A 57,671-nucleotide genomic window follows, 5' to 3' on the forward strand; every position below is an offset into this window, starting at 1 on the left:
GCCGTATTTACGAGGGCAAGGCCAAGATTCTTTATGAAGGCCCTGAACCCGGTACTCTTGTCCAGTTCTTCAAAGATGACGCAACCGCGTTCAACGCGAAGAAGCATGAAGTTGTTGACGGAAAAGGCGTGTTGAACAACCGCATCTCCGAGCACATTTTCACCCAGCTGAACCGCATTGGTATTCCAACCCACTTCATCCGCCGCCTCAACATGCGTGAGCAGCTGATCAAGGAAGTTGAGATCATCCCGCTTGAAGTCGTTGTTCGCAACGTCGCCGCAGGCTCGATGTCCAAGCGTCTGGGCCTCGAAGAAGGCACGGTTCTGCCCCGCTCGATCATCGAGTTCTATTACAAGGCAGACGCCCTCGATGACCCAATGGTCACCGAAGAACACATCACCGCTTTCGGCTGGGCCAGCCCGCAGGAAATCGACGACATCATGGCTCTCGCCATCCGCGTCAACGACTTCCTCACCGGTCTGTTCCTGGGCATCGGCATCCAGCTTGTTGATTTCAAGATGGAATGCGGACGTCTGTTTGAAGGCGACATGATGCGCATCGTCGTTGCCGACGAAATTTCGCCAGACTCGGCGCGCCTTTGGGATGTCAACACAAATGACAAGCTCGATAAGGACCGTTTCCGCCGCGATATGGGCGGGCTGGTTGAGGCCTATCAGGAAGTAGCGCGCCGTCTCGGCATCATGAACGAGAACGACACGCCCCGTCCTTCCGGCCCTACGCTTGTGAAGTAAAGATCCGCACAGCCCGGTAACTCGCGTTCCGGGCTGTTTTCATTGTTGTTAAATTAAATCAGCAGGAACTACAGAGTGATCAAGGCACGCGTCACCGTTACACTGAAAAACGGCGTTCTCGACCCGCAGGGCAAAGCTATTGTCGGCGCGCTCGGCAGCCTGGGCTTCGAAGGCATCAATTCCGCCCGTCAGGGCAAGGTCTTCGATCTCGAACTCGAAGGCTCGGACAAGGCGAAAGCTGAAGCCGAAATCAAGGCCATGTGCGAGAAGCTGCTCGCCAACACGGTTATTGAAGATTACGCAATCGTCATCGCCTGACGCGCTGCGGCTTAAGTATAGTTTTTTGCGCGCCTTCACACCGCTTCACAGCGGGTTTGAAGGGCACTCAAATTCAAAGAGACGTAAAACGCCATGAAAGCAGCAGTCGTTCTTCTTCCGGGCCTCAACCGTGACCGCGACATGATTGCGGCCATCACCAAGATTTCCGGTCAGGCACCAATCACCGTATGGCAGACAGACACGAGCATCCCCGATGATGTCGATCTGATCCTGATTCCCGGCGGTTTCTCTTATGGCGATTACCTGCGTTGCGGTGCAATTGCAGCGCGTATGCCGGTAATGCAGGCCATTCGCGAGAAGGCCGACAAGGGTGTCATGGTTATTGGCGTCTGCAACGGCTTCCAGATTCTCGTCGAAGCAGGAATGCTGCCAGGTGCGCTGATGCGCAACACGTCGCTGAAGTTCGTCTGCCGCGAAGTGAAGCTTGAAGTCAGCAATGCGAATACCTCGTTCACGCGCGGTTATCAGCCAGGCCAGATCATCCGTTGCCCGGTTGCCCATCATGACGGCAACTATTTTGCTGATGCTGAAACCCTGAAGCGCGTCGAAGGCGAAGGGCAAGTTGTGTTCCGTTATGCAGACGGCACCAATCCGAACGGTTCGGTCAATGACATTGCGGGCATCGTCAATGCGCGCGGCAATGTTCTCGGCATGATGCCACATCCTGAAAACTTGATTGAAGGTGCACATGGCGGCGATGACGGCCGTGCACTTTTTGCAGGCGCATTGGGTATTGCAGCTTAAAACTTTAAAGCTCGACCAAGCAGATTAAATGGCCTTCGTTGCATAACGGAGGCCATTTTTTGTTGCCCAACCCAGATGCACAATTGAGGCCGCAAAAGAGAACAGTCCTTTCAGGACCTAGAGCATAGTTCCTTAAAATCGACTCGATCTAGGATAAAATTATCCCGTAAAAACAGAGATTTAGAGCGATCTTTCTGATCCAATAAGGCACACGACACTCTGGAGTGGTCTCAGTTGATATCGAAGCTATGAAACCACTCTATATTTTTGTTTCTACGCGCATCTGGTTTCGAAAACCGATCCCACTTTTCGGAATGCGCTCTAGCGTCACGCACGAAATCGTGGCAGCTTGATCGATAGATACTTCCTGAGTAAACCGAATCGGGGAACGATATCGATGCAGTTATATTCACGCCCACTCTCCCCCTATTCCGCTTTTGTGCGCGGTGTTCTTTATCTCAAGGAACTGCCGTTCAAACCTATTAACCTCCCCTATCCATTTCCCGAAGACTTCATTCATGTGACACCTTTAAAGCGTGTCCCGGTGCTGATTACCGGCTCTGGCGAGACATTGTTTGAAGCAGCCGTCATTGCGGAATATCTGGAAGACCATTTTCCGGATACTCCCGTTCTGCCCGGCAGCCCGCGCGAGCGCGCTCTGATCCGCCTTCTGGCGCGTGTGACGGAGCTGGAAGTTCTCGGCCCTGCGATGAAACTCTTCATTCTTCAGAGCAAGCCTGAAAGGGACGAGGCCACTATCGAGCGGCTGTTTACCAAGCTCCACAAAGGCTTGAGCGTGGTTGAATCACGTCTCACCGATCACGATTTTGCACTCAACGATGCTCCGACACTTGCTGATGCATGGCTGCTGCCAGTACGCTTCCTCATGGAGCCGCTCAAGAAGCTTTCGGGGAAAGACGATTTGCTGGCTGCTTACCCAAAATTCGACACATATGCGGTGAAAGCAAAGCAGGACCCTGCGTTCGAACTCATATGGAATGAGATGAGTGACGGGTTAAAGGCTTTCATGCCGCAGCTTGCCTGAATTATCCCGTCCAATAGAAAGCGCATTTCTGAAAATGCGCTTTAACACATTGTTTCTATGCGTTTATCGGCAAGCCACTCTTTTGTTGGTCTTGCCGAAAACGTTCTTATGGAGCCTTCCTTGAAGAACAAGACCATTGCGCTCGTTGCACTGCCTGCTCTGGCACTCTTTGCAGCCTGCACGCCGAAACCGACGCCTCCTACTCCCACAAGTGTTAGCAAAGCAGCCTTGGCAACCATGGAGCGGATCGCTGTGGGAGCGAATAGCTGTTGGTTCAAATCCAATGATAAGGATTTTCGCGGCTATGCATTTGCGCCGGAACTTAATTCTTTTTCAGGGCGTCCACGTATGTTGGTGGTTCCTGCTCGAAATCTGGCAGGACGCCCGCTCCTGGTTGTGCAGGCAGAAGGCAATCCAGCACGCATTGAAGCCTTTGGCCCGATGATGCAGCAGGGTCATAACAGTCGTATCAGTGCTGACATTAATCGTTGGGCATCGGGCCAAAAAGGCTGCTGACGTTCAAATTTAACGGATGTGGAAACGGACCTTGCGCGATTCCACATCTGCCTCGTTCCGCGTAATACCTATATCGCGAAGCTGCTCGTCCGTCAGATCAATCAATTCAATGCGGCTGCGGCGCAGCATGAGACGCAGAGAGCACCATTCAATGAAACGCTGCCAGACAGAACGAGAAGCGTAACAAAAATCGCTTTCCCTTGTCTGGATTGTATCAATTGTATCTATTTCATCGTGCTTAACTGACGTATATGTCATAGCAAAGAGCCTTTTAAACTGGGCTTAGCCGATATTATGCATCAATCTGATGCGTGAAACGTAAATACAATTGACTCAAATATCGGTACAATGCTTATATTGTGACCATGACAAATTGGCTTCCCGACCTCACCGGAAAATCCGGCCCACTCTATCTTCAACTTGCTGACGCAATTGAAGAAGCGATCGCCCTTGGAACTTTGCCTGCGGGACAGAAGCTACCGCCGCAACGCAATCTGGCTTATGATCTGAAGGTGACAATCGGTACAATCGGGCGCGCCTATGCTCTCGCGCATGAGCGCGGACTTGTAACCGGCGAAGTTGGTCGCGGAACTTATGTGCTTGGCAGGGCCGACGGCAAGAATGCGCCGCCTGCCTATTCGAGCGATGGCATTGCTGGCACACGTATTCAGGACGCACCACTCGACAAGGGGCGCTTCGATACGACGGCAGCTCCTGACGTCGGACAAAATACGATACTTGAGCCGCTGATTGCGTCTGTCATTCGCAATTTCCCGCATGAGGTTGTCAACTACACGCGACATTTCCCGCAACACTGGCTTGAAGCCGGACGCCAATGGCTCAATCAGGAAAACGCTCCTGCCGATGCGAGCAATATTGTTATCACCAACGGCGCACATGCTGGTGCAATTGCGGCGATTACGGCTTTCACCTCGCCCGGCGACAGGATTGTTTTTGAAGATCTCACTTACACACAAGTGAGCCGGTCCGTGAAAATTGCCGGACGCCGCGTCGCGATTGCCGCGAGCGATGAATATGGCATGATCCCGGAAGAATTCGAGCGGGTCTGCAACCAGCAGCACCCGACAATGGCGTTTCTCATGCCAAGCATCCACAATCCAACGCTTGCGACCATGCCCTACGAGCGCCGAGTGGCGATTGCCAATATCGCGGCACGGCACAATGTCTGGCTCATTGAAGATGACACATACGGGGTTATGACCCGGTCAAATATCCCGAAGATTGCCGATATTGCACCGGAACGCACATTTCTTCTCGGCAGTCTTTCAAAGGCCGTAACGGCTGGCTTGCGCTGCGGCTGGGTGGCCTGCCCGCCGCATTGCGCGCAACGTTTACGCGTGACCCACAAGCTGATGACGGGCGGCGTTTCGTTTCTGCTCGCTGAAACTACCGCACAGATGGTGCTTTCAGGTCAGGCGAATACCCTGCTGGACAAGTGCTCGGCTGAAATCGAATGGCGCGAGCAATTGGCCCGCAAGGTCTTCGCCGGTTACGACTTTGTTTCTTCACCGCATGTTCCAATCCTCTGGCTGAAACTGCCGGAACCATGGCTTGCCAGTACATTCAAAGCAGCCGCCTATGAAAACGGACTACTGATCGACGATGAAGACGAGTTCAAAGCCGGGCGCATCGATCGAACTTACCACCGGGTTCGCATTGCTTTTTCCTCACCGACGGATCGTAATCTGATCGAAAATGGCTTCGGAACTTTGCGGCAATTGCTGGAAAATGAACAAGTAGGCTATGAAGGCAGCATTTGAGCCGGGAAATCGGCATTTTCCTGTCGCGCTTCCAACAGAGTTAGGTTAAAGAGGCCCCTTGAAACCTTAGGTGTCCGCCCTTCGGCAGAAGTTTCCGGGTACCGCAGCCTGCGACGGGGTCCCTCATCTCCATGACTATTTCCAATAAGCGCGACATCACGCCGGAACTTATCTCTGCTCACGGCCTCAAGCCGGATGAATATCAGCGTATTCTCGACCTGATCGGACGCGAACCAAGCTTCACGGAGCTCGGCATTTTCTCGGCCATGTGGAATGAACATTGTTCCTACAAGTCGTCGAAGAAGTGGCTGCGTACTCTCCCGACAACCGGCCCACGCGTTATCCAGGGTCCGGGTGAAAACGCTGGCGTTGTTGACATTGGCGATGGCGACTGCGTCGTCTTCAAGATGGAAAGCCATAACCACCCGTCGTATATCGAGCCTTATCAGGGCGCGGCGACAGGCGTTGGCGGTATTCTACGCGACGTTTTCACGATGGGTGCTCGTCCAATTGCAGCCATGAATGCCCTGCGTTTCGGTGAGCCCGACCATCCAAAGACCCGCCACCTTGTTTCCGGTGTTGTTTCCGGCGTTGGCGGTTATGGCAATGCTTTCGGCGTTCCGACCGTTGGTGGCGAAGTGAACTTCGACAAGCGCTATAACGGCAATATCCTCGTCAATGCATTCGCAGCTGGCCTTGCCAAGCATGACGGCATCTTCCTGTCGGAAGCCAAGGGCGTTGGCCTCCCGGTTGTCTATCTCGGTGCCAAGACGGGCCGCGATGGCGTTGGCGGTGCAACGATGGCATCGGCTGAATTTGACGAATCGATCGAAGAAAAGCGTCCAACCGTTCAGGTTGGCGATCCATTCACCGAAAAGTGCCTTCTGGAAGCCTGCCTTGAGCTGATGGCTTCGGGTGCGGTTATCGCCATTCAGGATATGGGTGCTGCAGGTCTCACCTGTTCTGCCGTTGAAATGGGTGCGAAGGGCGATCTCGGTATCGAGCTCATTCTCGACCATGTTCCGGTTCGCGAAGTAAACATGACAGCTTACGAAATGATGCTGTCGGAAAGCCAGGAGCGTATGCTCATGGTTCTCAAGCCAGAAATGGAAGAAGAAGCACAGGCGATCTTCCGTAAGTGGGGTCTTGATTTCGCAATCGTCGGCAAGACCACTGATGATCTGCGCTTCCGCGTCATCCATCAAGGCGAAGAAGTTGCCAATCTGCCGATCAAGGAACTCGGTGACGAAGCTCCTGAATATGATCGTCCATGGATGGAACCGGGTAAGCACGCACCGCTGCCTGCCAGCAATGTGCCGCAGGTTGAAGACTATTCGGATGCGCTGCTCAAGCTTATCGGCTCGCCGGATGGTTCATCGCGCCGCTGGGTTTACGAACAGTATGACACACTCATTCAGGGCAACTCGCTGCAGCTCCCGGGTGGCGATGCTGGTGTGATCCGCGTTGAAGGTCATGCCACCAAGGCACTCGCTTTCTCGTCAGACGTAACACCACGCTATTGCGAGGCTGATCCGTTTGAAGGCGGCAAGCAGGCTGTTGCCGAATGCTGGCGCAACATTACCGCAACCGGTGCTGAGCCGCTTGCATCGACCGACAACCTCAACTTCGGCAATCCTGAAAAGCCGGAAATCATGGGCCAGCTGGTCAAGGCAATTGAAGGTATCGGCGAAGCTTGCCGTGCGCTCGATTTCCCAATCGTTTCGGGCAACGTATCGCTCTACAACGAAACCAACGGTCAGGCGATCCTGCCAACTCCGACCATTGCCGGCGTCGGCCTCATTCCTGACTGGTCGCAGATGGCCAAGATCGGCGGAATGCAGGATGGCGACACGCTGGTTCTGCTGGGCGGCGACGGCACCCATTTGGGTCAGTCAGTCTATCTGCGCGATCTTTTTGATCGTGCTGATGGCCCTGCTCCAACGGTTGATCTTGCGCTTGAAAAGCGTAACGGCGAGTTCGTCCGTTCGGCGATCCGCAATGGCCAGGTGACAGCCTGTCACGACCTCTCCGATGGTGGTCTTGCCGTTGCTGTTGCTGAAATGGCAATCAAGTCCGACAAGGGTGCGGTTCTTGATGCGGGCGACGGCCTGCCACATGCAGCGCTGTTTGGCGAAGATCAGTCGCGTTATGTTGTTGCAGCAACACCTGAAATGGCGAAACTCATTGCGCTCAATGCAGAAGGTGCTGGCGTTCCGTTCCGTGTACTCGGCACGGTCGGCGGCGACCGCCTGAAGTTCGGTGCAACGGTTGATGTCGCAATTGCAGAGCTTAACAATGCTTTTGAAGGCTGGTTCCCGGGCTTCATGAGTGGAGAAGCTGCAGTCGACAACTAATCGTTATTGGTTAGAACTGTTACCAATTGACGCCCGGCCGGGAACACCGCGCCGGGCGTTTGCTTGTCGGCAATTTAAACGTTAGACAGTTGAATATTGACGTATCACGATGATGCGTTACGATTCGAAACGAACAAGAAGAAGCCCTAAAAGGCAGGAGATTTTGCATGGCTATGGACGCTCATGAGATCGAAAAACTGATACGCGAAGGTATTCCCGGCGCAAAGGTTACGATCCGCGACCTTGCCGGAGACGGAGATCATTATGCGGCGGAAGTTGTTGCGGAAAGTTTCCGTGGCAAGTCACGCGTGCAGCAGCACCAGATGGTCTATGACGCCCTCAAGGGCAACATGGGCGGCGTGCTTCACGCCCTTGCCCTCCAGACCAGCGTACCAGAATAAACTAATCCAACACCGCCCTCGGTTGAGCTTTCCAGCCTTTAGCCAAGGGTTGAAATACACGCAATGGCACTTGGAAACGATAATCCGGGCGGTGATTTTCTTCCTGCGGCAAGATGTTGCCCCCAAAACAGCCTGATTTCGCGCTAATTTGACTTGCTTTCACCTTTAGAGGGTGATTACCAAAGCTCAGCTTACTATATTGGGGTAGAACCTCTCCCTACGCGGGCCGGGATTTGAACCGGCATCCTGAAAGGAACTAAAATGACCGGAATCAACGATTTCATCGACAATGAAGTGAAGACCAACGACGTCGTGCTGTTCATGAAGGGCACACCAGGTTTCCCACAGTGCGGTTTCTCCGGTCAGGTCGTTCAGATTCTCGACTATATCGGCGTCGATTATAAGGGCGTGAACGTTCTTGCTTCCGACGAAATCCGTCAGGGCATCAAGGATTACTCCAACTGGCCAACCATTCCTCAGCTCTACGTAAAGGGCGAATTTGTTGGCGGTTGCGACATCATCCGCGAAATGTTCCAGTCCAGCGAACTACAGGCACTTTTTACCGATAAGGGTATTGCAACCAAGGCCGCTTGAGGATTAATTACCCCTCATACGGCTTTTAAAGCTCACCTTTTCTAAAAGGCGCCGTTTCATGGCGCCTTTTCTATTGCCCGATGCATAGCCATCATAGGCAGCATCTGCTGCCGGGCCGCTGTTTTCTAAATTCTGACTACTACACCGGCACTCCCCTGACCGGTGTGCCGTTTATCGAGGACTACCCAAATGCCAATCGACATTCAAAATGGTTCTCCGGACCAGAAGACTTCCATGCGCGGGCGCGGCGAGTTCATCGCTCTCATTGCAGCGATCATGGCAATCAATGCGTTGGCAGTGGATATTATGCTGCCTGGTCTGCCGCAAATTGGTGCCAGCCTTGGCGTTCTTTCAGAAAATCACGCACAGTTTGTCATTACTGCCTATTTGCTCGGCTTTGGCGTATCGCAGCTGTTCTATGGTCCGCTGAGCGACCGTTTCGGCAGAAGATTGCCTCTCTTTGGCGGCTTGCTGATCTATATACTCGCAGCACTTGGTGCAGCCGTTGCAACGGATTTCACAACACTTATTGTTCTGCGCGTATTGCAGGGACTGGGTGCCGCAGCAACGCGTGTAATTGCCGTTTCAGTTGTTCGCGATAAGTTTGCCGGGCGTCAGATGGCTGAAGTCATGTCGCTCGTCATGATGGTCTTCATGATCCTGCCGGTGGTCGCCCCTGCAACCGGTCAGCTGATTATGCTGTTCGGTGAATGGCATCTGATCTTTCTGTCTATGGCGCTTATGGCTGTTATAATCGGTGTATGGGCATATTTGCGCCTGCCCGAAACGCTGCCCGTCAGCCATCGTCGTCCGTTGACAGTCAAGAGTGTAATCGGTGGTTTTGGCATCGTTCTGTCCAACCGCGTAGCGCTCTTCTACATGCTCGGCACCTCGTTCATTCTTGGAGCGCTGTTCGGCTACATCAACTCGGCGCAGCAGATCTTTGTTGATATCTACAAGCTTGGATCGCTGTTTCCGCTGGCCTTTGCTGCCGTCGCCATGACGCTTGCTCTCGCATCGTTCCTCAACTCCCGCCTTGTCGGTCGCTACGGTATGCGCCGCATTTCACAGACGATGCTGCTGGTATTTGTCGGCTTCAGCCTGCTTTGGGTCGTGCTTTCTGTGACGTTCAGCGGTCCCGTGCCATTCTGGATGCTGATGACGATCTATATGACCATCATGTTCTCGTTCAGCCTTGTAACGGCTAACTTTAATGCGCTGGCTATGGAGCCTCTGGGCGAAGTCGCCGGTACGGCATCTTCCGTTTTGGGCTTTGCACAGACAGTCATCGGCGCAGCACTCGGCGCAGTCATCGGTCAGGCATTCGATGGAACGACAACACCGGTCGCCGCAGGCTATTGTGTGCTGGGCTTCATCGCATTCATCTGCGTTTTGATTGCTGAGCGCGGCAAGATGTTCAAGCCGCACAACAAGCCAATCTGAGTAGAAAATAAAAAGCCCGCCAAATGGCGGGCTTTTCTTATTCTTCCCAAAGAGCTGCCTGAATGGCTTTCCAGCTTTCCTTGTCAGGTGCAATCAGCAGCCCACCACCGGTGTGCGACGGCAGATAGTCGCTTTCATCCCAGCGTGCGAGATACCCACCCGCTTCCTGATGGATAAGCGCACCGGGCAAATGATCCCACGGCATCAGCTTGTTATAGACTGCGAAATGCGCGCCGCCTGTCGCGATAATACGATATTCATGTGCCGCACAGCGATAGCCGATCTTGGAGAGAAACTTCGTCTGGTTGCGTGCAAGGCGCGAACGGATCGGATCGACAGTATATTGCCAGGAAACCGCACCGGTCATCTGCGAAATATCAACAGGCTCAGCCACACTCACGCGGCTCGTTGAACCATTGGCATGGCGAATATGCGCGCCGCTACCCTTTGAAGCAAGAATCCAGTCCTTGCCGACTGGGTCGTAGATAATGCCGGCAACTGTCTCGCCTTTGGCAACAACCGCCAGCATTACGCCGAACAGGGGAACACCTGAAGCAAAATTGAAGGTGCCATCGACTGGATCGATCGTGAATGCAAGATCCGCATCACCGAGCCCATCAAGCAAAGCCTCATCATCAGAACAAGCCTCTTCCCCCACGATCAGCGCGTTGGGAAAGCGTTCATTGAGGCGCGCCGTGATATAGCGCTCGGCATTCACATCGGCTTCTGTGACGAGATCGGCAGCAGAGGTCTTTTGGCGAATATCGCCCTGCCCCAGCTGGCGAAAGCGAGGCATTATTTCTTCGTTGGCTGCGTCTGCCAGAAGATCGGCCAGCCAATCAATCTGCTTTTCATCAAACTGCACTATCATTCTCCACATCGGAATTTGCCATCAGGCCTGCGAAATCGAACAGTTTGCGGTCGAGAAGATGGCTCGGGCGCACATTGGTCATGGCGCGGATCATCGTGTCCTTACGGCCCGGCATACGCTTTTCTATATCGGTCAGCATCGCCTTCATTGCATTGCGCTGCAGGCCTTCCTGGCTGCCGCAGAGATCGCAAGGAATGATCGGAAACTGCATCGCAGTCGCAAACTTTTCCATATCTTCTTCCGCCGCATAGGCGAGCGGACGGAAAACCATGAGATCACCTTCGTCATTGAGAAGCTTCGGCGGCATGGCGGCAAGACGGCCACCATGGAAAAGATTCATGAAGAAGGTTTCGAGAATGTCTTCGCGATGATGGCCGAGAACAACCGCCGAGCAGCCTTCTTCTCGCGCTATGCGATAGAGATTGCCGCGGCGCAAACGCGAGCAAAGGGAGCAATAGGTGCTGTTTTCAGGCAGCTTTTCAGTAACAATGGAATAGGTGTCCTGATACTCGATGCGATGTTTAATACCGTAGCTGTTCAGGAAATCCGGCAGAATGTGCTTCGGAAAATTTGGCTGGCCCTGATCGAGATTGACCGCCAGCAATTCCACCGGCAGCACACCGCGCCATTTGAGATCGAGCAGAAGCGCCAACAGACCGTAGGAATCCTTACCTCCGGAAAGGCAAACCATCCAACGCTCACCAGGCTTTACCATGGCAAAGTCTTCGATAGCCTGGCGCGTATGACGCAGGAGACGTTTACGCAGCTTGTTGAGCTCAACCGAGGCTGGCACATCGCGGAAAAGTGGGTGGCAGCCATCGCCTCCGTTTTCGTCTGCGATATCTGACCCGATGTTAGGATCAAAAGCGTTCATGATGCTTCCTGCGAATAAGAGAGATTATGTTTACATACAGAAAAGCCGCCCTCGGGAAAACCGAGGGCGGCCATTTATTTCAGCTAAATGAGCCAGAGGCTCAAAATTAACGCGAATAGAATTCGACGACGAGGTTTGGTTCCATCTGAACGGCGTATGGAACGTCGCCGAGAACTGGAACGCGTGCGAAGGTCGCAACCATCTTGTTGTGATCGACTTCAACGTAGTCAGGAACATCGCGTTCTGCGAGCGCAACAGCTTCGAGAACAACAACGAGCTGCTTCGACTTTTCGCGAACTTCAACAACGTCACCAGCCTTCAGGCGGTAGGACTGAATGTTGACGCGGCGACCGTTTACGTTGACGTGACCGTGGTTGATGAACTGGCGTGCAGCGAAGATCGTTGGAACGAACTTTGCGCGGTACACAACAGCGTCCAGACGCGATTCGAGCAGGCCGATGAGGTTTTCACCGGTATCGCCCTTGCGGCGAGCTGCTTCGTCATAGGTCTTGCGGAACTGCTTTTCCGAGATATCGCCGTAGAAGCCCTTGAGCTTCTGCTTTGCGCGGAGCTGTACACCGAAGTCGGACAGCTTGCCCTTACGGCGCTGACCGTGCTGGCCTGGGCCATATTCACGACGGTTTACAGGGGACTTCGGACGGCCCCAGATGTTTTCGCCAAGGCGGCGATCAATTTTGTACTTAGCGGATTCGCGCTTGCTCATCGCATTTCCTTTAAAAAGTTAGTGCACCTTACGGCGCAGACAGGAAACGCGCCCTCCTCTGCCCTTGGGTTTCAAGGACTGACAGAATGAAGCGCGCAGCTGCGATCCTCATCCACGGGACACGTCAAATGAAACGCCGGAGCGTTTAGGCTCCAGCGATGGCGGCTTTTAGTCATTGGAGTGTCATCTTGTCAAGGCTGAAGCCCTGATTTTAAGCCATTTGGCTAGTTCAAAGCGGATCTTAAATGGCACAAGGCATCATTTATAGAAGAAGCACGTCGAACTGGGTCTGATCGAGGCCAATTGCAACGTTCTGCCATCAAGCGTGAAGGAACGACATATCACCTTTCAACATTACTCGTTAGCGCCCGATATCAAAAGAGGTGAATATGGCCGTTTCCTTCGCTTTCCTTCAAAGGCTGATGATTATCGCCTTCGCTACTTTCGCGATTGTGGTGTTTCCGCAAGAGAACTGGGGCAGTCTTTCGAGCGCTAACGCGCAGAACCTTATCGAAAGGATGTTAAACGGTAACGCCAGACACACATCTTCCCACAAGCGACCGAAGAAAAAGCGTATAGCCAAACAAAAGCAATCAAAAGCATTGCCTGCTGCGCCTAGCCCATCAGCTACCCCCGCACCCGTGGTTATTCCGTTACCGACGCCATCACCTCGCCGCGAAGAGGAAACAGCAAAGCAGCCTGAACAATCGGAGCCCACTCAAACACCTCCTACTGAAAAGGCTCCACTTCCCGATAAAAAACCAGAACAACCGGTAGAAAGCGCTGAACCACCCCCCGCACCAGCACCCCCTGCAAAGCCCGAACGTGTCTATCAAGTGTCATGTCCTGCGCTGATGGCTGGAGACGTAGAGGGCAAACTGTTGTCACCGATTGAAGACGGCCCGCAATGCAGCGCTCGTTCGCCTCTATCGCTCACAGCTATAGGAAAAACCGAGTCCCTGAAATTCGCCACCGCAGTCACGACAAATTGCGCCATGGCTGTGACGCTTGCTGAGTGGTCGAAAGATGTCAGTGACGCCGCGAAGAAAGTGTACGGCGACAGCATCAAGATCACTGAAATCGGCACCGGTTCGGATTACCAGTGCCGCAAGGTCAATGGTGCTTCGACGGGGCGAGTGTCAGAACACGCTTTCGCCAATGCGCTTGATATCATGTCATTTAAGTTTTCAGATGGCTCGAAGACGGAGCTCGAAAGCGGCTGGAATGGGTCTGAAAAAGAGAAAACTTTCTGGCGCGCGGTGCATGGTGCGAGCTGCAAGCTTTTCATGACTGTGATCGGGCCCGACGGCGATGCTGCGCATCGCACAAACATGCATCTGGATCAGGGCTGTCACGGCAAATCCTGCCTTGCTCGAATCTGCCAGTAAGATATTCTGCTAGAGCATTTCCTGTTTTGATTGAATTATTGGAAATGCTCTATCCATTTGTTTCTACGCGCATCTTTTTCCGAAAACCGCTTCGCACTTTTCGGGATGCGCTCTAGGTGACGGGGAAAACACAAAAAAATCCAATCTGCGTTTCTAATAGCATCGTCATTATCGATTTGCTTACCGCACTTTGCGCGGTAGCTGTTCAAAGGAAGCGATCCATGAAATCGACCCAACTTATACTTTCTGCAATTTTTACACTTGGAATTGCGGGCGCAGCCCATGCAGATGCGGTACCTAAGCGCTCGAAAGATTTTACCGGAAACTACCAAACGCTCGCAAAAGATCAGCAGGCATCGCCGCAGGTGGCCGACTGCATTGCAAGCGCCTATGACTATGTGAAGAAAAGCAAGAAATACGACCGCCTTGGCTTCACCAAAGCGGACATTGCAGCAGCTACTACGAATGACAAATCATCGAAATTCAGCGCGAAAGACGCAAGCAAGGTTTCTGCGGTGATTTCTGTTCCGGGAGAAGCGCGCAATAGAAGCGGTGCGCAGTGGGATACAATCACTTTGCGCTGTGGAATTACCGGCGGCAAGCTGAAAGCTATTGAGCTTGCGCCCGGAAAAGGCGCAAAATAGGCTATAGTTTTGTAATCTTGGAGAGCAGCTGATTAAAAGTCAGCTGCTCTTCTTGTCTGAAACATGCTCCGGCAAGCCCTTGCGTTTGGTTTCCGCAAATTCTTCCAGTTCCTTCTCGGTCATCGACTCATACATTTCTTTCGATGCACTGATCAGCTCACTCTTTTTGATTTCACCGCGCTTGGCAGCGAGTGCTGCACCGGCAGCTTTTTGCTGCGCCTGTGATTTTGCTGGCATGATCCTTACTCCCTTTTTCAAGAGAACAACGAGCGCGCCGATATCAGGTTCCTTAATCTTCCGTAGCTGCATCAAAGCGTGAACGGGCGCTACGCATTTCCTCGCGATTTTTAACCGCCCACTGGCCCAACACATCAATCGGCACGGCCAGCGAATGACCAAGCTCGGTAAGTGAATAAGTCACTTCCGGTGGAGATGTTGGACGTACATGACGCGCGACCAATCCATCGCGTTCGAGAGATCGCAGGGTAACGGTCAGCATTCGCTGGGAAATGCCCTCAATCGCGCGACGTAAAGCGTTGAAACGCAATGAACCCGTTTGCAGATTGAAAACCACGAGAATGCTCCAGGTATCACCGACGCGATCCAGCACCTCGCGAATAGGGCATGAGCCCTCACCTTCGGGATCGGCCTGAAAAGCGGGTGTTGAAGACAATAAGGGCGAGCTCGCATTTGGCTCGGTCGTATTTTTCATTCTTACTCCTTAAAGCGCATCGCGCTTAATCGAGTTCAGGCGGCACGCTTTAAATCATCGCTTCCAGGCACCTCTTTCCCCAAAGACGTTTTGCATTTGGGGGAGTCATGCGCGCGCCAAAGCCTACTGTTTTTATCGGCGATTTCTGCTCTTGCCGGCAACGCGGTTACTTCCATGTACCTTAAACATGAAAAAGTGCGTTCTTCACAAGGCTTCTCATCTCGACTACTTAGTTACCATAAAGAACCTGATTATTAAATATCACTTCTCTAGGTTTAACTGAAAAGGAAAATGTCATGGCTAAAATTGCACTGATCGGCGCTACCGGCTTTGTAGGCGCTGCTGTCCTCAAGGAAGCCGTATCTCGCGGCCATACCGTAACGGCCCTCGTCCGCAACACGGACAAGGTTGAGAAACTCGATAATGTTACAGCAGTGAAGACAGACGTATTCGACACTGACGCGCTCGCCAAACAACTTGCAGGCCACGACATCGTTATTTCAGCCTTCAACCCCGGCTGGACCGATGCCAACATTCGCGAAAACCATATCAAGGGCAGCCGCTCCATCAACGAAGCTGCCAAAAAGGCTGGCGTTAAGCGTCTCATCGCGGTCGGCGGTGCAGGCAGCCTTGCTATCAACGGCCATCAGCTGGTGGATTCACCTGAATTTCCGGCCGAGTGGAAAGAAGGCGCACTTGGCGCACGTCAGGCATTGCACGAATTGCGTGATGAAAAAGACCTCGATTGGACGTTCGTTTCGCCTGCGATCATTCTTCTGCCGGGCGAACGCACCGGAGAATATCGTCTGGGTGCTGACGAGCCTGTGTTTGATGACAATGGCGAAAGCAAAATCTCCGTCGAAGACTTGGCCGTTGCGATTGTCGATGAAGCAGAACAGGGCAAGCACATCGGCAAGCGTTTCACCGCTGCATACTGAGACAATCGATTGCCGGGCGGGCAACCGCCCGGTTTCCTCAAGGTAACCCGATCACCTTTCAGTGCGTTCTTAACAAGCAGCATGAAGCGCCTTAATTAAAGCGCAACAGCCAACAGATCGATGGAACGCCATGGAACTCGGTATTTATACTTTCGGCGATATCGGGCCTGATCCCGAAACCAATCGCCCCCTTTCGCCGCAACAACGGCTCAGCAATCTCATAGAAGAGATTGAACTCGCCGATCAGGTCGGCCTCGATGTATTCGGCGTCGGCGAGCATCATCGCCCTGATTACGCGATTTCTGCACCGCCTGTCGTGCTGGCAGCGGCAGCGTCACGCACGAAGAACATTAAGCTGACCAGTGCGGTGACCGTTCTTTCGTCTGACGATCCTGTGCGGGTCTATCAGCAATTTTCAACGCTTGATCTCATCTCCACCGGGCGTGCTGAAATCATGGCAGGTCGTGGCTCGTTCATCGAGTCCTTCCCCCTTTTTGGTTATAATCTCGACGATTACGACACGCTTTTTGCCGAAAAACTCGACCTGTTGCTTAATATTCGCGAGAATGAGCGGGTTAGTTGGACTGGCACCATGCGCGCAGCAATTGACGGACGTGGTGTATATCCGCGCGCGCTACCGGATTCCTTACCCATCTGGCTCGCAGTGGGCGGTACGCCCGCTTCAGTGGGACGAGCAGCACTTCTTGGCCTGCCTCTCGCCATCGCGATTATCGGAGGGTATCCGGAGCGTTTCGCGCAATTGACCGATTTCTATCGAGAAGCAGGTCTTAAAGCCGGACACGCACCAGAAAAGCTCAAAGTTGGAATCAACTCTCACGGCTATATTGCTGAAAAATCTCAACAAGCTGGCGACGAATTTTACAGTTCATACGCCTATGTCATGAGCAAACTCGGACGTGAGCGTGGCTGGCCGCCGACCACTCGTGAACAATTTGATGCGATGTGCCAACCACGAGGATCGTTGCTCGTCGGAAGCCCGCAACAGGTCGTCGACAAAATCTTGAGCCAGCATAGCTATTTCAAGCATGATCGGTTCTTGCTGCAGACAGCCCTCGGCAATCTGCCGCACAAATATACGATGAAATCAATTGAGCTGTTTGGGACCAAGGTTGCGCCGGAAGTCCGCAAAGCCTTGAAACTGAAAACATCCGTTTAAAACAAAAGCCGGCGGGATATTACCAGCCGGCTTTTTTCATTAGACCAGTTCAACTTCCACGACACCTGGAATTGCCTTCATCGCGCTCGCAATTTGCGGACTGACGCGGTAGCGATGCGGAAGTTCGATCTCAACTTCGCGCTGGCCTTCTTCCTTAATGACAATCAGGCTCACCTGACCGTCGCCGCGCGTGTTGAAATGCGGAACAATGTGCTTCACCGCTTCCGCTGAACGAAGATAGAGCCGGAGTGCCTTCTGCATCCGGCAGGCTTCGTCCTCGAGCGACTGCACCGTCTGAATTCTGAGGCCAATCCCTTCTGGACGGTTTTCCGCAGCGACTGTAATCACAACCGATTTGCCGCTTTCAAGCAGGTCGCGGTACTGCGCGAGACCTTCCGAGAAAAGTACGGCTTCAAACTGGCCGGTGGCATCCGACAGCTGCACAATGCCCATTTTGTTGCCTGTGCGCGTCTTACGCTCCTGTCTGGTGGTTACTGTTCCGGCAAGACGACCTGCATTTGCACCACGCTTCACCGCCGCCGAGAAATCGGCCCAGCTCTGCACACGCATCCGGTCAAGGACCTGACGATATTCATCGAGCGGATGGGCGGACAAATAAAAGCCAACTGCCTGAAACTCGCGATGCAACTTTTCCGAAGGGAGCCATGGCGCGGCCTGCGGAAGAATAAGTGTTTCTTTCGGAGCACCTGAAAGCCCAAAAATATCGGACTGGCCGCTGGCCGCATTTTCCTGCGTGCGCTGCGCGAAGCCCATAATGCGGTCCATGCCTGCGCTCATCGCAGCACGGTCGCGACCAAAGCAATCAAGTGCGCCTGCATTGATCAGGCTTTCCGTCACACGGCGATTGACGATTTTCGGATCGATCCGCTCACAGAAATCCTCAAGGCTTTCAAACGGCTTTTCGGACCGCACACTGACGATATGATCAACGGCAGCTTCGCCCACGCCCTTGATTGCTGCCAGAGAATAGAAAATCTTCTTCTCGCCCACCTCGAAAGGTCGGAACGATGTCATGACGGAAGGTGTCACAACATCGATTGCCAAACGATTTGCATCACGACGGAAATCATTGAGCTTGTCTGCGTTCGACATATCATAGGTCATCGATGCCGCTAGAAACTCAACTGGATAATGCGCCTTCATATAGGCGGTTTGGTAGGAGACAATCGCATAGGCGGCAGCGTGCGACTTGTTGAAGCCGTAGTCAGCGAACTTAGCCAACAGGTCGAAAATCATATTCGCCTGAGCCTTATCAACACCACCTTCGATCGCACCATCAACAAAACGGACACGCTGCTTGTCCATTTCTTCGCGGATTTTTTTACCCATCGCGCGGCGCAGAAGATCAGCTTCACCGAGCGAATAGCCGGAAAGCACCTGTGCGATCTGCATCACCTGTTCCTGATAAACGATAACGCCTTGCGTTTCCTTGATCAGATCGTCGATTTTTGGATGAATGGAGGCGATTTCCTCCTCACCGTTCTTGCGCGCATTATAGGTCGGGATGTTTTCCATCGGACCAGGGCGATAAAGCGCAACAAGCGCAATAATATCTTCGATACGGTCGGGACGCATACCAAGCAGCGCCTTACGCATACCGGCACTTTCCACCTGGAACACGCCGACCGTTTCGCCGCGCGACAGCATTTCATAGGTGAGTTCATCATCGAGCGGCAGACGCGACAGGTCTATATCGATGCCCTTGCGTGCAACGAGCTTCACGGCTGTTTCGAGAACCGTCAGTGTTTTCAGACCCAGAAAGTCGAACTTGACCAACCCGGCTTGCTCGACCCATTTCATATTGAACTGAGTGACCGGCATATCGGAACGTGGATCGCGATACATCGGCACGAGTTCAGAAAGCGGACGATCGCCGATGACGATACCGGCGGCGTGGGTCGAGGCGTGGCGATACAGTCCTTCAAGCTTCAGCGCCATATCAAGAAGACGGCCAACAACGGGCTCCTTCTCACGCTCTTCATTGATCTTTGGCTCAGTCTCGATGGCTTGTGCCAGAGACACCGGATTGGCCGGGTTCTGCGGTACAAGCTTACAGAGACGATCAACCTGACCGTATGGCATTTCGAGAACGCGGCCCACGTCGCGTAGCACAGCACGCGCCTGCAAAGTACCGAAGGTGATGATCTGCGCGACCTGATCGCGCCCGTATTTCTCCTGAACGTAGCGAATAACTTCTTCGCGGCGATCCTGACAGAAGTCGATATCGAAGTCGGGCATCGATACGCGATCTGGATTGAGGAAGCGTTCGAACAGAAGCGAGAAGCGCAGCGGGTCAACGTCCGTAATCGTCAAAGCATAAGCGACGAGCGAACCCGCACCAGAACCACGCCCCGGTCCTACAGGAATACCCTGTTGTTTGGCCCATTTGATAAAGTCCGCAACGATCAGGAAGTAACCCGGGAACTTCATGCGGGTAATAATGCCGATCTCGTAGTCGAGACGCTCGGCATATTGTTCTTCTGTATAGCCTTCAGCAAGACCTGCTGTTTTCAACCGCATCTGCAGGCCTTCACGCGCCTGACGTGCCAACTCGTCAGCTTCCGCCTGAATGGCTGCTTCAGGATCGTCAGACTCGCCGGTGAAACGCGGTAGGATCGGCTGACGTGTCTGCGTGAACCAGCTGCACCGCTCGGCGATTTCAATCGTGTTTTCGAGCGCTTCGGGCAGGTCTGCAAACAGGGCAGCCATTTCCGAACGGCTTTTCAAATGATGATCCGGTGTCAAGCGACGGCGATCATCATTGGATAGAATTTGACCTTCAGCGATGGCAAGAAGCGCGTCGTGCGCTTCAAAATCCTCGGCCTTCAAAAAGAAAGCTTCATTGGTCGCGACAAGCGGCAGTTCCATCGCATATGCTAGCTCGACGGTCTTTGCCTCAAGCGCGCGATCATAGCCCGCCTGCCGCTGCAACTCGACATAAAGCCGATCACCGAATGCTTCTTTCAAAAAGGCCAAACGGCTTTCAGCGCGATCAGGACGATCAGCAGCAAATGCGCGTCCGATTGGCCCCAGAGGGCCGCCTGAAAGAACAATCACGTCTTCTGACAGATCAGATAACCAGCTTGCATCGACATGCACTGGGTCTCCCGATTGCGTATCAAGAAACGCACGGCTGACAAGCCTGACAACGTTCGCATAACCTTCCTCAGTCGAAGCGAGGAAAACCAGAGGTGCAAGATCGAGAACCAATCGTCGGTTTGCACTACGGCTGTTATCGTTGTGATCGCCAAAAGCAACATCCAGCTGGCAGCCTATGATTGGCTGCAAGCCATCCTTTGACGCCTTTTGTGCAAACTCGAGAGCGCCGAAAAGGTTGTTGCTGTCAGTTATCGCGATGGCCGGTGCTTGATCGGCAATCGCCTGTTTGATGATCTTGCCGACAGGCAGCGCGCCTTCCAACAAGGAGTAAGCAGAATGAACTCGCAGATGAACGAAACGAGGTGACGACTTGCCCTCGCCCGCTAAAATGCTTGCTTTATCATTCATACTATTTCCCCGATCTTTGCAGAGCTAAACGCACTGCAATATCATGACAACGACATCATGCCTTCAGCGCCATCCGCGTGCCAATCACTATATGGATTTGCACACTCTGACGGGCGACTCTTATCGCCCATTTAGGCAGTTTCGGGGAATACCGCAACGATGTCCAGCGTGACGGTCGCTACTATCATCGGGGTTCACAGAAGAACCCGCATTACGCTTTCAGATTACGCTTACCCAGATAGCAAAGGTAGCAACGAACAGGCTGACGGAGACGAAAGACAAAACGTCGTAGACGAGATCGGTCATTGGAATAACTCCTCTTTGTTCACGTATGTTTATTTTTTGTTCCATTTTTGTTCTAAAGTCAACACCCGTTCTGCTGCAGTCATGTATTTAAGGTTTATGAAAAATAAACATGCAATCGCCGGCAGCATGGCCACCGGCGTTCAATGATCAACAATATGAGATGTCATGCGGAGAACAGCTGACGCAGAATGCTAAAGCATCCACGGTTTAAACTGAACCATTGGAAATGCGCTCTATAGCTGCTTTTACAGCGGTTCCAGTTGAGAATGAACGTTGGAACCGCTGCAACTATTTGGCTTTATGTATTATCCGACGCATCGCAGCAGGAAAAGAAATCAGTCCGACGAACTGATTTCCATGCAGAGGCGCTTCGCACTTTTGCTGGAAATACTTTTAAACTTCCCTTTGGACATCAGACATCGACGACCTTGCCCTCTTTAAGGGTGACGCGACGATCCATACGACGAGCGAGCTCATGGTTATGGGTCGCGATCAGAGCTGCCAGTCCCGACTGCCGCACGAGCGCCTCAAGCGCCCCAAAGACGTAGGACGACGTGGTCGGGTCAAGGTTGCCTGTCGGTTCATCCGCCAGCAGAACCAGCGGTGCGTTAGCCACCGCACGCGCAATTGCAACACGTTGCTGCTCACCACCAGAAAGCTCGGCAGGACGATGCGACGCACGTTTGCCGATCTTCATATAGTCGAGCAACTGTTGCGCACGCACAGTTGCAGCCTTCGGTGGAAGGCCGCGGATCATCTGTGGCATCATCACGTTTTCCAGAGCCGAGAACTCCGGCAGCAGGTGATGAAACTGATAAACAAAGCCGACATCGTTGCGACGAACAGCAGTTCGCTCGTCTTCCGACAGGCCGCCACATGAACGGCCATCAAGAATGACGTCGCCTGCATCCGGACGCTCAAGCAGACCCGCCGTGTGCAGCAGGGTCGACTTGCCAGCGCCAGACGGCGCAACAAGTGCCACCATCTCTCCGCGACGCAGTGTAAAGTTCGCGTCCTTCAGAATAACGAGTTCGCGATCAGCTTCCTTATAGGCACGGCTGACATTTTCCAGACGCAGAATGACTTCAGCCGCCATTATTCATACCTCAGGGCTTCGACCGGATCGAGCTTGGCAGCGCGCCATGCCGGCAAAATGGTGGCAATAAAAGAAAGGACCAAAGCCATTGCTATAACGGAGAATGTTTCACCAACATCCATCTTCGCGGGCAGCGTGCTCAGGAAATAAAGCTCCGGATTAAACAGGGTCGTGCCCGAAAGCCACGAGAAAAACTGGCGAATCCGCTCTACATTGAGACATACGACGACACCGAGAACCACGCCTGCAAGCGTACCCGTCACGCCAATCGCGGCACCCGTCATCAGGAATATTCGCATGACCGCGCCACGCGTTGCCCCCATGGTTCGAAGGATAGCAATGTCGCGCCCTTTATCCTTCACCAGCATGATAAGGCCGGAAATGATATTGAGTGCGGCCACAAGCACGATCAGCGTCAGGATCATGAACATGACGTTACGCTCAACCTGCAAGGCAGAGAAGAACGTCTGGTTGCGCTGACGCCAATCGACCATGGAGATTTGACGCGCTGCAACTTCCTCAACAGGTGCGCGCATGGCGTCTACTTTATCAGGATTATCGACAAAGATTTCCAGCGACTGCACTTTGCCTTCCTGATTGAAGAAAAGCTGCGCTTCCGATAGCGGCATCATGACGATGGACGCATCATATTCCGACATACCGATCTCAAAAATCGCGACAATCGGGTAGGCTTTGACGCGCGGGTTGACGCCAAATGGCGTCACATCGCCATCGGGTGAGATAACGCGCAGCGTATCGCCAATAGAAAGGCCAAGGTTTTCAGCCATACGTGTGCCAATTGCCACGCCGCCGCCCTGATCAAAGCCCTGCAAAGTGCCTTGCTTGATATTGTCAGAAACGAGCTTGAGCTTGGCAAGATCTTCCTCACGAAGACCACGAACCAGAGCACCAGTGCCTGCGCCGATATTGCCCTGCACCAAAGCCTGTCCTTCGACGACAGGAATAGCAAATTTCACACCGGAAATGCCGTCAATGCGGGTAATCAGGCTGGCATAATCATCAAGTGGCCGATCTATCGGCTGCATGATGAGATGTCCGTTGATGCCCAGAATTCTATTCAGAAGCTCAGCGCGGAAACCGTTCATCACCGCCATAACGATGATGAGTGTAGCGACGCCGAGCATGATACCGGTGAACGAGAAACCGGCAATCACCGAAATAAACGTTTCGCGGCGGCGCGCTCGCAGATAGCGCCATGCGATCATCCGCTCAAAGGCTGAGAATGGGCCAGAAGAAGGTGCCTTATCAGACGCCTTCTGCTTGCCATCAGATTTTGCTGCCGCCGCACTGCTCATGTTTAAGCCGTCAAAAGGTTGATTGCTGCTTCGACGGTGAGATTCTGACGCTCACCGGTCTTACGGTCCTTGACCTCGACTTCGCCAGCCGCAACGCCACGCGGGCCGACGATAACCTGATAAGGCAAGCCGATCAGATCCATTGTCGCAAACTTGGAACCCGGACGGTTATCCGTGTCGTCGAGAAGCGGATCGATCCCAGCATTGGTGAATGCTTCATAGAGCTTTTCGCTCACGCCATCGCAGCCTTCATCGCCCGGCTTCATGTTGACAATGCCAACACCGAAAGGCGCAATCGCCTTTGGCCAGATGATGCCTGCTTCGTCGTGGGATGCTTCAATAGCAGCCGCCACCAGACGCGAAGGACCGATACCGTAAGAGCCCATCGAAACAAGGTGTTCCTTGCCATCTGGGCCCTGCACTTTTGCGCCCATTGGCTCGGAATACTTGGTGCCAAAATGGAAGATATGGCCGACTTCGATGCCACGCGCGGAAACCTGATCATCGGCTTTCACCGCTGACCATTCTGCTTCATCATGCATTTCGTCAGTTGCCGCGTAAGGCGTCGTCCAGCGAGTGACGATATCCGTCAGCTGTTCGTCATTTCGGAAATCCGTATCTGCGCCTGGAACGGCGAGATCGAGATAGGCTTTATCGCAATAAACCTGGCTTTCGCCGGTTTCAGCCAGAATGATGAATTCGTGGCTGAGATCACCACCGATCGGGCCGGTATCAGCACGCATCGGAATTGCCTGCAGACCGACGCGAGCAAAGGTGCGCAGATAAGAGACGAACATGCGGTAGTAAGCCATCTTCGCGCCCTCATAATCGAGGTCGAACGAATAGGCGTCTTTCATGAGGAACTCACGCGAGCGCATCACACCGAAACGCGGACGCACTTCGTCGCGGAATTTCCACTGAATGTGATAGAGGTTCAGCGGCAGATCCTTATAGGAACGCACGTAGGAACGGAAAATATCCGTAACCATTTCTTCATTCGTCGGTCCGAAGAGCATTTCACGCTCCTGGCGGTCCTGAATGCGCAGCATTTCTTTGCCGTATGCATCATAACGACCGCTTTCACGCCAAAGGTCGGCGGACTGGATCGTCGGCATAAGAATTTCATTCGCGCCAGCACGGTTCTGCTCTTCACGAATGATGTTGCAAACCTTGTTGAGCACTTTCAGACCAAGCGGGAGCCATGAATAAATGCCTGCCGACTGCTGACGGATCATACCCGCGCGCAGCATCAACCTATGAGAGACAATTTCTGCCTCTTTTGGGTTTTCCTTCAGAATGGGCAAAAAATACTGCGACAGACGCATCGTGACCACCGATCAAGAGAGAGATTGCCTGAATATCAACTGAGTGCGTGTAGAATCAGGCAAAAATTAAGCAAACTTGCCGGTTTCATAACGGGTTATGCCGCTGTTGAAAACCCGCCCGCCTCCGCTTTGCTGATATGGGTTTTTGCCATCCACAAACATCACCTAAACATGAAAGTAGATCGCAAGAAACTATACACAGCGAGATTTATATTCAATTTCAATACATTAATTAAACTGCACATCCTTCTGGGAAAAATTACGAACGAAATATGACATTGTGAAAGATTTTTGGTGACAAAAGCTGTGCAGTCCGCTATTTTTTTCATCAATAAGCCTAACAACGGAATTAACCGTTGGTTCACGCGGTCAAAGTCTTGGGAGGATGGATCCAGGCGCGATTACTCGCTGCCGCCAGTAAAATGGAAACGGGTCGAACGCGTATTCGACTAGCAAGGCGAAAGCCTTGCTTTTTTTTTGGCTTTACATAACAAAAGCCAACCCCTGCAGAATTAACTCATTGATAGTTTTATTATTTCTCTGACTGCAAAATGCTGCATCAGATGCGCTTTTTATTGGCTTGAACACCATGTTCTCGACAGCGGATTTTCATCGTAGAGCGAGTTTCTCCAAGCGCTAATTTTCTATCGATTCAAACAGTTATAAAGAATTGATGAGTTTTAGATTCATAGCCTATAGTCAGTAACAGCCGCGAAAATGCCTAGTGTGAACCCAATGCCTATAAAATAGGCATTGGGTTTTTTCATCTTACAAATTTCTGGAAATAGAGTGTCCGCTTTTACTTCAGATCGGGAAAGAAGTGCGGAATATCATCAAGGCCGAAACCCTGGACCTGCGTCATGTAATAATAGAGGCAGAAGATAGCGGTCGCGACAAATGTCGTACGTAGAAAGGCGAGACCGATGCGTGGCTTTGCAGGAGCACTGGCAACGGTGCCCAATGTGACCTCTTTTTCTTCGGCCTGTGTGCGCAAACCAACGGGTAGAAGGGCAAACAACGTTATCCACCAGAAGATAAAATACATTGCGACGCCGGAAACGATGGTCATTTCATGCCTCCTCAAGCTCGATCAGTGTCCCATTGAAGTCCTTGGGATGCAAAAATAGTACGGGCTTTCCGTGAGCACCGATCTTTGGCTCGCCGTTACCGAGAATGCGTGCGCCTTCCGCTTTAAGATGGTCACGAGCGGCGATAATATCTGCAACTTCATAGCAAAGATGATGCATACCGCCGGAAGGGTTCTTTTCCAAGAAGCTTGCGATGGGCGATCCCTCGCCCAAAGGTTCAAGCAACTCGATCTTGGTATTGCCGACGTCGATGAAAACCACAGTTACACCATGTTCAGGCAAAGCCTGTGGCGCTGTAACTTTCGCACCCAGCTGCGCGCTATAGAGCGCAGACGCGGTCTTTATATCCGGAACCGCGATTGCGACATGGTTCAGGCGTTCAAGCATCAGTGTCCTCCTCCCGAAAACTGAAGCCTACTTTATCCGGTTGATAAACACCGTCACTACCGGCTTTTTGCCCCATGCCTCATTTGTCGCAGCGCGAACAGCGCGGCGAACAGATTCACGAACGACTTCCAGATCCTTGCGGCGGGCGCGCGGAATGCTGTCGATAGCTTCAATTGCGGCATCGAGCAGAATATCTTCCATCAGATCGCCCTGCGCATCTTCTTCCGGCAGACCGAAAGCCACGAGATCAGGCTCATCCATGATCTTGAAATCGCGATCCAGCAGCACGGAAACAGCGACATGGCCGACATAGGCAAGCTTACGACGCTCAACCATACCGATTTCGTCTTCGTCACCAATCAGCTTGCCGTCCTTGTATATACGACCAATCGGGGCTTCATCGATGATTTCGGCCTTGCCGGGAGCAAGGCGCAGCATATCGCCGTCGCGCACCTGCGCAATCTCTTCGATACCTTCCATTGCACCAAGCGAACCCTGAGCAACCAGATGCGCGGCTTCTCCATGAACCGGCACAAGAATCTTTGGGCGCACCCATGAATACATGCGCTTCAGCTCAGCTCTTCGCGGATGGCCTGAAACATGCACAAGCGCATCATCATCGCTGATCAGCTTGATACCCTGATCGATAAGCTTGTTCTTGATGTCGAGAATGGCCTTTTCGTTGCCCGGAATTGGACGCGACGAAAAAATAACGGTATCGCCAGCCGAAAGCGCAATGCTGCGCATTTCATCGCGTGCCAGTTTTGCGAGCGCGGCACGCGGCTCGCCCTGACTACCTGTGAGGATCATCACGACGTTTTCACGCGGGATATAGCCATAATCGTCTTCGCTGAGGAACTCAGGCAGGCCTTCCATATAGCCAAGCTCGGTCGCCACAGCGATTGTGCGTTTCATGGAACGACCAACCACCAGCACCTGACGACCCGCATCGCGTGCGGCTTCGGTGATCGAGCGAATACGTCCAACATTCGACGAGAAAGTCGTAATGGCAACGCGTCCACGCGCGTTTTCAATGAGTTCGCGCAGGCTTTCGCCGACTTGACGCTCGGATGGAGATTCCCCTTCTCGCATCGCATTGGTAGAGTCGCAGACAAGCGCCAGAACACCCTGATCACCGAGCGCACGGAAACGTGCTTCATCAATCAGCGGCCCCATTGAAGGGTCCGGATCCATCTTCCAGTCGCCGGTATGAACGACCGTTCCAAGCGGCGTGGTGATTGCCAACGAAACGGGTTCAGGGATCGAGTGCGTGACAGCAATCGCTTCCAACTTGAACGGGCCGATTTCAAAGCTTTCACCAGCCTTGAAAATATTCATCGGAATTTCCGGTGCACCGAATTCAGACTGGCGCTTGGCTTCAAGCAGGCCCGCGGTGAATGGCGTTGCATAGACGGGCGCCTTCAGGCGCGGCCACAGATCAAGCAATGCGCCGTAGTGGTCTTCGTGCGCATGCGTGATGACGATGCCGCGCAGATTGTGCTTTTCAGCTTCAAGAAAACGAATGTCAGGGAGAATAAGGTCCGCGCCCGGATGTTCCGGTCCGGCAAAGCTTACGCCCATGTCGACCACGATCCATTCACGATTGTCTTCAGGACCAAAGCCATACATGGCGAGGTTCATGCCGATTTCGCCGACACCGCCGAGCGGCAGGAAGACAAATTGCGTCGATGGTGAGCGGGGCATAATGCCTCCCTGTTCTAACTTCGTTTTAGAGTGCCTTCTTAGCAAATTGATTCAGCTTAACACTCTAACTTTTTGATATAATGCGCATCCTGTTCCGGAAGAGAAAACAATTCTTCACCGAAGATGCTCTGATTATGCCTCTGTTGAACCGACTGCCGATAGTTTGCAAGCCCGGAACGGCGCCAACTGAGGCCTATTGTGCACATATATTGCTTCAGGAAACGGCTTTAACAGATGCTGCCGTTCCAAAATAGACATCGCCAGCGGTCACAGGCACGCGTGTTCCATCGTCCTCACGGATGACCAGCCGACACTCCGAATCGATAGTTTCAAAAACGCCTTCAACAATCCGGCCATTGAGCTGCATAGCAACAGGCTGGCCGAGACCATGCGCGCGCTTGAGCCAAAGTTCGCGAATATTGTTCAATCCCCGCCCTTGATCCCAGATGCGGTAATATTGGCACCATGCATCGGAAAGTGCCAGAAACAGCGTAGCGGCATCCGTATTGCCGCCCAATCCGTTGATCGAGGTTGCGGCGTAAGGCAACCCCTCAGGCGCTGCAACGACATTCGTGCCCATGCCAATCGCTATTCCGAAACGTCCATCCGAGAGCATCGTTGATTCAAGCAGAATTCCGGAAAGCTTTGCGCCATCAACCAGCACATCATTCGGCCATTTGAGCGCGACATTGACGCGGGCAGCTACAGCTTCCGGCAAAACAGCATCAACAGCATCCGCCAAGGCGAGACCTGCGACAAAGCCGAGTGTGGCGGCAGTTTTGGGATCAAAACGTTCAACGAGAAGCAGAGTGGCGGCAAGATTGCCTTCGGGCGCGGTCCACGTACGGCCACGACGCCCTCGTCCGCTCTCCTGTTTGGGAGAAACGAACCAAAGGCGCCCAGCATCCCCGGCATTAGCCTGTGCAAGCGCCTCTGCATTGGTAGAACCAACGACCGGAAAAAACTCCAGTCGGTATTCGTCTGCTAAAGCCGCAGGTGCCAGCGTGAAACCCATGCCATCACCTGCGGCCTTATTCATTGTCATGCTCAGAAGAACGTCTTCGCTGCAGTTTCAGCCAAGCCGCCGAGCCAGCCACCGATCAGTCCATAGAACAGAACGAAAGCACCCGAAACGAGCAGTACGAGACGCAGCTCGATTGCTGCTGGAACGAAAGTCGTTGTTGGCTCATCGAACCACATGATCTTGATCATGCGCAGATAGTAGAATGCACCAACAACCGAAGCGACGATACCGATGATTGCCAGCGGATAAAGACCAACTTCAACAGCTGCGACGAAGGTGTACCACTTACCGAAGAAGCCAGCGAGCGGCGGAATACCAGCAAGCGAGAACAGCATTATGGTCATGATGGTTGCCATCACCGGATTGGTGCGCGACAGACCAGCAAGATCTTCGATCTGCTCAACATTGCCGTCCTTGGTCCGCATGGACAGGATGAAGGCAAAGCTACCCAGCGTCATGACGAGATAGATCGCCATGTAAAGAGCGACACCCTTAACACCAACAACCGTACCGGCAGCCAGACCAACGAGAGCATAGCCCATGTGGCTGATCGACGAGTAGGCCATCAGGCGCTTGATGTTGCGCTGACCGATAGCGGCGAAAGCACCCAGCACCATCGAAGCAATCGCGACGAAAGTGATAACCTGCTGCCAGTCGTGGGTCACAGGAGCAAATGCGCCTTCAACAACACGAACGATCAGAGCCATTGCTGCCATCTTTGGAGCGGCTGCAAAGAATGCGGTTACCGGCGTTGGCGAACCTTCATAAACGTCCGGCGTCCACATATGGAATGGAACAGCGGAAATCTTGAAGCAGAGACCTGCCAGAATGAACACCAGTCCGAAGACCAGACCAAGCTGACGCTCGCCGCCGCTGATTGCGGTTGCGATTTCGGCAAAGCCGATATGGCCGGTGTAACCGTAAACAAGGCTGATACCGTAGAGCAGCATACCCGACGAAAGCGCACCCAGTACGAAGTACTTGAGGCCAGCTTCGGTGGAGCGAACACTGTCACGATTGAAGGCTGCAAGCACATAGAGTGCAAGCGACTGCAGTTCGAGACCCATATAAAGCGTCAGCATGTTCGATGCCGACACCATGATGAGCATGCCGAGCGTCGAAAGCACGATCAGCACTGGGAATTCGAACTTGTCGAACTTTTCTTCACGCGCAAAGCCAACGGACATAACGAGCGTCACGATGGAGCCGATCAGTGTCAGCGCCTTCATGAAACGTGCGAAGCCATCGCTTACAAAGCCACCGCCGAAAGCAGTGCCGTTGTGCGGGAAGATCACGACAAGAGCCAGTGCTGCAATCAAAACAGCGACTGCAAGTCCATTGACGAGGGTTGAGGCGCGCTCTCCGGAGAACACGCCGATCATGAGCAATGCCAGTCCGCTCAGCGCGAGGAGAACCTCGGGAGCTGCGAGAGACAGGGAAGCAATCAGGTCGGTTTGCATCAAGCCTACGCCTTTACTTACTGCGCCAGCGTAGCGCTAGCGGCATTTGCCAGCGCTGCGTCGTAATTAGTAACCAGTGCATGCACGGCGCTTGCGGTCGCATCAAAGACCGGAACCGGATACACACCGAAGAAGATAGTGAGGATCACAAGCGGATACAGGATCAGCTTTTCACGCGGGCTGAGGTCGAGAAGGCCCTTGAGGCTTTCCTTGGTCAGCGCACCAAACACCACGTTGCGATAGAGCCACAGCGCATAGGCTGCCGACAGGATCACACCCGATGTCGCGAACAGGGCAACCCACGTATTGACGCGGAAGACACCGAACAGCGTGAGGAATTCACCCACAAAGCCCGAAGTACCCGGAAGACCCACATTCGCCATCGTCAGGATGAGGAATGCAACCGCATATTTCGGCATGTTGTTGACGAGACCGCCAAAGGCCGAAATCTCACGGGTATGCATACGGTCATAGATGACACCCACGCAAAGGAAGAGCGCGCCCGAAACAATACCATGCGAGAGCATCTGGAAGATCGCACCCTGCACGCCCTGCTCGTTGGCTGCGAAGATACCCATGGTCACATAGCCCATGTGCGCAACCGACGAGTAAGCAATCAACTTCTTGATATCTTCCTGCACCAAAGCCACGAGCGAGGTGTAGACGATAGCAATTGCAGACAATGCAAAGACGAATGGTGCAAAATCGGCAGATGCAAGCGGGAACATCGGCAGCGAGAAGCGCAGGAAGCCGTAGCCACCGAGCTTCAGAAGAATACCAGCCAGAATGACCGAGCCTGCCGTCGGCGCTTCAACGTGCGCATCGGGCAACCAGGTATGAACCGGCCACATTGGCATCTTGACCGCGAAGGATGCGAAGAACGCCAGCCACAGCCACGTCTGCATACCTGCCGGGAAGTCGTATTTCAGCAGTTCGACGATATTGAGCGTACCGGCCTGCCAGTACATTGCCATGATTGCGATCAGCATCAGCACGGAGCCGAGCAGCGTGTAGAGGAAGAACTTGAAGCTTGCATAAACGCGGCGCTTACCACCCCAAACACCGATGATGATGAACATCGGGATAAGGCTTGCTTCAAAGAACACGTAGAACAGGAACAGGTCGAGAGCGCAGAACACGCCGATCATAAGCGTTTCCAGAATAAGGAAAGCGATCATGTATTCCTTGACGCGCTTGTCGATAGCCAACCAGCTTGCCAAGATGCAGAACGGCATGAGGAAAGCGGAGAGCACGACAAACAGCATGGAAATGCCGTCAACGCCCATGTGGTAGGAAATGCCACCACCGAGCCAGTCGATCTGTTCGACCATCTGGAAGCCTGGATTTGAATTATCAAATCCGGCCCAGATAACCAGGGATAGAATGAAGACGAAAACCGTGGTCAGCAGCGCAACATTCTTGATGTTGCGACGCGAGGCTTCGCTGTCATCCTTGATGAGAAGGATCAACAAGGCGCCGACGAGCGGCAGGAATGTGACCGTAGAAAGAATTGGCCAATCGGTCATCAGAAAGAGCTCCCGAGCATCATCCAGGTGACGAGCGCGGCGACGCCGATCAGCATCGCGAATGCGTAGTGATAAAGGTAACCCGACTGCATCTTCACAACGCGACCCGTAACATCAAGAACGCGTGCGGCGACACCATTAGGACCGTATCCATCGATAATCTTGCCATCACCGACCTTCCAGAAGAAGCGGCCGAGGAAACGAGCAGGACGCACGAAGATAAAGTCATACAATTCGTCGAAGTACCACTTGTTGAGAAGGAACTGGTACAGACCACGATGACGTTCTGCGAGTGCCTTTGGAATGTGCGGCGCACGGATATAGAAAATCCAAGCCGTTACCAGACCGATCAGCATAGCGATGAACGGCGACAACTTAACCCACAGTGGAACATGGTGATAATGTTCCAGGATTTCGTTGCTTGGCAACGTGAAGAGCGCACCCTTCCAGAACTCGGCATATTCGTGACCGAAGAAGAATTCCTTGAATACGACACCTGCAAGCAGAGCGCCGACAGCGAGGATCAGCAACGGTACCAGCATCACCGGAGGCGATTCATGGACGTGATGCATGACTTCAGCGGAAGCGCGTGGCTTGCCATAGAAGGTCATGAAAATCAGACGCCATGAGTAGAAGCTGGTGAACATTGCCGCGATCACGAGGAGCGTGAAAGCGTAGCCCGATGCGAGGCTGTGCGATGCAAAGACCGACTCGATGATGGCATCCTTCGAGAAGAAGCCAGCGGTACCGATGATCGTGCCTGGTACACCCAGACCCGTAATCGCAACAGTACCAATCATCATCATCCAGTAGGTGATCGGGATCAGCTTACGCAGACCACCCATGCGACGCATGTCCTGTTCTTCAGACACGGCATGGATAACCGAGCCTGCGCAAAGGAACAGAAGAGCCTTGAAGAAAGCGTGCGTGAACAGGTGGAATACAGCAGCACCGTAAGCGCCAACACCCAGAGCCGCAAACATGTAACCAAGCTGCGAACAGGTCGAGTAAGCGATAACGCGCTTGATGTCGTTCTGAACCAGAGCAACGGTTGCAGCAAAGAAAGCTGTCGTTGCACCGATGATCGTCACGATCAGAAGAGCCGTGTGCGAGAGTTCGAAGATCGGCGACAGGCGCGCAACCATGAACACACCCGCGGTCACCATCGTTGCCGCGTGAATAAGCGCGGACACAGGCGTCGGGCCTTCCATCGCGTCAGGAAGCCAGGTGTGCAGCAGGAACTGCGCGGACTTACCCATAGCACCCATGAAGAGCAGAAGGCAGACAACCGTCAGAGCGGTTTCCTTGTGCAGCTCATAGCCGAGGAAGTTAAGAACAACCGAACCGGCATCGCTCGCACCTTCAGCTGGCAGATAGGTCGCTGCAGCTGAGAAGATCGTGTTGTAATCAACCGACTGGAACAGCGCGAACAGACCGAAGATGCCGAGCAGGAAGCCGAAGTCACCAACGCGGTTGACCACGAATGCCTTCATTGCAGCAGCATTTGCCGATGGCTTCTGGAACCAGAAACCGATCAGAAGGTAGGATGCGAGACCAACGCCTTCCCAGCCGAAGAACATCTGGATCAGATTGTCCGACGTTACCAGCATGAGCATGGCAAAGGTGAAGAGCGAAAGATAAGCAAAGAAGCGCGGACGATGTGGATCGTGGTGCATGTATCCGATCGAATAAATGTGCACCAGTGCCGACACCGAGTTGATCACGACGAGCATAACGCCAGTCAGCGTATCAACACGCAGAGCCCAATCAAACGACAGCGAACCGGACGTAACCCAGTGAAGAACAGGAATACGAATTGTTTCGGCATCGTGTCCGAGCGGGATCTTGAAGAACACGACCCATGACAGGATCGCGACGATCACCATCAGGCCGGAAGTGATGTATTCACTCGCTTTGGCTCCGATCTTGTTGCCGAACAGGCCAGCAACAAGAAAGCCGATAAGCGGAAGGAAGACGATCGCGTAGTAGAGCATTTGCCCGTCAACCTTTCATAACATTGACGTCTTCCACCGCGATGGAGCCGCGATTACGGAAGAAAACAACGAGGATTGCCAGACCGATAGCTGCTTCAGCAGCCGCAACAGTCAGAACGAAGAGCGCGAAAACCTGTCCGACCATATCGCCAAGCACAGAAGAAAACGCCACGAAATTGAGATTGACCGAGAGAAGGATCAATTCGACAGACATCAGGATAACGATGACGTTCTTACGGTTTAAGAAGATACCGAAAACGCCAAGGGTGAACAGGATGGCCGAAACGGTCAGATAATGAGAAATACCGATTTCCATATTCTTATCCTCAGATGCCCTTGCCCGGTTCGACCTTCTTGATCTCGATCGCCGTCTCAGGCGTACGAGCGACCTGATCCGGGATCGACTGGCGCTTAACATTCGGCTTGTGCCGCAGCGTCAGAACGATCGCGCCGATCATGGCTACGAGAAGGACCAATCCTGCAATCTGGAAGTGGAAGACGAAGTCGGTGTAAAGAATATCACCGAGGGCTGCGGTGTTGGTGCGTTCAGCAAGATCAGGGATCGGAACGGCGCCCTGCCCCAGCTTAGGCGTGAACATCGAACCCGCAAAAACAACAATCAGCTCGCCCAGCAGAATGAGACCGACCAGAGCGCCAACCGGCGCATATTGCAGCGCACCGCGCTTCAATTCGGAGAAGTCAACATCCAGCATCATGACGACGAAGAGGAAGAGAACCGCCACAGCACCGACATAAACGACGAGCAGGATCATGGCGAGGAACTCGGCCCCCGTCAGCAGGAACAGCGCCGCTGCATTGAAGAAAGCGAGGATCAGAAACAGCACCGAATGCACGGGGTTGCGTGCCGCAATCACCATGAACGCGCTTGCGATCATGATAAAGGCGAACAGATAGAAGAACGCTGCCGCAATACCTGTCAGCATGGGGATCCCCCAACACCTTTCCGTGGACAAAGCCTGATTGCTTCATCCGCTTTAGTCTTTGTTTGCCGCGAATAATCGCGAAACTTAAATTCCAGCAACAAGACGGGCCGCCCCTTCTTGTTGCCGCTTTTCAAACCGGATGCCGAAACAAGGTTTCAGCAAAACCAATCAGCGATATGGCGCATCCATCGCGATGTTGCGCGCAATTTCGCGTTCCCAGCGATCGCCATTAGCAAGGAGCTTATCCTTGTCATAGTAGAGCTCTTCGCGGGTTTCGGTCGCAAACTCGAAGTTTGGACCTTCGACAATTGCATCCACCGGGCAAGCTTCCTGACAGAAGCCGCAATAGATGCACTTCACCATATCGATGTCGTAACGCACCGTGCGGCGCGTGCCGTCATTGCGGCGCGGACCAGCTTCAATGGTGATAGCCTGCGCCGGGCAGATCGCTTCGCAGAGCTTACAGGCAATGCAGCGTTCTTCGCCGTTGGGATAACGGCGCAGCGCGTGCTCGCCACGGAAACGTGGCGAAACGGGACCTTTTTCATGCGGGTAGTTCAGTGTCGCCTTGGGCGCAAAGAACTGACGCATGGAGAGGAAGAAAGCACCGACGAATTCCTTGAGAAGGAGGGATTTCGCGGCTTGTGCGAATGAAGCCATTTGTCTTTCTCCTTACACCAGATCGAAGACTTTGATGACGGTCGCGGTCAGAACAACCATTGCCAGCGAAATCGGCAGGAACACTTTCCAACCCAGACGCATCAACTGGTCGTAACGGTAACGCGGTACGAAAGCCTTCACCATGGCGAACATGAAGAAGCAGAAGCAGAGCTTGAGCATGAACCAGATGATGCCCGGAACCCAGTTGAGGAACCATACGTCAACCGGAGGCAACCAGCCGCCAAGGAAGAGTGTGGTCATCAGGGCGCACATCAGCGTGATCGCCACATACTCGCCAAGGAAGAACAGAAGGAACGGCGTGGACGAATATTCGATCATGTGACCGGCCACGAGTTCGGATTCAGCTTCGACAAGATCGAATGGCGGACGGTTCGTTTCAGCAAGCGCCGAAATGAAGAAGATCACGAACATCGGGAACAGTACCAGCCAGTTCCAGTCGAGGAACGAAGCAGGCAGGCCGAGCGATGTACCGAGACCCGTATTCTGCGACAGCACGATATCCGTCAGGTTGAGCGAGCCAACCGTCAGAAGAACCGTGACAATCACGAAACCGATCGACACTTCATAAGAGACCATCTGTGCTGCCGAACGAAGTGCGCCGAGGAATGGGTACTTCGAGTTCGAGGCCCAGCCGCCCATGATCACGCCGTAAACTTCAAGCGAAGAAATGGCGAAGATATAGAGAATGCCGACATTAATATTAGCAATCGCCCAGCCTTCATTGACCGGGATGACTGCCCAGGTTGCCATTGCCAGAACCGCTGAAACAAACGGTGCAAGAAGGAACACGCCCTTGTTTGCGCCCGAAGGAATGATTGGTTCCTTGAAGACGAACTTCAAAAGATCGGCGAATGCCTGAAAGAGACCCCATGGACCAACAACGTTTGGTCCACGGCGAAGCTGAACAGCTGCCCAGATCTTACGATCCGCATAAAGCAGGTAAGCCACGACGATCAGCAATACGACAAGCAGAACGACCGACTTCAGCGCCATGATTAGCGCGGGCAAGACGTAAGCTGCAAAAATTCCGTCCATTATTCCGTCTCTCTCTCGCTTACTCAGCTGCCTGTTGGAAGCTGCCGGCCGCAAGCGCCGAGCACTCGGCCATGACAGCGGAAGCACGCGCGATTGGGTTCGTCAGGTAGAAATCCTTGACCGGCGAAACGAAAGCAGCGCCGCCGGAAAGGTTGGATGCCTTTGCAGCCAGCGCGACGATGTCGTCGGCCGAAGCAGGCGCAATAGTGTCGATCGCCATCATATGCGGGAAGTCTGCATAGAGCTTGGCGCGAAGCTGTGCGAGGCTGTCAAACGGCAGACGCTTGCCGAGCGTGTCGGAAAGAGCGCGCAGAATTGCCCAATCTTCCTTCGCTTCGCCCGGTGCGAAACCAGCACGGTTGCCGAGCTGTACGCGACCTTCAGTGTTGAGCCATGTACCCGACTTTTCGGTATAGGTTGCACCTGGGAGGATAACGTCAGCGGCATGTGCACCGGCATCGCCATGCGTACCGATATAAACAACAAAGCTCGAACCTTTGGTCGTCATGTCGAGTTCGTCTGCACCGAGCAGGAACACAACATCGAGATTGCCCAACATATCGCGAGCAGCCTTGCCGCCCTCACCCGGAACAATGCCGAGATCAAGCGCACCGACGCGGGAAGCTGCAGTGTGAAGAACCGAGAAACCGTTCCACTCAGCGTTGATTGCACCAACATCCTGCGCAAGCTTTGCAGCGGATGCGAGAACTGCTGCACCATTTTCGCCGGTGAGCGCGCCCTGACCAATGATGATCAATGGACGTTCAGCCTTTGCCAGCACGTCGCGGAATGCGTTCTTGCCCGAAGCAACTGCTGCGAGTGTGTCTGCGCCTGCACCCAGATATTCGTAGTCGTAACGCAGTTCAGCCTGTTCGCCGATCAGAGCGATCGGGAAATGGCCCATGCGCTGACGCTTGCGAATACGAGCGTTCAGAACAGCTGCTTCAACGCGTGGGTTGGAGCCGATGATCAGAAGAGCGTCAGCATTTTCAATGCCTTCGATCGTTGTGTTAAAGAGATAGCTTGAACGACCCAAAGCTGGATCAAGTGATACGCCATCCTGACGGCTATCGATATTCTTCGAGCCGAGCGATGCAATGAGGCTTTTCAGAGCATAGAGTTCTTCAACCGAAGCCAGATCGCCAGCGACTGCACCGATCTTGTCAGCGGAAGTAGCAGAAACCTTGGCAGCGATTGCTGCGAAAGCTTCTGGCCACGAAGCTGCAACCAGACGACCTTCCTTGCGAACATATGGGCGATCGAGGCGCTGGGTGCGCAGACCATCCCAGATGAAGCGGGTCTTGTCGGAAATCCACTCTTCGTTCACCGCTTCATTGACGCGCGGCATGATGCGCATCACTTCACGGCCACGGGTATCAACGCGGATGTTCGAACCGACAGCATCCATCACGTCGATGGTTTCAGTCTTGTTCAGTTCCCACGGACGAGCCTGGAATTCATATGGACGCGAGGTCAGAGCACCAACCGGGCAAAGGTCGATAACATTGCCCTGCAGTTCCGAGGTCATTGCGCGTTCAAGATAGGTGGTGATTTCAGCATCTTCACCGCGACCGATAAGGCCGAGCTCGGAAATGCCAGCCACTTCAGTCGTGAAGCGGACGCAGCGCGTGCAGTGAATGCAGCGTGTCATCACGGTCTTGACGAGTGGACCAATATACTTGTTCTCAACGGCACGCTTGTTTTCACGATAGCGCGAGCCATCGGTACCAAATGCCATTGCCTGATCCTGTAGATCGCACTCACCTGCCTGATCGCAGATCGGGCAATCGAGCGGATGGTTGATGAGCAGGAATTCCATCACGCCTTCGCGGGCCTTCTTGACCATAGGCGTGTTGGTGAAAATTTCAGGTGCTTCGCCGTTCGGGCCAGGACGCAGATCGCGAACACCCATAGCGCAGGATGCTGCCGGCTTTGGCGGTCCACCCTTCACTTCAACAAGGCACATGCGGCAGTTTCCAGCGATGGAAAGCCGTTCGTGGAAACAAAAACGCGGGACTTCAGCCCCCGCGGCTTCGGCAGCCTGAAGGAGCGTATAGTGATCGGGTACTTCGATCTCTGTGCCGTCAACCTTAATATTTGCCATCGCTTATCCAAACCTGCGGCTCTTGCCGCATCTTCCAGATGTCAAACTCTAAAGTCCGCCCTTCCCGGGCGGACATACAACGTATTCTTCCGCTTACTCAGCCGCTTCGAGGCGGATGTTGCGGCTCTGAACAGCGTTGCGTGTATAATCGTCAATGCGCTTTTCAATTTCCGGACGGAAATTGCGGATCAAGCCCTGAATAGGCCATGCAGCAGCATCACCAAGCGCGCAGATCGTGTGACCTTCAATCTGCTTGGTTACGTCGAGAAGCATGTCGATTTCGCGCTTCTGCGCGTTACCCTTGACCATGCGTTCCATGACGCGCCACATCCAGCCCGTGCCTTCACGGCAAGGCGTGCACTGACCGCAGCTTTCATGCTTGAAGAAAGCTGAAAGACGGGCAATTGCCTTAATCACGTCAGTGGACTTGTCCATGACGATCACGCCGCCGGTACCGAACGAAGATTTCTTTTCGCGCATACCGTCAAAGTCCATGATGGCATCCATCATGTCTTCACCCTTGATAATCGGGCAGGATGCACCGCCGGGAATGACGCCGAGCAGATTGTCCCAGCCACCACGGATGCCGCCAGCGTGCTTTTCGATCAGCTCGCGGAAAGTAATGCCGAGGCTTTCTTCAACGGTGCAAGGCGTGTTCACATGACCAGAAATCTGGAACAGCTTGGTGCCGACGTTGTTCGGACGGCCAATCGACGAGAACCATGCACCGCCGCGACGCAAGATTGTCGGAGCAACAGCAATCGATTCAACGTTGTTAACAGTCGTTGGGCAGCCATAAAGGCCCATGTTCGCAGGGAACGGAGGCTTCAGACGTGGCTGGCCCTTCTTGCCTTCAAGGCTTTCGAGAAGAGCTGTTTCTTCACCGCAGATATAAGCGCCGGCGCCGTGATGGAGGAAAATATCCATATCCCAGCCGCACTTATTGTTCTTGCCCAGAAGGCCAGCGTCATAGCACTCATCAATCGCTGCCTGCAGCGCTTCACGCTCACGCATGAATTCGCCGCGCAGATAGATGTAAGCAGTATGAGCACTCATGGCACAACCGGCGATCACGCAGCCTTCGATCAGCGTATGCGGATCGTGGCGCAGAATTTCGCGGTCCTTACAGGTGCCCGGCTCGGATTCATCGGCATTCACGACGAGGTAATGCGGACGATCCGTCACTTCCTTCGGCATAAACGACCATTTCAGGCCAGTCGGGAAGCCTGCGCCACCACGTCCACGAAGGTTCGAAGCCTTCATTTCGTTGATGATCCAGTCGCGGCCCTTTTCGATGAAGCCCTTGGTGTTATCCCAATGGCCACGCGACATGGCGCCTTTCAGCGACTGGTCTTTAAAGCCATAGATATTGGTGAAGATGCGATCTTTATCAGCCAGCATGTCTCACCTGCTTCCGTCTTTGGTTGCGGCTTCAGCTTCCGCCTTTGCCTTTGCTTCGGCTTCCGCCTTGGCTTTGGCAACTGCGGCATCCGATGCCTTACGGGTTTCCAAACCAACTTTTCTGTAGTCCAGATCTTCGGTCAGAGCCGTCAGTCCGCCCATAGGCTCAGACGTGATACGGCCATCCTGTGGACCTGGCTTAACAGTGTCGCCCTTGCCTGCTTCGAATGTATCGATGATTTCAGCCAGACGTTCTGGCGTCAGGTCTTCATAGGCGTCCTTGAAGATCATGACCATCGGTGCATTGACACAAGCGCCCTGGCATTCGACTTCTTCCCACGACAGCGTGCCTTCGGCATTAAGCTCGAAAGGATCGTGGTGGATTTTATGACGGCAAACATCCATCAGGGCTTCCGAACCACGCAACATGCAAGGCGTGGTGCCGCAAACCTGAATGTGCGCGCGCGTTCCAACTGGCTTGAGCTGGAACTGCGTATAGAAAGTCGCAACTTCAAGAACGCGGATCAGAGGCATATCGAGCATATCAGCGACATGTTCAATAGCGGCTTTCGTGACCCAGCCATCCTGTTCCTGCGCACGCATGAGCAGCGGAATAACAGCCGACTGCTGACGGCCTTCCGGATATTTTGCGATCGTCTTGTGCGCCCAGGCCTGGTTTTCCGCGTTGAAAGCGAAACCAGCCGGCTGGACGGCATCATCTGCGAGACGGCGAACGGACATCAGCGGTCAACCTCACCAAACACGATATCGAGCGAGCCAAGAATTGCCGACACGTCAGCCAACATGTGGCCGCGGCACAGGAAATCCATAGCCTGAAGATGGGCAAAGCCCGGTGCGCGCAGCTTGCAGCGGTAAGGCTTGTTGGAGCCATCCGATACGAGGAAGACGCCAAATTCACCCTTTGGTGCTTCAACTGCTGCGTAAACTTCACCGGCAGGCACATGGTAGCCTTCCGTGTAAAGCTTGAAGTGATGGATAAGCGCTTCCATCGAGCGCTTCATCTCGCCGCGCTTCGGCGGCACGATCTTGTTGTCGGTGTTCGAAACAGGACCGACGCGTTCCTTGCCAAGCAGAAGATCTACGCACTGGCGCATGATGCGAGCCGACTGGCGCATTTCTTCCATACGGATCAGGTAACGGTCATAGCAGTCGCCGTTCTTGCCGATAGGAATATCGAATTCCATTTCGTTGTAGCATTCATAAGGCTGCGACTTGCGCAGATCCCATGCTGCACCCGAACCGCGAACCATGACGCCCGAGAAGCCCCATGCCCATGCATCTTCGAGCGAAACAACGCCAATATCGACGTTACGCTGCTTGAAAATACGGTTTGGCGTAATCAGATCATCGAGGTTCGTAAGCGTCGTCGACAAAAATGGATCAATCCACTTGCCGATATCTTCAATGAGCTGATCAGGCAGATCCTGATGCACACCACCTGGGCGGAAGTAAGCTGCGTGCATACGTGCGCCACAAGCGCGCTCGTAGAACACCATCAGCTTTTCACGCTCTTCGAAGCCCCAGAGCGGCGGCGTCAGTGCGCCAACGTCCATGGCCTGCGTGGTCACGTTCAGAATGTGGTTCAGGATACGGCCGATTTCCGAAAAGAGAACGCGGATCAGCTGGCCACGCTTCGGCACTGTGATGCCGAGCAGACGCTCAACAGCCAAAGCGTAGGCGTGTTCCTGGTTCATCGGCGCCACGTAATCGAGGCGGTCGAGGTAAGGAAGTGCCTGAAGATAGGTCTTCGTTTCCATCAGCTTTTCAGTGCCGCGATGCAGCAGACCGATATGCGGATCGACGCGTTCCACGACTTCGCCGTCGAGTTCAAGAACAAGACGCAAAACGCCGTGCGCAGCAGGATGCTGCGGACCGAAGTTGATATTAAAGTTGCGGACCTGAGTCTCAGCCATGTTCAGCTTCCTGTCGCTCAGTTCGTCTTGGCTTTCTCATCGCCCGGCAGGACGTAATTCGTCCCTTCCCATGGCGAGAGAAAATCAAAATTGCGGAATTCCTGTCGCAGCATGACAGGCTCATAAACGACGCGCTTTGCTTCATCGCTATAGCGAACTTCAACAAAACCAGTCGTTGGGAAGTCCTTGCGCAGCGGATGACCTTCAAAACCGTAATCGGTCAGAATGCGACGCAGATCCGGATGGCCAGAGAACAGAACGCCATACATGTCGTAGGTTTCACGTTCAAACCACTCAGCACCGACGTAAACGCCGACAGCTGAAGGGACCAGCGTATCTTCATCAGCCTTAACCTTCACACGAATGCGGAGGTTCTGGCGTGGAGACATGAGCTGATAGACAACATCGAAGCGCTGAACGCGCTGCGGATAGTCTACGCCGGAAATATCCGTCAGGTTCACGAACTGGCACTGCACGTCATCGCGCAGAAACGTCAGAACGCTGATCAGGCTCGTAACCGGAACATTAAGAGTAAGCTCGCCATAGGCCAGCTTCGCCTCTTCGATCGCATCGCCGAGACGTTCTTTGATATAGCCGGAAAGTTCACCAAGAGCTTCTTCGCTCATATCTCTAACTTCCTCTTTTAGATTTCGACCCATCCTTGGGAAAATGGATCGAACTCTAATAAACCCTCTTGCACCAACGGGACTGCGAAAGCCCTGTTAACGCTCGATCGTACCTGTACGACGTATTTTCTTCTGCAGCATCAGAATGCCGTAGAGCAGAGCTTCCGCCGTTGGCGGGCAGCCTGGAACATAAATATCGACCGGAACAACGCGGTCGCAGCCACGCACTACAGAATAAGAGTAGTGGTAATAGCCGCCGCCGTTGGCGCATGAACCCATCGAAATGACGTAACGTGGCTCAGGCATCTGGTCGTAGACCTTGCGGAGAGCTGGAGCCATCTTGTTGGTCAGCGTACCTGCAACGATCATAACGTCGGACTGACGTGGAGATGCGCGCGGCGCGATACCGAAACGCTCGGCGTCATAGCGCGGCATGGAAATGTGCATCATTTCCACAGCGCAACATGCGAGACCGAAGGTCATCCACATCAGTGAGCCTGTACGTGCCCAGGTGATCAGAGCGTCAGCAGATGTGACGATGAAACCTTTGTCGGACAGTTCACTGTTCAGATCGTTGAAAAACGCATCGTCGGAGCCAACAGGCTTGCCCGTGCGAGGGTCAAGAATACCCTTTGGCTGCGGAGCAATGAGCGTCGAACCCGACGACTGATTTGTGCCGGTCAATCCCATTCCAGCGCTCCCTTCTTCCATTCATAGATGAAGCCGATGGTCAGAACACCAAGGAACAACATCATCGACAGGAAACCAAACCAGCCGATTGCACCGAAGGACACTGCCCACGGGAACAGGAAGGCGACTTCGAGATCGAAGATGATAAAGAGAATCGACACCAGATAGAAACGGATGTCGAATTTCATACGGGCGTCATCAAAGGCATTGAAGCCGCACTCGTAAGCTGAAAGCTTTTCCGGGTCGGGCTGTCTGTACGCGACTAGAAACGGCGCAACCAGAAGGGCTACACCGATTACCATTGCGATGCCGAGAAAGATGACAATCGGCAAATAGGAACTTAAAAGCTCGTTCATGATCCTTATCCGGCTTGAATACGAGGCTGCGCCGCCTGTCATAAGCTTTTTGAAGCTTACCACCATGCGACACATTGCATCTATTGCGACCTCGTCGCCTCAAGCAGCTTCAAAAGGCATGCCGTGCGAACTTAGTTCATTTCGCGGGGACGGTTAGCGCAGCATGCGCGCAAGCGCAAGCCCTCCAACGCGATCAGGCGGGTATAGTCCGGTCAAGATGCTTAATAAGAGGCAACATCAAGCCCATATATGCCACCCTATTTTCGTATAGCACGAAAACATCATAATTTCGTGAGTATTTAGAGACAAACCGTCTTTCGCCATTTTGAGGCGAATAGAATCAATCGATTTAGATGCGAGCGACAAAACTGACGGCGGATTTTCAATCAAGTTCGCACCTGTCATTCACCGCAAATGCCTCCGATTCATTTCTATTGCTCACATTCATTGCGAAGCGCAAACCGGGATGCGATTCACTCGCTTGCTTTCGAATACGGAATAAATTGAGACGCAGCTTCGCTTCAGGAAAGTCGCTGAGCACTCTTTATATATAGCGAGTGAAAATCACACTTATATATAAAGTGCAAAACAGCCCCCTCCTCACTTCTGCCGACCTGTCGCTACCGGCGGAAAATTCTCATCGTCATGACCACGATTCTTGAAATGAATTAGCGCCAGCGATTCAATGAGTGGTTTCGCGTGCCTTCAGCAATCAGCCAGTATTTTTTAAAATTGCCCCTCAGGATCGTAGCGCTTTCGCATTGGCATAAGAATCAAATGCTGACGAAACTGCAGGTACGAACACCCCATCGCTTCGGCATCAGAGTCTGAGCTTAATAAAAGGAGAGAGATTTGAGCACATATCTGCTCACAAGTGGCGACGTTCTGGTCATTCTGGCCGGGATTTTGTCTGTCGCCTATCTCTCCTGGAAGAGTAAAGCGAAATAGCCCCACCCTGACAATATGAATGATGACGCCAGTTCGCTTGCGCGGCTAAGCATGCGGCGAGATAAAGCTCTCGATCAGGCATGACTGAGGCATAAGATTTGAATGTTTCATCATGGGAATAAAAACGCGAGAAGCGCCATTTTCTTCAAGATTTTATGATCGAATTCTTGAAAGAAAATGGCGCGAGTGACGGGGCTCGAACCCGCGACCTCCGGCGTGACAGGCCGGCACTCTAACCAACTGAGCTACACCCGCGCATTTCATTTTCAGCCGTTTGGCTGGATAGTCACCGGCGTTTCCGTTCGGTGTGAGCGGTCGTTTAAGGGGTTCTCTCACGAGTGTCAAGCGAGTGGTCTGAAGAAAAAAGAAGAAATTCGATTTTATTTTAAAAGCCCCCATTTTGCGGGCTTTCTTATAGGGGAGCTTTTATCCACATCTCTGCATGTATCGCCCGAACGCATTCAAATTAAATGGAAAATAGAATCGCGTTGCATGATCAAGTGCATGAAACAGGCTCTCACACGTAGTTCTTATAAGAGCGCCGATTTGAGTTATCCCCAGCAGGCCTATCGATTTTAGCCGGAGAACTAAAAAAATGCATTTTTCTAATTTTTCCGCTTGCACTCTCGAAACGAACAGCCTAAACGGCTCTCACAGCGGCTGACAAGTCAGTCGGGCGATTAGCTCAGTTGGTAGAGCGCTTCGTTTACACCGAAGATGTCGGGAGTTCGAGTCTCTCATCGCCCACCATATTATCCCCTTGATAATGTTGAAGTTATTGAAACCATTGAGTTTCCGGCGTACATTCTAGTACACAAGGCTGGCACACAATGAGTCTCACAATGTCCTCCCCTTTCCTTATCGGCAACGTTTATTATCTTCGCACCCGAGTGCCGTCTGACCTTGTTCAACGTGCGCACGGAAGATCAATTTCTCTCCCTGTCGGCGATGATCTAAAGCGTGTTCTTATAAAGGGATTTGTAAAGGTCTCGCTTGGAACGCGTGAACCCGCAGAAGCAAAACGTCGTTTCAGCGCGGCTCATGCAGCGCTTCAAGAGTTTTGGGTGACGCTACGTGAAGGCTCTAAACCCCTCACCTTCAAGCAGATGCTTGCCCTAGCAGGAGAAGCAAGAGGAATATCTGTCGAAATATTCGATGAAGAACCAGTCAGCCAGAGCCTTTGGGAAAAGGTGGTTGAAAGCAATACCGCTGCGCTAAATGGACGACTCAATACGCTGGCGATACCTACCCTTGAACAGCAAGCCAACGATTTAGAGAAGAAGTTCGGCAGAGTCGCTGACGCAGTGTTATCGCGTAAGGGCGTTAATAATTGAGCCACAACATCGTACACGCTTTCTGCAAATGGTTGGAACAGCATTGAACGAGGCAGCAAAAATCAACCACGCGAAGGCTGGCGGTGATTATACGGATAGCGGCGAAACAAATAAGTATCCAAGTTTTGAAGCCGATAAGCCTAAAGTAGCCAATAAGCGCATTGGTGAAATCACATTTACTTCCGTCATAAACGCCGAGGTTTCCCGCCGTTCTTCTGGTAAAACCGCTTCGCCTGTAAGAACGCAATCTATCTCTAAATATCATAATGCAGTCGAGGAGTTCGCTAGGTTCAGAAAAAGCGATGATCTGACTACCGTTACCGCTCGTGAAGCGGATGCATGGGTACGAGACATGCTCGACAAGGCAAAACTGTCGAACCGTACGATCAAACAACGGCTCCAAAACCTGAAAACCGTTATAGAATGGGCCAGACAACATAGTTTGGGTGATTTGTTTCCACAGGCTAGCCCGTTAGAAGTTGTCATTCCGCCTTCTTATCAGGCTGCGCCAAGCGACCAGCGTACACTGACACTCGAAGAAGCGCGAACAATTCTGAAAGCCGCAAGACAGGAACGGAGCTTGGAGCGGAGGTGGCTTCCTTGGCTATGTGCATATTCAGGCGCGAGAATAAACGAAGTCGCGCAATTAACACCGAACGACTTTTTCCAAGTCGGTAATGACTGGTTTTTCAAGCTAACCACGATGGGCGGCAAGACGCTGAAAACACAGTCGAGTGAGCGGCGTGTGCCAATCCATCAAGACCTTCTGAATGAAGGTTTGATAGACCTTATTGCTGCGTATCCCGGACGCAGTTCAATTCGCATATTCCCTACACGCTCACAAGGAAACGTGCGAGACTGGATACGCAACACATTGAAAATTGAACGCAAAGACCTCGCACCTAACCACGGTTGGCGGCACTTGTTCGAAGACATGTGTCGTGTCGGTGGTATTCAAGACTCTGCGAAGGACTATGTGACCGGACGAGCAACTGGTAACTCAGCAGCAGGATATGGCAAGAGCGAAGCCATGCTACCCGGACTAGCTCGCGAAATTGAGAAGATACCATCATATATGAACGAATAGCGCCTTAACTCACTATAGGGATGCCCCTCACAAATAAATCGTGAAGGGCGCTTAATGGGCTGTTTTGCGAGTCTGTGAGGGCTTATGATCGTACTTTTGAACTCAAGAAAGGCCAACGCGTCAGCAGCCTCGTTATGGGTAAAACGCCTTATGGCGCAAGCGGTATTAATGATTTCAGCGCGGGGGAGCGCTGGTGCTGCGAGAGAGCATTGAACTCGGCTGAAATGGCCATTAAACATTGTTTTTATTACATAATTTCAGATAAGTATCAAGTCGCGTGTACAACCCCTGTGCCTAGACAGCCTAAAATTGACAAAACTCGACAAACACTTCACGTCTATCTTTTACCTTCACAGGAAAAATGAACATTTTTGAGAAATCAAAAGAGATCATAAAATTTTAAATAATAGTAAAGGCATTAATAGCGGATATTATATTTCTAAAAATGAAAATTGACCACATCACGTTCCGCGTATATTGCTCCTAACTCAGATATCAATTTGCAGGGGCAATCCAAATGAACCATGATGACTTAGTTAATCTATTACAAACAAATGGTTATAACGTAAAAAGTTGTGATCGACTGTCAAATGACAAGGGATGGGCAATTAAGTGCACTTCCGGTGAGATTATTAATTTATACGATACCGGCAAACTAGTCGTACAAGGGAAAAATCAAGCCGCGATAAACACGCTTCTCGGTCAGCCCATTGCCGCACCTGTAAACGGAACGACAGCCGCAACGGGTATTCAACCTACTAACAGCAGCCCTCGTGACGTATTTGTTGTGTATGGTCACGATAGCATCGCGCGCACAGAATTAGAAGCGATGTTACGGCGATGGGGCCTAAATCCGATTATTCTCGATCAACTCACGTCTGGTGGGCAGACGATTATTGAAAAATTGGAAGGTGCTGCAAAAACTGCAAACTTTGCTGTTGTACTGGCTACGCCTGATGATGAAGGGCACCGTGCTGGTCACGAAGAAGAAAAGGCCTTTCGTGCTCGGCAAAATGTTGTTTTAGAGTTGGGGATGATGTTAACAAAATTGGGGCGTGATCGCGTTGCCGTTCTAATGAGACAGCAAGAGAATATGGAGCGTCCTAGCGACATTCAAGGTGTTATCTATATCCCTTTCAAAGATGAGGTTGGTGAGGCAGCCCTCGCGCTTGCTAAGGAAATCAATGAAAAAGGAATAAATATAGACTTGAAGCGAGTTTGATTTTCTCTTCACGAGAGAAGAAATAGTTTAGATTTTTTCTCTCGGAAAAATAGTAACCATTGCAATGATCGGTATATTTTTCCTCAACTCGATCTCAGTCACTACAGAGTAAATAAGCGAGTCCCAACGTTTTTTAATTCAAATATCTTGTAAATGGCTCTTTTTATGTTTTTTTCTTCACCAAATCGAATAGACCCCGCCGAAGCGGGGCCAATTTGATTATCGGAGCGACCAACCGTTGTTCAGCTTACTGCCTCCAATCGTAACGGAAGGAAGGGCACTAGAAAACAACGAGCCTAAGTCCTCGTAGAACTTCATCTGGTCATAATAATTCTGGCGGTCCGCGTCTGCGGTCGCCTTTATTTTCTTTGAGAAGCCCTCAGAAAGTTCCCTAAAGAACCCTCCACGGCCTTCCGCTTTCCGCTTGAAGTTCTCCTCAAGCCGATCTGCAACAGCCCTTGAAAGCGGTCCTGATTTCTTGCGTCAACGAACAATGTTTGCCCGATCTTTCTCAAGGTCGGCAATAAGTTCCTCACGCATTTTGTCCCGTTCCGTTTCCTTTGCACTGGCGAAAGCCTTGAGTCGGTTTTCTTCCTGCTGTCTGCGGTAGTTACGCCTCACATCGAGGCGCCCCGCAGTAATCAGGTTTCCGCTTCCTAACGGCATGTAACCGCGAGATTTGCTAACAACCATCCATTTTCCGCTGTCACCTACTGGAATGACGGTCAAGTCATCAACGCTCTCAACACCCTCACGCTCCTTGGCAAACTCATAAACGTCCTGAATTTCCATTTCCATGAGTTCCGGGAAGTCAGGCGGTAAGTCTCGCGAAGTCGGAACCAGACTGCCGTTTATTACTACTGAGTTCGTTTCAAGGTCCTTCTGAATATTGTCTTTGATTTCCTCTCTCGTGCTGCCGCTCTTAGACATTTCCATCACACGCCCATAAACCTGAGAATACCCCGGCCCACGCTTTTCCAAACCTAAAGCCGACATTGTGCTATTCACAATGCTGTCTATTTCTGTGGCCCTCAGATTGGATCGAGCTTCCTCAGCGGGGTCCATAGTCACGCGTGTTGCCGCATAATGCAGCGCACCTTGCTTATCCAAACGCAATGTCTCGACTCCGCGTTGATACGCTTCAAGAAACGTCTTCGATTTCGCATCCTGCATGACGGTGCTGAGATATGCCGGATTTGTTGCCTTCAAATCCCGATAGAGTTCCGCATGTTGAACCAAAGCTTCGGGAACATGCCCACGTTCAACCAGCATCTCAGTTGTTGATCGGGAAGCTATGCCATTGAGCAGCGCATCCCATTGCTTATTGACGATACCATTATTGCCGTACCAAGACACACGCTCACCGAATACCTGCTTACGGGCTTGTTCAGGTGGCGTCCCATTAGCGATAAGTTGCTCCTGTCGGACATCCCACTGGTTTTCCATATGCGATACCATGTCATCTTTGATCTGTTTTGTGGTGTAGGTGGTCTTGTCCTCATCAACTTCGGATGGGATTTCACGGTCTTTCAGCAGAGCGATACCGCCTACTCGGTTAGAAATGGACAAAGCTTCGGATAAAACAGCTTGCTTTCCGTCCTCATGGGCTTTCTTGTAACTGCGCTTTAGGTCTGAAATATAAGCATTTTTCTCAGCAGTCAGGCGGTTCTGAGTGCTCTGAGACACCATGTCCCCCAACTGCTTCGTCGTGAATAAACCCTTTCCCTTCAGCTTTTCTGCGTCTTTCAGAGTGAATGTGCCGTTCACAACCATGTCGTTGACAGTGTTGCGTTCAACGAGACCGTCTTCCTGAACCTTCCCATCCCGCACGTCCTTCGCCGTCTCAACCAGCTTGAGCGACTCAGTGCCATACTTAGCGATCCTTCCAATAGCCGGAAGCTTCTCACCATCCGCACCAATACGAGTCTCTCTAAGCAGCGCTTCAACAATATCTGGACGGCCCTTTGCCGCGTATTCCTTAGCAATCTCAAAAATCGTCTCGTTTTGCTCATCACCCGAAAGCCCCAAGAAGTCCCTGTTTGAAGCGGACCTTGAGAACACATTCTGAGCAATCTGTGTCGCAGTCAGCTTGCCCCCCGCAAGGTCATCATCAATGATGTTGCGGAAGGTATCAACGACAGCGCTATTCCGCTGCCCTTCCATATAGGACACCTTCTGCTTGCCGATGCCGTCCATCATGCGTTGACGGTGCGGCTCCATAGCGCGGTAGAAAGCGGCCTTAGAGAGATCGTTAGGCAGCGCTTCGGCATACTCTGCAAGCTTCTGCTGATAGGCGGTTTCAGGGTCGCCCGACGAGAGATCAAAGCCGCCGCCGAAGAAGAACTTTTCCATCTCAACGCGACTGTCACTTGCGGCCTTCTCACCGAGCAATGACATTTGCGCATCTTCACGGATGCGGATGCCGTTTGCAGAGCCGGATTTCACGTCCTCTATGAGTTCCTCACGAGACATGAGCGACCGTTTGGCTTTCCATTCGCGGTTAGCGCGGCTTTCAGGGTCTTCTTCTTGTGCCTTTGTGACGGCGTTATAGTTCTGAAGGGCGTTATTCAGCCCGCCAAGGCTGTCAGCGAGGGCGCGGAGGTTGCCCCCGGCTTCGCGCTGTGCTGGCCTGACGAACGTGCTTCCCGGTATTGCTGCGGGTTGAAGCCCGACAGGGCGTAATGATGGGGCCTGAATGCGGCTTCCGAATAATTCATTTGCCATGGGTCTGTATGTCCTTATGTGACTGTGATTGAATAGAAAAAGCCCCACACGAAGGATCGTGAAGGGCACTTAATGGGCTGTTTTGTGGAGCTGTGGGGGCTTTATGTTGCGCTGCGGTATCTTTCCAACTCAGTCTTAGCGAGCGCGTCAACAGCCTTGTTATCGGGGTCTTTAAGGTTGCTTCTGAGCCATTTCCATTCGACACGCAGCCCTTCCGCAGCATCAACCAGAGCTTCCCATAAATCTCGATTTTTCACGGGCGACTTGTCGTAAGACGACCAGTTTTTAGTTTTCCATTTATGCAACCACAGGGACATGCCGTCCGCGACATAGTTGCTCACGCTATAGACGGTAATGGGGAATGCTGCTGCATATGTATCTCGAATAAATCTCATGCTTGCTATAGCTGCCTTCTGTTCCATCCGGTTCTTGGTCGTATTGCCGATACTCGCAGCAATTACATGACGAAACCCTCTCGATGGCCCTTCCCAAAGCTGTATGATTGCAGCAAATGAGCCGGGGGCGTGGCTTACCGGACATTCGGCGTCAATGTGGACGGTGATATGAGTGGTTAGAGAAAGAGACGCATTTTCAATTATTTGCATGTATTTGCTCCTTTCAAAGGCAGCTAGAAGCGACCGTCAAAAATGCATTGCGACATGCATGACAGCGCGGGAATTATTAGAATGAAGGTTTGATTTATGTGGCGGTTTACGTGGAAGTACCGACCACTGATGAATTAAGACAACCTTGTAAAAGGTGTCTTGGGGTAGGACGTAAGTCGATAAGACACTGAAATACCTTGCTTTCGTACGTCTTCTCACCGATCGTCCACCGCCATTCGTAACGAACAACAGGCTGGACAAGGCTTGAGAATGTGCGGGAAAGGTTGCGCTTTATGTGCAAAACCCATTCCGACATCATCAAATATATAAAGCTGGAAGGTGTTTTCGGACCAACTCCGTCAGGAGTGAGTACCATTAAGCGGCCTATAAAGCGTCTCGTTCAAACTCTTATAATAGGTAAACAGACAAAAAGTGGCACCTCTGCCCACCCTGCTTGAGACCCGAAGTTTCTTTTATAGGTAAACGTCAAAAAAGTGGCATCCCTGCTTCCAAGTGCTTAATCATCTTCATGTGTCGAAGTACACTTCTTCGCGAAAACGAAGTCCTTTCAATGATCTCCCGGATTGTCAGCCCTTCGCAACGCAAACTAGCGACAATCTTCCTTCGCGTATCTACGGCTTTTTCTTGCGAAGGACCGCACGTGACCGCTTTTCTCAGAAACTTTTGCCCCAAAGGAGTCACCAAAAGAAACCGCCCAAAGCCGCCTTTCCTCCTGACCTTAATCGGCACGACAAGGTTATTTTTGACAGCACTCTGAGAAGCGTCCGGGGTGTGGAAATAACGAGGCTTTTGAAACGCCGCATCACGGACCATCGGCACATTGCGATAATCCAAGATATAAACGACCATACCGAGATGCTTCATGGTCTGACTCAAGCGGTGTGTGGTTATATTAAGGGCCTTTGCGAAAGCGCCAATAGAAAGACAACCTGTCGATATTTCACCAGTTATCGGATTGACGATTTCACCGCGCTTTCGATCATGAATTATCGGTGTTTTATCGTGGGTCTGCCTGTTTGCCTCCAGCTTTGCATTGCGTAGCATCGTTTTTGTCCATGCTATTCCTCCCCTAGCCTTTGCTTTTTTGGACACCTCATCCAGCCAAAGACGAAAGCCAGAATTATCCATGGTCGGCTGACACTTTGCTGATACGCATAGCTACATTTTTATCGCGGCATTTACTCAGCCTGAGATTGCTCATGCGCAAATCCAAACTGTCACCATTAAGATAATGAACGACACGCCTTCCCTCTGCCTTGAGAACAGCACGGGCTATTTGAATGACCGTTCCTTTACCATCACGCCAAAGCCCTGCCCTGACATAAGTGCGCCCTTGGCCGTCACCGTTTTTAAACCAGTTAGGCGTTATGCCGCTGTCAATGAGGCGCTGATAGTCAGCAGCATCAATCAAAGCGAAATCAGCACCAGCGTCATCAAGAGGAACTTTCAGGACTTGCTTGCCGTAAGCATCAACAAAGGGGATCGGGGTGCGCACTGAGCCGCGCTTTCGGATTGGTTTTGGTGCTTTCATTGTTTTCCTTTCTGGAATGCAAAAAACCCCGCCGGGATGGACCAAGCGGGGCGATTGAAGGTGTGGATTAAGGTGCGGTTTTGCGGGTCTTACAGGGGTGCAAAACCGATTAGGCTTACACATGGTCGATAGCGCAGAGCATCACGACAAACATGTTCATCAATTATAGGGGGTAATCACGTTCAGCGAGGAGCGCGACAAACTATTAATTTCTAAGATAGGGGGTAATGCAGCACAGAAGGCCGCATAACGCCCCGATAAGACTCATTGAGCGCCACCAACGGCATTATCAGGAAACACCATCACCACACTCAAAGCGCTTCTCAGCGACTCGCTATGGCGCTTTATCGTCTCCTATTTTCCAGAACATTAACAACGCTTTCGAGCGCAGTCGGCTTGATCTGCATGTATCGCATGGTCGTCAGCATGGCACTGTGGCCCATCCAAGTCATAACGCGCTTCACATCAACGCCACCAAGAACCAGCTTCGTGCAACATGTATGACGCAGCGTGTGCGGGGTTACATCGTGAAACCCTGTCGCAACGCGCATTTCATCCCATTTATGGCGCATCACAAAGCGCGAAACATTGGTGAATGGCCCTACATTGCTTCTGTGGCTGTTATAGCGGCGCTTCAAAACACCCTGAGCGCGTTGTGTGAGCGGAACAGTGCGCGGCTTGCCTGTCTTTGTCTCCCAAAATGTGACCGCACCGTAATCCCGGCGCACATCCTCCCATTTGAATGTCATCACTTCCGAATAACAGCGTCCACCCGTATCAAGCAGGAGGACACACAAATCATGCATATCCATCAACTTCCGTTCCTGCCAGTAATCCAGCAAAACGTCCTCCTCCTGTTCATCCAGATAACGGAACTTGGATTGTCCTTCGGGCGCCCAATTGAATTTCGGCATGTCCTTGAGAATACCGCATTCAAGAGCCGTCCTGAGCATTCTCGACAGAGCAGCCGCCTTTCTGTTCGTGGTTGCTGGCGCATTACCTTTATTAAGGAAGAAAGAGCGCATTCCGGTAATCTCGAAGGTGGTTATTTTATCAATAGACTTGTGACGACCGAAGAAATCCACCACGGCCTTACCATTCTTGATCTGAGTTACGCTGCCCCGTGCTTTGCTCCAAACCGTTTTGACAACATAATCATAGAGTGGCCCCAATGTCGCAAGGTGCTGAGGCGTAATACCCTGCAAACAGGTTGTCAGCGGCTGCGGGATCGGTTGGCCTTTTATTTTGGCATCCTTTGCAGCCTTTTCCCATTCCTCCGCCTGAGCCTGTGTATCGAATGACGGACGCAACCTTTCACCAGTTTCAGTCCGAAAGTCTGCAAGCCATCTTTTTCCGCGTAGACGTGCCATGATAATATATCCTTTCTTATGCTTGAGCGGAGGTAAAAGCGCAGTCTGAGCGGCCCTTCACGGGACCTTTGCGCCTATCTTCACGCAAACCAGCAACACGGCGGCGCTCACGCTTCACGTCTTTCCTGCACAAAGCTGCCAGATGTTCTTGAAAATAATTGATTGCGGATAGGACTTTGAGCCGATCATCGGGTGTCAGACGTTTCAGCGCTCTCGTCTGCGTAAGAAGGCTCAAGCGCATTGCGTTGCCAGTATCGCCGAAATACCCTTTGCGACCTTCTGCAAAATCGAAGGCGACTTCACTCAGCAGTTCTAAGCCGTGCGAAAGGGCAGCTATGTGTGGCGCATCACCTGACTGTCGAGACGCCTTCCATGATGAAACAAGGGCGTCCTGAAGCAGCAGAATTACGTTGCGGGGATTGGTGCATTGAAGGTCGGCATAGGTGAGCATTCACAGTTCCTCAAAGGTTCGTTTGGGTGTGTGAAATGCTTACCAATGCAAATTAAGCGCCGTCTAATGACAAATTTGACTCAATCAAGCCCGAATGATTCATTTCTGTTATGCTTTTTAAAAAAGCGTTTATTATCAATTATATAAGATATTAATGTGCTTCATTTATGCATTCTTTAGCTGCACAACTCAATTGGTTTTCAACCTTTGATTAGTAAATCTCATGACGAACTCGCAGTGCCTTCGTGAAAGCGGCACCGTCTTCGTTAGCGTACTTACGCGCCTTCGCAAAGATGAAACTCTTGAAGCTAAATTGGTCTGGTTGTCGTGCGTCCCGCCTCTTTCAATATGCTGAATACGCTCGAACGACCAACGCCTGTCGCACTGATTATCTCAGCGACTGACTTACCCTCGTCTTTCATGCAAATGATTGTATCAGCTTCCCTTTGCGCTGTCGGTGCGCGTCCTTTGTATTTGCCTTCAGCCTTCGCCGCAGCAATACCTTCGCGTTGACGTTCCAGCATAAGTTCACGCTCAAACTCAGCAATAGACCCTAAAAGGTTCACCATAAGCTTGCCCGTGGGCGTACCTGTATCGAGGTTCATAGCGAGGATGCGCAATCCCACGCCTTTGCTGTGTAGCTTTGACGTAATGTCAACCAAGTCAGCAACAGAACGCGCTAGTCGGTCTAGCTTAGTGACAATGAATGTGTCGCCTTCGCGTAGGTGTTCAAGGGCGCGTTGAAGTTCAGTGCGCTTGGCATCCTTTGCCGAGGTCTGTTCGCTGAATATACGGTCGCACCCTGCTGCTGTGAGGTCGCGTTCCTGAGCCGCAAGCCCCGCCCTTTGGTCTGTGGTCGATGTGCGCGCATAACCTACAAGCTGACCTCTATAGGTGGCGACATTGTTGCTGTGTGCTGCGTCCATTATAAGCCCCATAAGTCCAAATAGAATTTAAAGACCTATCGGACACTTAGTCCATTAAGTCAATACCCATTCTTATTGGACTAGAAAGACGTGCCGCCTGTGAGTCCAACTAGACCAAGCGCTGTCGGACTAAACAAACACCATGATGTAAACCTTATCGCGTGGGATGCATAAGAACACCCAACAACTACCACCCGCTAAGGTAGCACCAATAACTTCTAAGAAAGAGACGCAATTACCTAACTGGGAGGTAGCTCGAAGGGCATAGGGGGATTTCACCTTCTGTATCTTTCGAGTTCGACCTCTCAGATTTTTTAGTTATTTTGAAAGCTGCCAAACAAACGGAGCACAGCTTGAACGCAACTCTCTCAGCAGCTAAAAAGCTTCCCAATTACATTTGGGACTAGCTATGTGGAAATGGGCAAAATAGACACTTTTGTGGACGTCTGACGGGAAATTGAATGCTCGTATTTTTTGTTTTTTTTGGCCGGAGATAGCGATCAAATATGAACCAGACTACCGAAGACTTAGGCTTGACACCATCAGAACGCTATCTTGGAAACCTTTGTCGGAATTCTTTTCTGAGTTTGTGGAGCTATCCGAACCCTTATACCGACCGAGGCATTGGTGAAAGCAGCCGCCAAGGGAAAGAACTCTGCGACCTGCTGGTTGTATTCGGAAAGCATGTCATAATTTTCTCGGATAAGTCATGTGAGTTTCCAAATACCGGGGACGTTAATGTTGATTGGCGTCGATGGTACAAGAAAGCGATAGATAAATCTGCACAGCAGATACATGGCGCCGAAAAATGGATAAGGGATTTTCCAGACCGAGTATATCTGGACAAAATGTGCTCTCAAAAGTTTCCGTTCTCACTCCTAGATAAGGGCGGCCTTATATTCCATAGGATCGTTGTGGCAACCGGGGCTTCCGGAAGGTGTGAGTCATTCTTCGGGCTTGGAAGTCGAGGAAGCTTAATGCTCTCCCCAAGCTTATCGGATCGAGACCATTACTCAGATCATGAGCTTGGTGGCCCCTTCCGCATTGGTCGTGTAAACTCGCAGAAAGGTTTCGTTCACGTATTTGACGAGGTTTCACTAGACATAGTCATGACCGAGTTGGACACAATCACCGATTTTGTGAACTATTTGTCTGAAAAGGAAAAATTCCTCGCCCAAGACAAAGTACTCTTCTGCCCCGGCGAGGAGGACTTACTTGGTTTCTACCTGAACAACATGAGCCAGAATGGGGAACCGTCATTCGATCTCAACGGCGTTGAGATAGAGGAGGGTCAGAAGATCTTTATATCAGAGGAGCAATGGGACTACTACAGATCGAGCGAATTCCGGAAAATGCGTTTGGCTCTGGCGAAAGATGGTCTTTTTATTGATCGTCTAATTGAGCATTTCACTTCGTACGTTCGGGAAGGGACGCTGGCCTACGGAAATGAAGCGGGTTTAACTGGGAATGAGCGCAACCTAAGATTTCTGGCGGCAGAGCCGAGAATTCAACGTGCATTAATGGCGAACGCTATCAATCAAAAAATTACGACCACGCCTAGAAATGTTCGAACTAGCATCTTCATGCCTTCGAGTAATGAACGCACAATTTTCTTCTTTCTGCTATTTCC

54 protein-coding genes and 2 tRNA genes (1 of these 56 running past the window's edge) are annotated in these 57,671 nt (G+C 52.2%); 20 read left to right on the plus strand and 36 right to left on the minus strand.

The annotated features are described in order from the left end of the window. The 5 genes from purC to RT142_RS20380 all read left to right on the plus strand — a co-directional run. Nucleotides 1-752, plus strand: a 752-nt coding sequence (gene purC, locus RT142_RS20360) for a phosphoribosylaminoimidazolesuccinocarboxamide synthase (protein WP_313031100.1), incomplete at its 5' end; no start/stop codon positions are given. A gap of 75 nt (nt 753-827) precedes the next feature. Beyond that, nucleotides 828-1,070: a phosphoribosylformylglycinamidine synthase subunit PurS gene (gene purS, locus RT142_RS20365; protein ID WP_079211779.1), complete on the plus strand. Its 243-nt coding sequence runs from the start codon at nt 828-830 to the stop codon at nt 1,068-1,070. A gap of 93 nt (nt 1,071-1,163) precedes the next feature. After that, complete coding sequence (gene purQ / locus RT142_RS20370) at nt 1,164-1,835, plus strand: phosphoribosylformylglycinamidine synthase subunit PurQ (RefSeq protein ID WP_064320489.1); 672 nt, start codon at nt 1,164-1,166, stop codon at nt 1,833-1,835. A gap of 397 nt (nt 1,836-2,232) precedes the next feature. After that, nucleotides 2,233-2,880 carry a glutathione S-transferase family protein gene (locus tag RT142_RS20375; RefSeq protein WP_007874617.1) on the plus strand — a complete coding sequence of 216 codons (648 nt, stop codon included), beginning with the start codon at nt 2,233-2,235 and terminating at the stop codon, nt 2,878-2,880. A 120-nt stretch (nt 2,881-3,000) separates the two neighbouring features. Next, nucleotides 3,001-3,396: a hypothetical protein gene (locus tag RT142_RS20380; protein WP_194778822.1), complete on the plus strand. Its 396-nt coding sequence runs from the start codon at nt 3,001-3,003 to the stop codon at nt 3,394-3,396. A 9-nt stretch (nt 3,397-3,405) separates the two neighbouring features. Here RT142_RS20380 and RT142_RS20385 read toward each other — a convergent pair whose 3' ends face one another. After that, nucleotides 3,406-3,654 (minus strand): DUF1127 domain-containing protein, encoded by a 249-nt coding sequence (locus tag RT142_RS20385; RefSeq protein ID WP_007874613.1) that lies wholly within the window; start codon nt 3,652-3,654, stop codon nt 3,406-3,408. Between the two features lie 107 nt (nt 3,655-3,761). Between RT142_RS20385 and RT142_RS20390 the strand changes: the two genes are divergently transcribed. The 5 genes from RT142_RS20390 to RT142_RS20410 all read left to right on the plus strand — a co-directional run bounded on the left by RT142_RS20390 (nt 3,762) and on the right by RT142_RS20410 (nt 9,969). Beyond that, entirely contained in the window at nt 3,762-5,177 is a 1,416-nt protein-coding gene (locus RT142_RS20390; RefSeq protein ID WP_313031186.1) for a PLP-dependent aminotransferase family protein, read from the plus strand. A gap of 131 nt (nt 5,178-5,308) precedes the next feature. Continuing rightward, on the plus strand, nt 5,309-7,531 hold the full coding sequence (gene purL / locus RT142_RS20395) for a phosphoribosylformylglycinamidine synthase subunit PurL (protein WP_313031106.1): 2,223 nt from the start codon (nt 5,309-5,311) through the stop codon (nt 7,529-7,531). A 167-nt stretch (nt 7,532-7,698) separates the two neighbouring features. Then, a complete protein-coding gene (locus RT142_RS20400) occupies nt 7,699-7,932 on the plus strand; it encodes a BolA/IbaG family iron-sulfur metabolism protein (RefSeq protein ID WP_007874594.1) in 234 nt (77 codons plus the stop codon). Nucleotides 7,933-8,193: 261 nt separating this feature from the next. After that, a complete protein-coding gene (grxD, locus tag RT142_RS20405; RefSeq protein ID WP_007874592.1) occupies nt 8,194-8,526 on the plus strand; it encodes a Grx4 family monothiol glutaredoxin in 333 nt (110 codons plus the stop codon). A gap of 189 nt (nt 8,527-8,715) precedes the next feature. Next, on the plus strand, nt 8,716-9,969 hold the full coding sequence (locus RT142_RS20410; RefSeq protein WP_007874590.1) for a multidrug effflux MFS transporter: 1,254 nt from the start codon (nt 8,716-8,718) through the stop codon (nt 9,967-9,969). 37 nt (nt 9,970-10,006) lie between these two features. On the opposite strand, the gene RT142_RS20415 is transcribed toward RT142_RS20410, so the two are convergent. The 3 genes from RT142_RS20415 to rpsD form a co-directional block, all read right to left on the minus strand. Then, entirely contained in the window at nt 10,007-10,840 is an 834-nt protein-coding gene (locus RT142_RS20415) for an inositol monophosphatase family protein (RefSeq protein WP_210326208.1), read from the minus strand. Further along, nucleotides 10,824-11,714: a tRNA 2-thiocytidine(32) synthetase TtcA gene (ttcA, locus tag RT142_RS20420; protein WP_313031110.1), complete on the minus strand. Its 891-nt coding sequence runs from the start codon at nt 11,712-11,714 to the stop codon at nt 10,824-10,826. The genes RT142_RS20415 and ttcA overlap by 17 nt, the downstream gene beginning before the upstream one ends. A 106-nt stretch (nt 11,715-11,820) precedes the next feature. Next, nucleotides 11,821-12,438, minus strand: coding sequence for a 30S ribosomal protein S4 (gene rpsD / locus RT142_RS20425; RefSeq protein WP_007874584.1), 618 nt, complete (start codon nt 12,436-12,438; stop codon nt 11,821-11,823). Nucleotides 12,439-12,827: 389 nt separating this feature from the next. Here rpsD and RT142_RS20430 point away from each other — a divergent pair, with 389 nt between their 5' ends. Next, nucleotides 12,828-13,826, plus strand: a complete 999-nt coding sequence (locus tag RT142_RS20430) for an extensin family protein (RefSeq protein WP_313031115.1) — start codon at nt 12,828-12,830, stop codon at nt 13,824-13,826. A 221-nt stretch (nt 13,827-14,047) separates the two neighbouring features. Continuing rightward, on the plus strand, nt 14,048-14,470 hold the full coding sequence (bspC, locus tag RT142_RS20435) for a type IV secretion system effector BspC (RefSeq protein WP_064320483.1): 423 nt from the start codon (nt 14,048-14,050) through the stop codon (nt 14,468-14,470). Nucleotides 14,471-14,509: 39 nt separating this feature from the next. On the opposite strand, the gene RT142_RS20440 is transcribed toward bspC, so the two are convergent. Beyond that, nucleotides 14,510-14,707: a DUF3008 family protein gene (locus RT142_RS20440; protein ID WP_313031118.1), complete on the minus strand. Its 198-nt coding sequence runs from the start codon at nt 14,705-14,707 to the stop codon at nt 14,510-14,512. 52 nt (nt 14,708-14,759) lie between these two features. Beyond that, nucleotides 14,760-15,182: a winged helix-turn-helix transcriptional regulator gene (locus tag RT142_RS20445; RefSeq protein WP_007874578.1), complete on the minus strand. Its 423-nt coding sequence runs from the start codon at nt 15,180-15,182 to the stop codon at nt 14,760-14,762. Between the two features lie 296 nt (nt 15,183-15,478). On the opposite strand from RT142_RS20445, the gene RT142_RS20450 reads away from it, so the two are divergent. After that, nucleotides 15,479-16,120 (plus strand): NAD(P)-dependent oxidoreductase, encoded by a 642-nt coding sequence (locus tag RT142_RS20450; protein WP_313031121.1) that lies wholly within the window; start codon nt 15,479-15,481, stop codon nt 16,118-16,120. 130 nt (nt 16,121-16,250) lie between these two features. Next, entirely contained in the window at nt 16,251-17,297 is a 1,047-nt protein-coding gene (locus RT142_RS20455) for an LLM class flavin-dependent oxidoreductase (protein WP_313031124.1), read from the plus strand. Between the two features lie 39 nt (nt 17,298-17,336). Here the strand turns inward: RT142_RS20455 and dnaE are convergent, their stop codons facing one another. Next, nucleotides 17,337-20,825, minus strand: a complete 3,489-nt coding sequence (gene dnaE, locus RT142_RS20460; RefSeq protein ID WP_313031126.1) for a DNA polymerase III subunit alpha — start codon at nt 20,823-20,825, stop codon at nt 17,337-17,339. A 159-nt stretch (nt 20,826-20,984) separates the two neighbouring features. Between dnaE and RT142_RS20465 the strand changes: the two genes are divergently transcribed. Then, entirely contained in the window at nt 20,985-21,278 is a 294-nt protein-coding gene (locus tag RT142_RS20465; RefSeq protein WP_094543767.1) for a hypothetical protein, read from the plus strand. A 265-nt stretch (nt 21,279-21,543) separates the two neighbouring features. Here RT142_RS20465 and RT142_RS20470 read toward each other — a convergent pair whose 3' ends face one another. The 22 genes from RT142_RS20470 to RT142_RS20575 all read right to left on the minus strand — a co-directional run bounded on the left by RT142_RS20470 (nt 21,544) and on the right by RT142_RS20575 (nt 45,025). Then, a complete protein-coding gene (locus RT142_RS20470) occupies nt 21,544-22,227 on the minus strand; it encodes an ABC transporter ATP-binding protein (RefSeq protein WP_007874573.1) in 684 nt (227 codons plus the stop codon). After that, nucleotides 22,227-23,543 (minus strand): lipoprotein-releasing ABC transporter permease subunit, encoded by a 1,317-nt coding sequence (locus tag RT142_RS20475; RefSeq protein WP_007874571.1) that lies wholly within the window; start codon nt 23,541-23,543, stop codon nt 22,227-22,229. Before RT142_RS20475 ends, RT142_RS20470 begins: the two co-directional genes overlap by 1 nt. A gap of 2 nt (nt 23,544-23,545) precedes the next feature. Then, nucleotides 23,546-24,868: a proline--tRNA ligase gene (gene proS / locus RT142_RS20480; RefSeq protein WP_079211767.1), complete on the minus strand. Its 1,323-nt coding sequence runs from the start codon at nt 24,866-24,868 to the stop codon at nt 23,546-23,548. Nucleotides 24,869-25,667: 799 nt separating this feature from the next. Continuing rightward, entirely contained in the window at nt 25,668-25,937 is a 270-nt protein-coding gene (locus tag RT142_RS20485) for a DUF1467 family protein (protein ID WP_007874566.1), read from the minus strand. 1 nt (nt 25,938) lies between these two features. Beyond that, a complete protein-coding gene (gene mce, locus RT142_RS20490) occupies nt 25,939-26,343 on the minus strand; it encodes a methylmalonyl-CoA epimerase (RefSeq protein ID WP_105518401.1) in 405 nt (134 codons plus the stop codon). 27 nt (nt 26,344-26,370) lie between these two features. Then, on the minus strand, nt 26,371-28,047 hold the full coding sequence (locus RT142_RS20495; RefSeq protein ID WP_112804932.1) for a ribonuclease J: 1,677 nt from the start codon (nt 28,045-28,047) through the stop codon (nt 26,371-26,373). 214 nt (nt 28,048-28,261) lie between these two features. Further along, nucleotides 28,262-29,062 (minus strand): biotin--[acetyl-CoA-carboxylase] ligase, encoded by an 801-nt coding sequence (locus RT142_RS20500; protein ID WP_007874556.1) that lies wholly within the window; start codon nt 29,060-29,062, stop codon nt 28,262-28,264. 32 nt (nt 29,063-29,094) lie between these two features. Further along, a complete protein-coding gene (gene nuoN, locus RT142_RS20505; RefSeq protein ID WP_064320472.1) occupies nt 29,095-30,531 on the minus strand; it encodes an NADH-quinone oxidoreductase subunit NuoN in 1,437 nt (478 codons plus the stop codon). A 17-nt stretch (nt 30,532-30,548) separates the two neighbouring features. After that, the gene (locus RT142_RS20510; RefSeq protein WP_007874554.1) at nt 30,549-32,057 is read right to left on the minus strand and encodes an NADH-quinone oxidoreductase subunit M; all 1,509 of its coding nucleotides are present in this window, start codon (nt 32,055-32,057) and stop codon (nt 30,549-30,551) included. After that, entirely contained in the window at nt 32,057-34,051 is a 1,995-nt protein-coding gene (gene nuoL / locus RT142_RS20515) for an NADH-quinone oxidoreductase subunit L (RefSeq protein ID WP_007874553.1), read from the minus strand. Before nuoL ends, RT142_RS20510 begins: the two co-directional genes overlap by 1 nt. A 7-nt stretch (nt 34,052-34,058) precedes the next feature. Beyond that, nucleotides 34,059-34,367: an NADH-quinone oxidoreductase subunit NuoK gene (gene nuoK, locus RT142_RS20520; protein ID WP_007874552.1), complete on the minus strand. Its 309-nt coding sequence runs from the start codon at nt 34,365-34,367 to the stop codon at nt 34,059-34,061. A 10-nt stretch (nt 34,368-34,377) separates the two neighbouring features. Next, nucleotides 34,378-34,995: an NADH-quinone oxidoreductase subunit J gene (locus RT142_RS20525; protein WP_007874551.1), complete on the minus strand. Its 618-nt coding sequence runs from the start codon at nt 34,993-34,995 to the stop codon at nt 34,378-34,380. Nucleotides 34,996-35,163: 168 nt separating this feature from the next. Continuing rightward, nucleotides 35,164-35,655, minus strand: a complete 492-nt coding sequence (gene nuoI / locus RT142_RS20530; protein ID WP_007874549.1) for an NADH-quinone oxidoreductase subunit NuoI — start codon at nt 35,653-35,655, stop codon at nt 35,164-35,166. 12 nt (nt 35,656-35,667) lie between these two features. Beyond that, a complete protein-coding gene (nuoH, locus tag RT142_RS20535; RefSeq protein ID WP_007874545.1) occupies nt 35,668-36,711 on the minus strand; it encodes an NADH-quinone oxidoreductase subunit NuoH in 1,044 nt (347 codons plus the stop codon). A 19-nt stretch (nt 36,712-36,730) separates the two neighbouring features. Next, complete coding sequence (nuoG, locus tag RT142_RS20540; RefSeq protein WP_313031136.1) at nt 36,731-38,815, minus strand: NADH-quinone oxidoreductase subunit NuoG; 2,085 nt, start codon at nt 38,813-38,815, stop codon at nt 36,731-36,733. A gap of 93 nt (nt 38,816-38,908) precedes the next feature. Further along, entirely contained in the window at nt 38,909-40,216 is a 1,308-nt protein-coding gene (gene nuoF / locus RT142_RS20545) for an NADH-quinone oxidoreductase subunit NuoF (protein WP_007874542.1), read from the minus strand. 3 nt (nt 40,217-40,219) lie between these two features. Then, nucleotides 40,220-40,957: an NADH-quinone oxidoreductase subunit NuoE gene (nuoE, locus tag RT142_RS20550; protein WP_007874541.1), complete on the minus strand. Its 738-nt coding sequence runs from the start codon at nt 40,955-40,957 to the stop codon at nt 40,220-40,222. After that, nucleotides 40,957-42,150, minus strand: a complete 1,194-nt coding sequence (locus tag RT142_RS20555) for an NADH-quinone oxidoreductase subunit D (protein ID WP_007874540.1) — start codon at nt 42,148-42,150, stop codon at nt 40,957-40,959. The genes nuoE and RT142_RS20555 overlap by 1 nt, the downstream gene beginning before the upstream one ends. 17 nt (nt 42,151-42,167) lie before the next feature. After that, on the minus strand, nt 42,168-42,776 hold the full coding sequence (locus tag RT142_RS20560) for an NADH-quinone oxidoreductase subunit C (RefSeq protein ID WP_313031140.1): 609 nt from the start codon (nt 42,774-42,776) through the stop codon (nt 42,168-42,170). 96 nt (nt 42,777-42,872) lie between these two features. After that, the gene (locus tag RT142_RS20565) at nt 42,873-43,466 is read right to left on the minus strand and encodes a NuoB/complex I 20 kDa subunit family protein (RefSeq protein ID WP_007874538.1); all 594 of its coding nucleotides are present in this window, start codon (nt 43,464-43,466) and stop codon (nt 42,873-42,875) included. Next, nucleotides 43,457-43,822 carry an NADH-quinone oxidoreductase subunit A gene (locus tag RT142_RS20570; RefSeq protein WP_007874537.1) on the minus strand — a complete coding sequence of 122 codons (366 nt, stop codon included), beginning with the start codon at nt 43,820-43,822 and terminating at the stop codon, nt 43,457-43,459. Before RT142_RS20570 ends, RT142_RS20565 begins: the two co-directional genes overlap by 10 nt. A gap of 1,126 nt (nt 43,823-44,948) precedes the next feature. Next, a tRNA-Asp gene (locus RT142_RS20575) sits at nt 44,949-45,025 on the minus strand. Nucleotides 45,026-45,444: 419 nt separating this feature from the next. Here RT142_RS20575 and RT142_RS20580 point away from each other — a divergent pair. The 4 genes from RT142_RS20580 to RT142_RS20595 all read left to right on the plus strand — a co-directional run bounded on the left by RT142_RS20580 (nt 45,445) and on the right by RT142_RS20595 (nt 48,413). Further along, a tRNA-Val gene (locus tag RT142_RS20580) sits at nt 45,445-45,520 on the plus strand. A gap of 92 nt (nt 45,521-45,612) precedes the next feature. Beyond that, complete coding sequence (locus RT142_RS20585) at nt 45,613-46,104, plus strand: DUF6538 domain-containing protein (RefSeq protein ID WP_313031144.1); 492 nt, start codon at nt 45,613-45,615, stop codon at nt 46,102-46,104. A gap of 43 nt (nt 46,105-46,147) precedes the next feature. Next, a complete protein-coding gene (locus RT142_RS20590; protein WP_313031146.1) occupies nt 46,148-47,191 on the plus strand; it encodes a hypothetical protein in 1,044 nt (347 codons plus the stop codon). A gap of 517 nt (nt 47,192-47,708) precedes the next feature. Further along, nucleotides 47,709-48,413, plus strand: a complete 705-nt coding sequence (locus tag RT142_RS20595; RefSeq protein ID WP_313031148.1) for a TIR domain-containing protein — start codon at nt 47,709-47,711, stop codon at nt 48,411-48,413. Nucleotides 48,414-48,896: 483 nt separating this feature from the next. On the opposite strand, the gene RT142_RS20600 is transcribed toward RT142_RS20595, so the two are convergent. The 7 genes from RT142_RS20600 to RT142_RS20630 form a co-directional block, all read right to left on the minus strand. Beyond that, nucleotides 48,897-50,810 (minus strand): hypothetical protein, encoded by a 1,914-nt coding sequence (locus tag RT142_RS20600; protein WP_313031151.1) that lies wholly within the window; start codon nt 50,808-50,810, stop codon nt 48,897-48,899. Nucleotides 50,811-51,238: 428 nt separating this feature from the next. Next, nucleotides 51,239-51,742, minus strand: coding sequence for an RNase H family protein (locus tag RT142_RS20605; RefSeq protein ID WP_313031154.1), 504 nt, complete (start codon nt 51,740-51,742; stop codon nt 51,239-51,241). Nucleotides 51,743-52,228: 486 nt separating this feature from the next. Beyond that, nucleotides 52,229-52,891 (minus strand): hypothetical protein, encoded by a 663-nt coding sequence (locus tag RT142_RS20610; protein WP_313031156.1) that lies wholly within the window; start codon nt 52,889-52,891, stop codon nt 52,229-52,231. Continuing rightward, nucleotides 52,884-53,294, minus strand: a complete 411-nt coding sequence (locus RT142_RS20615; protein WP_313031158.1) for a hypothetical protein — start codon at nt 53,292-53,294, stop codon at nt 52,884-52,886. Before RT142_RS20615 ends, RT142_RS20610 begins: the two co-directional genes overlap by 8 nt. A 344-nt stretch (nt 53,295-53,638) precedes the next feature. Beyond that, on the minus strand, nt 53,639-54,664 hold the full coding sequence (locus RT142_RS20620) for a site-specific integrase (RefSeq protein ID WP_313031160.1): 1,026 nt from the start codon (nt 54,662-54,664) through the stop codon (nt 53,639-53,641). A gap of 16 nt (nt 54,665-54,680) precedes the next feature. Next, on the minus strand, nt 54,681-55,115 hold the full coding sequence (locus RT142_RS20625; protein WP_313031161.1) for a hypothetical protein: 435 nt from the start codon (nt 55,113-55,115) through the stop codon (nt 54,681-54,683). Nucleotides 55,116-55,423: 308 nt separating this feature from the next. Next, on the minus strand, nt 55,424-56,041 hold the full coding sequence (locus RT142_RS20630; protein WP_409558595.1) for a recombinase family protein: 618 nt from the start codon (nt 56,039-56,041) through the stop codon (nt 55,424-55,426). A 506-nt stretch (nt 56,042-56,547) separates the two neighbouring features. Between RT142_RS20630 and RT142_RS20635 the strand changes: the two genes are divergently transcribed. Further along, nucleotides 56,548-57,671: the 5' portion of a hypothetical protein gene (locus RT142_RS20635; protein WP_313031163.1), read on the plus strand. The gene runs 364 nt beyond the window's last position; only the first 1,124 of its 1,488 coding nucleotides appear in the window; the start codon lies at nt 56,548-56,550; its stop codon lies off the right edge, out of view.

The sequence above is a fragment of the Brucella sp. genome (assembly GCF_032066345.1).
GTDB classification, from domain to species: Bacteria; Pseudomonadota; Alphaproteobacteria; order Rhizobiales; family Rhizobiaceae; genus Brucella; species Brucella pseudogrignonensis.

Bases quoted from the DNA above. Each gene is read 5' to 3' on its own strand.
- RT142_RS20475 (WP_007874571.1), bottom strand. From the start codon at position 23,543: ATGAGCAGTGCGGCGGCAGCAAAATCTGATGGCAAGCAGAAGGCGTCT.
- RT142_RS20615 (WP_313031158.1), bottom strand. From the start codon at position 53,294: ATGAAAGCACCAAAACCAATCCGAAAGCGCGGCTCAGTGCGCACCCCG.
- nuoN (WP_064320472.1), bottom strand. From the start codon at position 30,531: ATGCAAACCGACCTGATTGCTTCCCTGTCTCTCGCAGCTCCCGAGGTT.
- RT142_RS20595 (WP_313031148.1), top strand. From the start codon at position 47,709: ATGAACCATGATGACTTAGTTAATCTATTACAAACAAATGGTTATAAC.
- RT142_RS20525 (WP_007874551.1), bottom strand. From the start codon at position 34,995: ATGCTGACAGGTATTGCGGCAGCGTTCTTCTATCTGTTCGCCTTTATC.
- RT142_RS20440 (WP_313031118.1), bottom strand. From the start codon at position 14,707: ATGCCAGCAAAATCACAGGCGCAGCAAAAAGCTGCCGGTGCAGCACTC.
- RT142_RS20500 (WP_007874556.1), bottom strand. From the start codon at position 29,062: ATGGGTTTCACGCTGGCACCTGCGGCTTTAGCAGACGAATACCGACTG.
- RT142_RS20610 (WP_313031156.1), bottom strand. From the start codon at position 52,891: ATGGATAATTCTGGCTTTCGTCTTTGGCTGGATGAGGTGTCCAAAAAA.
- bspC (WP_064320483.1), top strand. From the start codon at position 14,048: ATGAAATCGACCCAACTTATACTTTCTGCAATTTTTACACTTGGAATT.
- RT142_RS20465 (WP_094543767.1), top strand. From the start codon at position 20,985: ATGTCCAGCGTGACGGTCGCTACTATCATCGGGGTTCACAGAAGAACC.
- RT142_RS20410 (WP_007874590.1), top strand. From the start codon at position 8,716: ATGCCAATCGACATTCAAAATGGTTCTCCGGACCAGAAGACTTCCATG.
- nuoI (WP_007874549.1), bottom strand. From the start codon at position 35,655: ATGGCTTCATTCGCACAAGCCGCGAAATCCCTCCTTCTCAAGGAATTC.
- RT142_RS20620 (WP_313031160.1), bottom strand. From the start codon at position 54,664: ATGGCACGTCTACGCGGAAAAAGATGGCTTGCAGACTTTCGGACTGAA.
- RT142_RS20375 (WP_007874617.1), top strand. From the start codon at position 2,233: ATGCAGTTATATTCACGCCCACTCTCCCCCTATTCCGCTTTTGTGCGC.
- RT142_RS20570 (WP_007874537.1), bottom strand. From the start codon at position 43,822: ATGAACGAGCTTTTAAGTTCCTATTTGCCGATTGTCATCTTTCTCGGC.
- nuoF (WP_007874542.1), bottom strand. From the start codon at position 40,216: ATGCTGGCTGATAAAGATCGCATCTTCACCAATATCTATGGCTTTAAA.
- RT142_RS20455 (WP_313031124.1), top strand. From the start codon at position 16,251: ATGGAACTCGGTATTTATACTTTCGGCGATATCGGGCCTGATCCCGAA.
- RT142_RS20600 (WP_313031151.1), bottom strand. From the start codon at position 50,810: ATGTCATTGCTCGGTGAGAAGGCCGCAAGTGACAGTCGCGTTGAGATG.
- nuoL (WP_007874553.1), bottom strand. From the start codon at position 34,051: ATGCTCTACTACGCGATCGTCTTCCTTCCGCTTATCGGCTTTCTTGTT.
- nuoH (WP_007874545.1), bottom strand. From the start codon at position 36,711: ATGGACGGAATTTTTGCAGCTTACGTCTTGCCCGCGCTAATCATGGCG.
- nuoG (WP_313031136.1), bottom strand. From the start codon at position 38,815: ATGGCAAATATTAAGGTTGACGGCACAGAGATCGAAGTACCCGATCAC.
- RT142_RS20415 (WP_210326208.1), bottom strand. From the start codon at position 10,840: ATGATAGTGCAGTTTGATGAAAAGCAGATTGATTGGCTGGCCGATCTT.
- RT142_RS20385 (WP_007874613.1), bottom strand. From the start codon at position 3,654: ATGACATATACGTCAGTTAAGCACGATGAAATAGATACAATTGATACA.
- proS (WP_079211767.1), bottom strand. From the start codon at position 24,868: ATGCGTCTGTCGCAGTATTTTTTGCCCATTCTGAAGGAAAACCCAAAA.
- grxD (WP_007874592.1), top strand. From the start codon at position 8,194: ATGACCGGAATCAACGATTTCATCGACAATGAAGTGAAGACCAACGAC.
- RT142_RS20430 (WP_313031115.1), top strand. From the start codon at position 12,828: ATGGCCGTTTCCTTCGCTTTCCTTCAAAGGCTGATGATTATCGCCTTC.
- RT142_RS20485 (WP_007874566.1), bottom strand. From the start codon at position 25,937: ATGACCATCGTTTCCGGCGTCGCAATGTATTTTATCTTCTGGTGGATA.
- RT142_RS20560 (WP_313031140.1), bottom strand. From the start codon at position 42,776: ATGAGCGAAGAAGCTCTTGGTGAACTTTCCGGCTATATCAAAGAACGT.
- RT142_RS20510 (WP_007874554.1), bottom strand. From the start codon at position 32,057: ATGACCGATTGGCCAATTCTTTCTACGGTCACATTCCTGCCGCTCGTC.
- RT142_RS20625 (WP_313031161.1), bottom strand. From the start codon at position 55,115: ATGCTCACCTATGCCGACCTTCAATGCACCAATCCCCGCAACGTAATT.
- RT142_RS20630 (WP_409558595.1), bottom strand. From the start codon at position 56,041: ATGGACGCAGCACACAGCAACAATGTCGCCACCTATAGAGGTCAGCTT.
- rpsD (WP_007874584.1), bottom strand. From the start codon at position 12,438: ATGAGCAAGCGCGAATCCGCTAAGTACAAAATTGATCGCCGCCTTGGC.
- nuoK (WP_007874552.1), bottom strand. From the start codon at position 34,367: ATGGAAATCGGTATTTCTCATTATCTGACCGTTTCGGCCATCCTGTTC.
- purL (WP_313031106.1), top strand. From the start codon at position 5,309: ATGACTATTTCCAATAAGCGCGACATCACGCCGGAACTTATCTCTGCT.
- ttcA (WP_313031110.1), bottom strand. From the start codon at position 11,714: ATGAACGCTTTTGATCCTAACATCGGGTCAGATATCGCAGACGAAAAC.
- nuoE (WP_007874541.1), bottom strand. From the start codon at position 40,957: ATGTCCGTTCGCCGTCTCGCAGATGATGCCGTCCAGCCGGCTGGTTTC.
- RT142_RS20605 (WP_313031154.1), bottom strand. From the start codon at position 51,742: ATGCAAATAATTGAAAATGCGTCTCTTTCTCTAACCACTCATATCACC.
- RT142_RS20400 (WP_007874594.1), top strand. From the start codon at position 7,699: ATGGCTATGGACGCTCATGAGATCGAAAAACTGATACGCGAAGGTATT.
- purQ (WP_064320489.1), top strand. From the start codon at position 1,164: ATGAAAGCAGCAGTCGTTCTTCTTCCGGGCCTCAACCGTGACCGCGAC.
- RT142_RS20450 (WP_313031121.1), top strand. From the start codon at position 15,479: ATGGCTAAAATTGCACTGATCGGCGCTACCGGCTTTGTAGGCGCTGCT.
- RT142_RS20390 (WP_313031186.1), top strand. From the start codon at position 3,762: ATGACAAATTGGCTTCCCGACCTCACCGGAAAATCCGGCCCACTCTAT.
- RT142_RS20495 (WP_112804932.1), bottom strand. From the start codon at position 28,047: ATGCCCCGCTCACCATCGACGCAATTTGTCTTCCTGCCGCTCGGCGGT.
- RT142_RS20585 (WP_313031144.1), top strand. From the start codon at position 45,613: ATGTCCTCCCCTTTCCTTATCGGCAACGTTTATTATCTTCGCACCCGA.
- RT142_RS20470 (WP_007874573.1), bottom strand. From the start codon at position 22,227: ATGGCGGCTGAAGTCATTCTGCGTCTGGAAAATGTCAGCCGTGCCTAT.
- RT142_RS20445 (WP_007874578.1), bottom strand. From the start codon at position 15,182: ATGAAAAATACGACCGAGCCAAATGCGAGCTCGCCCTTATTGTCTTCA.
- dnaE (WP_313031126.1), bottom strand. From the start codon at position 20,825: ATGAATGATAAAGCAAGCATTTTAGCGGGCGAGGGCAAGTCGTCACCT.
- mce (WP_105518401.1), bottom strand. From the start codon at position 26,343: ATGCTTGAACGCCTGAACCATGTCGCAATCGCGGTTCCGGATATAAAG.
- RT142_RS20555 (WP_007874540.1), bottom strand. From the start codon at position 42,150: ATGGCTGAGACTCAGGTCCGCAACTTTAATATCAACTTCGGTCCGCAG.
- RT142_RS20565 (WP_007874538.1), bottom strand. From the start codon at position 43,466: ATGGGATTGACCGGCACAAATCAGTCGTCGGGTTCGACGCTCATTGCT.